Source organism: Agrobacterium sp. DSM 25558, from assembly GCF_900100825.1.
Lineage (GTDB): Bacteria > Pseudomonadota > Alphaproteobacteria > Rhizobiales > Rhizobiaceae > Agrobacterium.
This window is the reverse complement of the sequence record NZ_FMUD01000028.1, coordinates 1-57,274: the sequence shown is the minus strand read 5'-3', so window position 1 is coordinate 57,274 and position 57,274 is coordinate 1. Positions and strand designations below refer to the sequence as shown.

Annotated in this window: 50 protein-coding genes and 1 pseudogene (1 of these 51 cut by a window edge); 18 read left to right on the top strand and 33 right to left on the bottom strand. The window is 57.6% G+C overall.

What is annotated here, in order from left to right; translation table 11 throughout:
- Nucleotides 1-438, top strand: the 3' portion of a protein-coding gene (gene gmk / locus DSM25558_RS20610) for a guanylate kinase (protein ID WP_077106565.1). The gene continues 234 nt to the left of window position 1, outside the view; only the last 438 of its 672 coding nucleotides appear in the window; its start codon lies beyond the left edge, outside the window; its stop codon occupies nt 436-438.
- A 34-nt stretch (nt 439-472) separates the two neighbouring features.
- On the opposite strand, the gene DSM25558_RS20605 is transcribed toward gmk, so the two are convergent.
- From DSM25558_RS20605 to lptF, 8 genes are all read right to left on the bottom strand, one after another.
- Nucleotides 473-919, bottom strand: coding sequence for a type II toxin-antitoxin system VapC family toxin (locus tag DSM25558_RS20605; RefSeq protein ID WP_077106564.1), 447 nt, complete (start codon nt 917-919; stop codon nt 473-475).
- Entirely contained in the window at nt 912-1,166 is a 255-nt protein-coding gene (locus tag DSM25558_RS20600; protein ID WP_077106563.1) for a type II toxin-antitoxin system Phd/YefM family antitoxin, read from the bottom strand. Before DSM25558_RS20600 ends, DSM25558_RS20605 begins: the two co-directional genes overlap by 8 nt.
- Before the next feature lie 78 nt (nt 1,167-1,244).
- Nucleotides 1,245-2,075, bottom strand: coding sequence for a 16S rRNA (adenine(1518)-N(6)/adenine(1519)-N(6))-dimethyltransferase RsmA (rsmA, locus tag DSM25558_RS20595; protein WP_077106562.1), 831 nt, complete (start codon nt 2,073-2,075; stop codon nt 1,245-1,247).
- Nucleotides 2,075-3,094, bottom strand: coding sequence for a 4-hydroxythreonine-4-phosphate dehydrogenase PdxA (gene pdxA / locus DSM25558_RS20590; protein WP_077106561.1), 1,020 nt, complete (start codon nt 3,092-3,094; stop codon nt 2,075-2,077). Before pdxA ends, rsmA begins: the two co-directional genes overlap by 1 nt.
- A 16-nt stretch (nt 3,095-3,110) precedes the next feature.
- Nucleotides 3,111-4,055, bottom strand: coding sequence for a SurA N-terminal domain-containing protein (locus DSM25558_RS20585; protein ID WP_077106560.1), 945 nt, complete (start codon nt 4,053-4,055; stop codon nt 3,111-3,113).
- A 294-nt stretch (nt 4,056-4,349) separates the two neighbouring features.
- The gene (locus tag DSM25558_RS20580) at nt 4,350-6,719 is read right to left on the bottom strand and encodes an LPS-assembly protein LptD (RefSeq protein ID WP_077106559.1); all 2,370 of its coding nucleotides are present in this window, start codon (nt 6,717-6,719) and stop codon (nt 4,350-4,352) included.
- Nucleotides 6,719-7,807 carry an LPS export ABC transporter permease LptG gene (gene lptG, locus DSM25558_RS20575; RefSeq protein WP_077106558.1) on the bottom strand — a complete coding sequence of 363 codons (1,089 nt, stop codon included), beginning with the start codon at nt 7,805-7,807 and terminating at the stop codon, nt 6,719-6,721. The genes DSM25558_RS20580 and lptG overlap by 1 nt, the downstream gene beginning before the upstream one ends.
- Nucleotides 7,804-8,973: an LPS export ABC transporter permease LptF gene (lptF, locus tag DSM25558_RS20570; protein WP_077106557.1), complete on the bottom strand. Its 1,170-nt coding sequence runs from the start codon at nt 8,971-8,973 to the stop codon at nt 7,804-7,806. Before lptF ends, lptG begins: the two co-directional genes overlap by 4 nt.
- Before the next feature lie 273 nt (nt 8,974-9,246).
- Between lptF and DSM25558_RS20565 the strand changes: the two genes are divergently transcribed.
- Both DSM25558_RS20565 and DSM25558_RS20560 read left to right on the top strand, forming a co-directional pair.
- Nucleotides 9,247-10,737 carry a leucyl aminopeptidase gene (locus DSM25558_RS20565; protein ID WP_077106576.1) on the top strand — a complete coding sequence of 497 codons (1,491 nt, stop codon included), beginning with the start codon at nt 9,247-9,249 and terminating at the stop codon, nt 10,735-10,737.
- 32 nt (nt 10,738-10,769) lie between these two features.
- Nucleotides 10,770-11,219, top strand: a complete 450-nt coding sequence (locus DSM25558_RS20560; protein WP_077106556.1) for a DNA polymerase III subunit chi — start codon at nt 10,770-10,772, stop codon at nt 11,217-11,219.
- 94 nt (nt 11,220-11,313) lie between these two features.
- Here the strand turns inward: DSM25558_RS20560 and DSM25558_RS20555 are convergent, their stop codons facing one another.
- Nucleotides 11,314-13,749, bottom strand: a complete 2,436-nt coding sequence (locus DSM25558_RS20555) for a glucose/quinate/shikimate family membrane-bound PQQ-dependent dehydrogenase (protein ID WP_077106555.1) — start codon at nt 13,747-13,749, stop codon at nt 11,314-11,316.
- 633 nt (nt 13,750-14,382) lie between these two features.
- On the opposite strand from DSM25558_RS20555, the gene DSM25558_RS20550 reads away from it, so the two are divergent.
- The gene (locus DSM25558_RS20550) at nt 14,383-15,411 is read left to right on the top strand and encodes a sensor domain-containing diguanylate cyclase (protein WP_077106554.1); all 1,029 of its coding nucleotides are present in this window, start codon (nt 14,383-14,385) and stop codon (nt 15,409-15,411) included.
- 4 nt (nt 15,412-15,415) lie between these two features.
- Here DSM25558_RS20550 and DSM25558_RS20545 read toward each other — a convergent pair whose 3' ends face one another.
- The 4 genes and pseudogenes from DSM25558_RS20545 to DSM25558_RS20530 all read right to left on the bottom strand — a co-directional run bounded on the left by DSM25558_RS20545 (nt 15,416) and on the right by DSM25558_RS20530 (nt 20,681).
- The gene (locus DSM25558_RS20545; RefSeq protein ID WP_077106553.1) at nt 15,416-16,342 is read right to left on the bottom strand and encodes a Gfo/Idh/MocA family protein; all 927 of its coding nucleotides are present in this window, start codon (nt 16,340-16,342) and stop codon (nt 15,416-15,418) included.
- A gap of 401 nt (nt 16,343-16,743) precedes the next feature.
- Nucleotides 16,744-17,583, bottom strand: a complete 840-nt coding sequence (locus DSM25558_RS20540; protein ID WP_077106552.1) for a polysaccharide deacetylase family protein — start codon at nt 17,581-17,583, stop codon at nt 16,744-16,746.
- 112 nt (nt 17,584-17,695) lie between these two features.
- Nucleotides 17,696-19,578 (bottom strand): annotated as a pseudogene (gene abc-f / locus DSM25558_RS20535) (ribosomal protection-like ABC-F family protein).
- 62 nt (nt 19,579-19,640) lie between these two features.
- Entirely contained in the window at nt 19,641-20,681 is a 1,041-nt protein-coding gene (locus tag DSM25558_RS20530; protein ID WP_077106551.1) for a GGDEF domain-containing protein, read from the bottom strand.
- A 225-nt stretch (nt 20,682-20,906) separates the two neighbouring features.
- Here DSM25558_RS20530 and DSM25558_RS20525 point away from each other — a divergent pair, with 225 nt between their 5' ends.
- The gene (locus DSM25558_RS20525; RefSeq protein ID WP_077106550.1) at nt 20,907-21,599 is read left to right on the top strand and encodes a glutathione S-transferase family protein; all 693 of its coding nucleotides are present in this window, start codon (nt 20,907-20,909) and stop codon (nt 21,597-21,599) included.
- Nucleotides 21,600-21,701: 102 nt separating this feature from the next.
- The gene (gene ndk, locus DSM25558_RS20520) at nt 21,702-22,124 is read left to right on the top strand and encodes a nucleoside-diphosphate kinase (RefSeq protein ID WP_045231849.1); all 423 of its coding nucleotides are present in this window, start codon (nt 21,702-21,704) and stop codon (nt 22,122-22,124) included.
- Between the two features lie 317 nt (nt 22,125-22,441).
- Here the strand turns inward: ndk and DSM25558_RS20515 are convergent, their stop codons facing one another.
- Nucleotides 22,442-22,945, bottom strand: a complete 504-nt coding sequence (locus DSM25558_RS20515; protein WP_077106549.1) for a hypothetical protein — start codon at nt 22,943-22,945, stop codon at nt 22,442-22,444.
- A complete protein-coding gene (locus DSM25558_RS20510) occupies nt 22,942-23,487 on the bottom strand; it encodes a CGNR zinc finger domain-containing protein (protein ID WP_077106548.1) in 546 nt (181 codons plus the stop codon). The genes DSM25558_RS20515 and DSM25558_RS20510 overlap by 4 nt, the downstream gene beginning before the upstream one ends.
- Before the next feature lie 63 nt (nt 23,488-23,550).
- Between DSM25558_RS20510 and DSM25558_RS20505 the strand changes: the two genes are divergently transcribed.
- On the top strand, nt 23,551-24,447 hold the full coding sequence (locus tag DSM25558_RS20505; RefSeq protein WP_077106547.1) for a branched-chain amino acid ABC transporter permease: 897 nt from the start codon (nt 23,551-23,553) through the stop codon (nt 24,445-24,447).
- Here DSM25558_RS20505 and DSM25558_RS20500 read toward each other — a convergent pair.
- The 5 genes from DSM25558_RS20500 to DSM25558_RS20475 form a co-directional block, all read right to left on the bottom strand.
- The gene (locus tag DSM25558_RS20500) at nt 24,444-24,899 is read right to left on the bottom strand and encodes a molybdenum cofactor biosynthesis protein MoaE (RefSeq protein WP_077106575.1); all 456 of its coding nucleotides are present in this window, start codon (nt 24,897-24,899) and stop codon (nt 24,444-24,446) included. The genes DSM25558_RS20505 and DSM25558_RS20500 overlap by 4 nt on opposite strands.
- A gap of 235 nt (nt 24,900-25,134) precedes the next feature.
- Nucleotides 25,135-25,389: a molybdopterin converting factor subunit 1 gene (gene moaD / locus DSM25558_RS20490; RefSeq protein WP_077106545.1), complete on the bottom strand. Its 255-nt coding sequence runs from the start codon at nt 25,387-25,389 to the stop codon at nt 25,135-25,137.
- Nucleotides 25,389-25,976 carry a CDP-diacylglycerol--glycerol-3-phosphate 3-phosphatidyltransferase gene (gene pgsA, locus DSM25558_RS20485; protein ID WP_077106544.1) on the bottom strand — a complete coding sequence of 196 codons (588 nt, stop codon included), beginning with the start codon at nt 25,974-25,976 and terminating at the stop codon, nt 25,389-25,391. Before pgsA ends, moaD begins: the two co-directional genes overlap by 1 nt.
- 102 nt (nt 25,977-26,078) lie before the next feature.
- Nucleotides 26,079-28,121, bottom strand: a complete 2,043-nt coding sequence (uvrC, locus tag DSM25558_RS20480; protein WP_077106543.1) for an excinuclease ABC subunit UvrC — start codon at nt 28,119-28,121, stop codon at nt 26,079-26,081.
- Nucleotides 28,118-28,885 (bottom strand): SDR family oxidoreductase, encoded by a 768-nt coding sequence (locus tag DSM25558_RS20475; protein ID WP_077106542.1) that lies wholly within the window; start codon nt 28,883-28,885, stop codon nt 28,118-28,120. The genes uvrC and DSM25558_RS20475 overlap by 4 nt, the downstream gene beginning before the upstream one ends.
- Nucleotides 28,886-29,254: 369 nt before the next feature.
- On the opposite strand from DSM25558_RS20475, the gene DSM25558_RS20470 reads away from it, so the two are divergent.
- A complete protein-coding gene (locus DSM25558_RS20470) occupies nt 29,255-29,914 on the top strand; it encodes an outer membrane protein (RefSeq protein ID WP_077106541.1) in 660 nt (219 codons plus the stop codon).
- Nucleotides 29,915-30,030: 116 nt separating this feature from the next.
- On the opposite strand, the gene DSM25558_RS20465 is transcribed toward DSM25558_RS20470, so the two are convergent.
- Nucleotides 30,031-30,627: a glutathione S-transferase gene (locus DSM25558_RS20465; RefSeq protein ID WP_077106540.1), complete on the bottom strand. Its 597-nt coding sequence runs from the start codon at nt 30,625-30,627 to the stop codon at nt 30,031-30,033.
- Nucleotides 30,628-30,648: 21 nt separating this feature from the next.
- Nucleotides 30,649-31,377 (bottom strand): ribonuclease T2 family protein, encoded by a 729-nt coding sequence (locus DSM25558_RS20460; protein ID WP_077106539.1) that lies wholly within the window; start codon nt 31,375-31,377, stop codon nt 30,649-30,651.
- Between the two features lie 208 nt (nt 31,378-31,585).
- Here DSM25558_RS20460 and DSM25558_RS20455 point away from each other — a divergent pair, with 208 nt between their 5' ends.
- Nucleotides 31,586-32,542: a lysylphosphatidylglycerol synthase domain-containing protein gene (locus DSM25558_RS20455; RefSeq protein WP_077106538.1), complete on the top strand. Its 957-nt coding sequence runs from the start codon at nt 31,586-31,588 to the stop codon at nt 32,540-32,542.
- Between the two features lie 5 nt (nt 32,543-32,547).
- On the opposite strand, the gene DSM25558_RS20450 is transcribed toward DSM25558_RS20455, so the two are convergent.
- The gene (locus tag DSM25558_RS20450) at nt 32,548-33,393 is read right to left on the bottom strand and encodes a 23S rRNA (adenine(2030)-N(6))-methyltransferase RlmJ (RefSeq protein WP_077106537.1); all 846 of its coding nucleotides are present in this window, start codon (nt 33,391-33,393) and stop codon (nt 32,548-32,550) included.
- 17 nt (nt 33,394-33,410) lie between these two features.
- Here DSM25558_RS20450 and DSM25558_RS20445 point away from each other — a divergent pair, with 17 nt between their 5' ends.
- On the top strand, nt 33,411-35,609 hold the full coding sequence (locus DSM25558_RS20445) for a molybdopterin oxidoreductase family protein (protein ID WP_077106536.1): 2,199 nt from the start codon (nt 33,411-33,413) through the stop codon (nt 35,607-35,609).
- Between the two features lie 18 nt (nt 35,610-35,627).
- Nucleotides 35,628-36,245, top strand: coding sequence for an NUDIX domain-containing protein (locus DSM25558_RS20440; RefSeq protein ID WP_077106535.1), 618 nt, complete (start codon nt 35,628-35,630; stop codon nt 36,243-36,245).
- A 13-nt stretch (nt 36,246-36,258) separates the two neighbouring features.
- Here DSM25558_RS20440 and DSM25558_RS20435 read toward each other — a convergent pair whose 3' ends face one another.
- The 4 genes from DSM25558_RS20435 to purM form a co-directional block, all read right to left on the bottom strand.
- On the bottom strand, nt 36,259-36,657 hold the full coding sequence (locus tag DSM25558_RS20435; RefSeq protein ID WP_077106534.1) for a type II toxin-antitoxin system VapC family toxin: 399 nt from the start codon (nt 36,655-36,657) through the stop codon (nt 36,259-36,261).
- Nucleotides 36,657-36,896: a type II toxin-antitoxin system Phd/YefM family antitoxin gene (locus tag DSM25558_RS20430; RefSeq protein WP_077106533.1), complete on the bottom strand. Its 240-nt coding sequence runs from the start codon at nt 36,894-36,896 to the stop codon at nt 36,657-36,659. Before DSM25558_RS20430 ends, DSM25558_RS20435 begins: the two co-directional genes overlap by 1 nt.
- Before the next feature lie 77 nt (nt 36,897-36,973).
- Nucleotides 36,974-37,633 carry a phosphoribosylglycinamide formyltransferase gene (gene purN / locus DSM25558_RS20425; protein WP_077106532.1) on the bottom strand — a complete coding sequence of 220 codons (660 nt, stop codon included), beginning with the start codon at nt 37,631-37,633 and terminating at the stop codon, nt 36,974-36,976.
- Entirely contained in the window at nt 37,630-38,703 is a 1,074-nt protein-coding gene (gene purM, locus DSM25558_RS20420; RefSeq protein WP_077106531.1) for a phosphoribosylformylglycinamidine cyclo-ligase, read from the bottom strand. Before purM ends, purN begins: the two co-directional genes overlap by 4 nt.
- 237 nt (nt 38,704-38,940) lie before the next feature.
- On the opposite strand from purM, the gene DSM25558_RS20415 reads away from it, so the two are divergent.
- From DSM25558_RS20415 to ppx, 4 genes are all read left to right on the top strand, one after another.
- Entirely contained in the window at nt 38,941-40,095 is a 1,155-nt protein-coding gene (locus DSM25558_RS20415; RefSeq protein WP_077106530.1) for an AI-2E family transporter, read from the top strand.
- A gap of 3 nt (nt 40,096-40,098) precedes the next feature.
- Complete coding sequence (gene hdaA, locus DSM25558_RS20410) at nt 40,099-40,812, top strand: DnaA regulatory inactivator HdaA (protein ID WP_077106529.1); 714 nt, start codon at nt 40,099-40,101, stop codon at nt 40,810-40,812.
- Nucleotides 40,813-40,963: 151 nt separating this feature from the next.
- Nucleotides 40,964-43,165 carry an RNA degradosome polyphosphate kinase gene (locus DSM25558_RS20405; RefSeq protein ID WP_077106528.1) on the top strand — a complete coding sequence of 734 codons (2,202 nt, stop codon included), beginning with the start codon at nt 40,964-40,966 and terminating at the stop codon, nt 43,163-43,165.
- The gene (ppx, locus tag DSM25558_RS20400; RefSeq protein WP_077106527.1) at nt 43,162-44,682 is read left to right on the top strand and encodes an exopolyphosphatase; all 1,521 of its coding nucleotides are present in this window, start codon (nt 43,162-43,164) and stop codon (nt 44,680-44,682) included. Before DSM25558_RS20405 ends, ppx begins: the two co-directional genes overlap by 4 nt.
- A 50-nt stretch (nt 44,683-44,732) precedes the next feature.
- Here ppx and DSM25558_RS20395 read toward each other — a convergent pair whose 3' ends face one another.
- From DSM25558_RS20395 to DSM25558_RS20380, 4 genes are all read right to left on the bottom strand, one after another.
- Nucleotides 44,733-46,094: an esterase-like activity of phytase family protein gene (locus tag DSM25558_RS20395; protein ID WP_077106526.1), complete on the bottom strand. Its 1,362-nt coding sequence runs from the start codon at nt 46,092-46,094 to the stop codon at nt 44,733-44,735.
- A gap of 108 nt (nt 46,095-46,202) precedes the next feature.
- Nucleotides 46,203-47,228 (bottom strand): adenylate/guanylate cyclase domain-containing protein, encoded by a 1,026-nt coding sequence (locus DSM25558_RS20390; protein WP_077106525.1) that lies wholly within the window; start codon nt 47,226-47,228, stop codon nt 46,203-46,205.
- Between the two features lie 200 nt (nt 47,229-47,428).
- Nucleotides 47,429-48,595 carry a ribonuclease D gene (gene rnd / locus DSM25558_RS20385; RefSeq protein WP_077106574.1) on the bottom strand — a complete coding sequence of 389 codons (1,167 nt, stop codon included), beginning with the start codon at nt 48,593-48,595 and terminating at the stop codon, nt 47,429-47,431.
- Nucleotides 48,596-48,716: 121 nt separating this feature from the next.
- A complete protein-coding gene (locus DSM25558_RS20380) occupies nt 48,717-49,961 on the bottom strand; it encodes an MFS transporter (RefSeq protein ID WP_077106524.1) in 1,245 nt (414 codons plus the stop codon).
- Between the two features lie 204 nt (nt 49,962-50,165).
- On the opposite strand from DSM25558_RS20380, the gene aspS reads away from it, so the two are divergent.
- Together aspS and DSM25558_RS20370 are read left to right on the top strand one after the other, a co-directional pair.
- Nucleotides 50,166-51,956: an aspartate--tRNA ligase gene (gene aspS / locus DSM25558_RS20375; protein ID WP_077106523.1), complete on the top strand. Its 1,791-nt coding sequence runs from the start codon at nt 50,166-50,168 to the stop codon at nt 51,954-51,956.
- A gap of 5 nt (nt 51,957-51,961) precedes the next feature.
- Nucleotides 51,962-52,438, top strand: coding sequence for an FUSC family protein (locus tag DSM25558_RS20370; RefSeq protein ID WP_077106573.1), 477 nt, complete (start codon nt 51,962-51,964; stop codon nt 52,436-52,438).
- A 56-nt stretch (nt 52,439-52,494) separates the two neighbouring features.
- Here DSM25558_RS20370 and DSM25558_RS20365 read toward each other — a convergent pair whose 3' ends face one another.
- Nucleotides 52,495-53,685, bottom strand: a complete 1,191-nt coding sequence (locus DSM25558_RS20365) for a hypothetical protein (protein ID WP_077106522.1) — start codon at nt 53,683-53,685, stop codon at nt 52,495-52,497.
- A 227-nt stretch (nt 53,686-53,912) separates the two neighbouring features.
- Here DSM25558_RS20365 and parC point away from each other — a divergent pair, with 227 nt between their 5' ends.
- Nucleotides 53,913-56,192, top strand: a complete 2,280-nt coding sequence (gene parC / locus DSM25558_RS20360) for a DNA topoisomerase IV subunit A (protein ID WP_077106521.1) — start codon at nt 53,913-53,915, stop codon at nt 56,190-56,192.
- A gap of 349 nt (nt 56,193-56,541) precedes the next feature.
- Here parC and DSM25558_RS20355 read toward each other — a convergent pair whose 3' ends face one another.
- A complete protein-coding gene (locus DSM25558_RS20355) occupies nt 56,542-57,009 on the bottom strand; it encodes a PRC-barrel domain-containing protein (protein WP_077106520.1) in 468 nt (155 codons plus the stop codon).
- Nucleotides 57,010-57,274 lie beyond the last annotated feature (265 nt).

Genomic DNA, 57,274 nt, shown 5'->3' with positions numbered 1-57,274 from the left:
GAGTTGCTGGAATGGGCCGAGGTTCATGGCAACTATTACGGCACGCCGCGCGAACCGGTCGAAACCGCGATGGCCGAAGGCAAGGATATGCTGTTCGATATCGACTGGCAGGGGGCCGAGCAGCTTCAGGACAAGATGAAGGCGGACGTGGTTTCGATCTTCATTCTGCCGCCTACGATGACCGAGCTACAATCACGCCTGCACCGTCGCGCCGAAGACACCGAAGAGGTCATCCAGACCCGCCTCGCCAATTCCCGGTCCGAAATCGAGCATTGGCGTGACTATGACTACGTCATCCTCAATGACGACTTGCAGGCCGCATTCGAAGCGATCGAAGCCATCGTAAAAGCCGAACGCGTCCGCCGCGACCGCCGCCACGGAATGTTCGACTTCGTGCGCGAGTTGTTGGAAGAAGTGCCGGCAATGCCTGCGCGATGACACCTACTCGTTAGGCCTTATCTAAGAGGCTGCATCATCTGAAACATTGCGGTAAATCGACCTGAATCTCGAGCGGACTGAAGTGTTTCAGATTCTCGGTAATAACCGTCAAATCATATGCCTTGGCCGTGGCTGCGATGATCAAGTCGCTGACGCCGGGGTTATGTCCCCTGCTGCTCGCTGAATCTGCCAGTGCGCCCACAATTCGGGCAACGATGATGTCCATTGGCAGCACGCGATCACCGAATTGGTCCGTGATGGATTCAAGCCAAAATTGAAGCTTGCCCGCGCGTTCTATTGCTCCTCGGCGATGAAGGCTGCGCAATCCTTGTTCGATTTCCGCGATGGTCATGGCCGAAAGGTAAAGACTGTCGTTCTCCCCATGTTCGTGAAACCAAGCACGCACTTCTGTCGAGGGAGCAGATTTACCGGGGGCGAATTTTGAGATGATGTTGGTATCCAGCAGGAAGCCGTTACTCAAAATCGCTCTTCCTCATCGGAGACGGATTGCGCCCTATCTCCGCAGTATCCGGATAGCTCAGCAGAAAATCACCAAAATTGGGCCTGCTTCTGCTCAAGGCTTTCTTGGCAGCATCCGCTGCCTCAACGGAAACCAGCACTGCTGCCGGTTTCCCATGACGTGTGATCGTCACGAACTCACCCTTTGCGGCGTCATCGACCAAACCGGCAAAACCCGCCTTTGCTTCTGCGACACTGATGCTGGACATGCTTGCCTCAAAATTTGACCATATGTGGTCAATTTAGGCGCATTGTTTGCAGAAATCAATTCTCTGTAAGAGGAAGGCTTATAGCGAGTTCGCCAGTCTCACAAACTCTTCCACCGACAAGGTCTCGGCACGTCTCGTGGGGTCGATCCCGGCCTTTTCCAATAACGCCTCCCCACCGATGGATTTCACACTTTGGCGCAGCATTTTGCGGCGCTGGCCGAAGGCGGCTTCGGTGACTTTTTCGAGGCTGGCTGCGTCGCAGGGAAACGGTTTGTCCCTGGGTAGCAAGTGCACGACTGTTGATGTCACCTTGGGCGGCGGGCTGAAGGCTTGCGGCGGCACGTCGAAGACCATCTCGGGCACCGTGCGCCAGCCGGTGAGGACGCCGAGCCGACCGTAATGATTGTCGCCTTCTTCAGCGACGATCCGCTGGCCGACTTCCTTCTGAAACATCAGGGTCAGCGATAGCCAGAAGGGCGGCCATTGCTTTGGTAGCAGCCAGTTGATCAGCAGTTGCGTTCCGACATTATAGGGAAGGTTGGCGATAACGCGGACGGGCTCGCCTTTCGGCGCAAGAGTCTCGAAATCGACCTTGAGCGCATCACCTTCGATGACTTCGAGGCGGCCGGGATAATGATCGGAGATTTCGGCAAGCGCAGGAAGGCAGCGGCTGTCGCGCTCCACGGCGATCACCTTCTTCGCACCAAGCGATAGAATGGCGCGGGTGAGGCCACCGGGGCCGGGGCCAACCTCGAATACGGTCACGCCGTCGAGCGGGCCAGCTGTTCGGGCAATCTTCTGCGTCAGATTGAGATCGAGCAGAAAGTTCTGGCCGAGCGATTTCTTCGCATCGAGCCCGTGGCGCTGAATGACGTCGCGCAGTGGCGGAAGACCATCGATGGCTGCCATTACGCCGACACCTGACGGGCTGCGATCTCTGCCGCCATCTTCAAGGCGGCGACGAGGCTGGACTCGTTGGCAATGCCCTGTCCTGCAATGCCGAAAGCCGTGCCGTGGTCGGGCGATGTGCGAATGAACGGCAGGCCGAGCGTGACATTGACGGAATCATCGAAGCCGAGTGCCTTGGCGGGGATGAGCGCCTGATCGTGATACATGCACACCGCCACGTCGTAGCGCCTACGGGCGGCCTCGTGGAACATCGTATCGGCGGGCAGGGGGCCGAAAGCGTCGATGCCATCCTTGCGCAGCTGGATTGTTGCGGGATGGATGATGTCGCGATCCTCGGTGCCGATAGCGCCATCTTCGCCCGCATGCGGGTTGAGGCCCGCAACGGCAAGGCGAGGGGCTTCGATACCAAACTTGTCTCTAAGATCAGCAGCAATGATGCGGCAGGTTTCGATCACCAGTTCTTCCGTAAGTGCGGCTGGGACGTCTTTGACCGGGATATGGATGGTCACGGGTACCACGCGCAGCTTCGGCCCGGCAATCATCATGACCGGGGTAACGACCTGGCCGGTCAGCTTGTTGGCAAGTTCTGCCAGAAACTCGGTATGGCCGGGAAAACCGAAGCCCGCCTCATACAGCACCGATTTCGCGATGGGGTTGGTGACAACTGCCGACGTGCGTTTTTCAACGGTCAGCGAAACCGCTGTCTCGATTGCCTTGATGGTGGAGAGGGCCGTACCGACATGCGGTTGACCGACCTGTACGTCAAAGCCGACGGGAATGGGAAACACGGGCAAGGCATCCGGGAAAATGGATGCCGCCTGCTCAGGCTCACAGACGACCACATTCGCATTTATGCCAAGAAGGTTGGCCCTGCTGGCGATGACGTCAGGATCACCGATGAAGATAAACGGCGGAAGGCCGAGTTCCTTACGTTTTGCCCAGGCGACAACAGTGATATCGGGACCGATCCCGGCAGGATCGCCCTGTGTCAGGGCGAGAGGCAATGATTGCAGGGTCACGAAAGGCACTTTCACGTCAGGTGCTGGTAATCTGGGCCTTCTTGCGCAGTTCTTCGAGATATTTCTTCTCGTTGGGGTTTTCACCCTTTTCAGCCTTCATCAGGTCTTCTGACCGGAAAACGACCTCGGCTGCGTAATCGTCAGACACCTGCTGCTTTTTGCAGATGGCCAAATATTCAACGCCTTTGTCCGTTACGCGCGTGCCGGTGGTGCCACCTTCAGGCGTCTTTTCCACCAGAGGCTTCCAATCCGGCGGCAATTCCGGCTCGAGCATGCGGCCAAGATCCTTGATCGATACATCCAGCATCGTTGCCGCAAAGGTCTTTGCCTGTTCGCAACCGGGATAGCGTTTGCGCGAGGCTTCTGCTTCCGACTTGCGCTTGCCCGTAATGGAATTGCGCTTGGCTTCTGGAATAACGAAAATGACCTGCTGCAGGAAATATTCGTTCGTCACAGGCTTGTTGCCGCGCTCTTTCAAACGCGTCACGAAATCCTGCGTCGACATCTTGTTACGGCCGCCATAGCGGGCGTTGACCAGACGTGGCCAGCTCATCTGGATGGCAATGAAGGATTTAAAATGTTCAGCGCCGACACCGGCCTGGGCAAGGACCTTGGTCAACTGGTCGGTGGTCATCTTGTTGGTGGACGCGAAACGCGCAAACGACGCATCGACATCTGCGGTGCTGACAGACATTTTGACGCGCGCGATTTCTTCACGCTTCAACGCCTCATCAATCAACTGCTCGCGAGCCTTTTCGGCAAGATTTCCGGACTGGCGCTGCAGCTTGAGAAAAGCCATGCGTCTTGCGATATCGTCAGTCGTGATCGGCGTTTTGTTGACCACCACCTTGACCGCAGTTGCCGCAAAAGCCTGGTTGGCTGGCAGCGTGACGGACATAGGAACTGCGAAAATCGCAAGGGCGAATGCAGCATTGCGCAACGCCGTCTTTCCGAAATTCATGCTGTTCTCTCCCTGTCGACACGTCGGTTCCCGATGGTGCCGACTTTGCTCTTTTAAACATCTCACAGTATCGGATGAAGCGGATATGACCGTCCGTCAACCGATAAAGTTGAATTTTGCTACAGTTTTAGCCTGAACGCGACCGTATATATCACTGAAATCAGTCAAACGACAATCGCTAGCGTTCCCAGACATTGAAGATATGTTGCGGCAAAACAGTGGCGTGCCAGCGATACTGCCGATCACGCTCTTTCAAAAAAAGCGGCGAAGTTTTCACTTCGCCGCGGTTTGAAATCAGAAGTTATTGGGCTTCCAGCCGATATCGGCATCGTCCCAGTCCGTGCCAGCCGAACCCACGGTGATGTCACCCAGCGTTCTGAAGGCCAGACGCGCATTGACCGACCAATCATTCGCGGCCTCGTTGACTGTATTGATGTTGCCCACATCCGAATAGCTGACGGTGAAGATGGTGCATTCATCCTGATAGAGAAAGCCGATACGCCGCTCGCTGGAGAACTTATTGTTGACGTCATAATTGATCGCGCCGAACAGAGCCCAGTTATCATCGAGACGCAGCTTGCCAGATGCCTGAATGATGTCGCGTTTACGGTCGTAGCCGTATTCCGGCTGAGCGTCGACCTGGGTGTAGCTGACTTTGCCAGATACCCGGTTGTCGGTATAGGCGACAGCCGTTTCAGAGCGGTTGAGCTCGAGAGTATCCTTGTCGAACCGGAAGCTGGAGGACAACGACAGGCCGATCGGCGCGTCGATTGCTGCCATTGCAACGTAATCGGAACGATCCGTTTCCAGACCGGAATCCGCACCGACATTGACCAGATCGTTGGACGCGAACGAGTTTTCGCCAGCGAGATGGAACGACTGACCGGCAATGGCGCGAATACCGTAACCATTGTCGAATGTGCCGTTGTAGCGGAAGCCGAGATTGGCGCGGGTGCCGCCTTCGATGCGGTCGAAGCCCGAAAACTTGTCGCGCTCAAACAGATTGGTCGCATCGAACACGAATGCCTGGGCATCTTCGTTGGGAAACTGGCCAGAATTGCTTTCGTTCGGACGAACGAAAATTTGGGCGATAGGCTCGATCACATGGCTGCTGTGAAGCGCTTTGAAAAGCACGGGATAACGGGCTTCGAGGCCGAACGTTGCCATGCCGCGCAGATTTGCGTCATTGTTGATCGAGCCATCATAGGCATATGTGCCGAACGAGTTTGCGGACATGTCATTCCACAATGCATCGCCGCGGGCTGCCACTAGCGGCGTCAGCAACAGACCGCTATCGAATGTAAAGGTCCGCTTCCATTCCGCCTCTGTCGAAAGGCGCGTGTAGTTTCCTTCGAGGCCATTATATCGCACGGATGGACCGAGGTTATATGCATCCTGCTCACGACGCGTCAGGCTGGTGAAATTGGTCGTCAGCGAAAGTTCGCCGCCATACACCGGATCGGGCAGGAAATAGCGGTAATCGAGGGCAGGGTGGACAATGGCCTGCTTGCGCTCCTGCGTTTCGCTCTCGTCATTGTCCTGAACGTTAAAATAATAGGCGTTCAAATCGAAGGAATTACGGTCGCCAAGGCCTGTCAGATAAAGCTTGTTGGTCTGAACGTCTGACTTGTAGTCCTTCAGACCATAGGTGCGCGAGAAGTTGTTGTCGGTCTGCACCATGGCATCCCAGCCGAACGACCAGCGTGGATTGATCTTGAACTCGCCTTTGGAGGCGATCATGGCGCGTGTGTCGTTCTGCGAATCGCTGGTATTGACGTCGAAATCCTGCGGGTTCATCTGGTTGATACCAGCCGCGCGCATCGTATGCGTTCCCATTTCGAAACGCTGGCGCAACTCACCCTCGAGCAGCAGACCCTGTGACGAGTAATAGGTCGGCGTGACAGTGACGTCAGCGGTATCGGACAGCACCTGGAAATAGGGCACGCCAATGCCGAAACCGAGATTGTCGGTCACGCTCATGCGCGGAAACAGGAAGCCGGACTTCCGTTTGACCGTGTTGTCTGGAACCGTGATGAACGGCAGATAGGCAATCGACTTGCCAAACAGCTCAAAGCGAGCCTTCTCAAGCCGCACCGTATGGGTCTTGCCGTCCTGAATGACGCGTTCTGCCTTGACCTGCCACAGAGGCGCTTTTTCTGGTCGTTCGGCGCAGGGAAGACATGCGGTGTAAACGCCGTTGTTCAGAACCATCACGTCCTGCGAAAGACGTTCGGCGCTTTCACCGGCAATGCGCGTATTGTCCGTCGTCTCGACACGAAGCGCGTTTATGAAGCCCTGTCCAAAATCGTCGGTAACGTCGAGTTCGTCCGCATAGATGCGGTTGCCGCCCGGTTCGATCAGTTCGATGTTGCCACGCGCAAGAACGCGCCCAGTGGACTGGTTATATTCGACGCGCTGGGAAACCATGCGGTAGCCGGAATAGTGCAGGCGCACGCCACCGGTCGCGATGACGCGTTCGGCATCTTTATTATAGGTAAGTTCGTTCGCTGTAAGCAGGAGTTTCGATTGGTCCTGAGGGTCGCCTACGATGACACCGTCTTCAGCGAAAACGCTGGAAGCGGTTGCAACATATGCGCACACAGCAGCACCAGTCAGAAGGGCTGTCGTAAGCCGTCTGATATTCCCGCGGTCAAATACCGCCACTAGCCGTCCTCCTGATGAAGCAGAATGGTTGCACCCAACGCCAACGCCACGACAACTGGAACCCAGACCGCAACGAAGGGAGGGACAACGCCGCTACTCCCGAATGCCCTTACGAGCACGGTTACTACATAAAGCACGAAGCCGGAAACGATTCCACCCAGAATCACGGAGCGAGACTGTGCAAAACGGCTGAACTTTAATGAAACAGTCGCGGCAATGAACGTCATGGCCACGAGAAGAAAGGGCATGGACAACAGGAAGTGGTACTGTGTCTCCAGCGCTTTGGAAGAGATTCCGAAAGACTGGGCTACCTCGATTTTGTGAGAAAGCTCAAAGAAAGCAACGGTTTCAGGCTGCGTCAAACGCTCCTGAACGAATTCCTGTCTCAGATTGGTACTGATTCGTGCCGAGGCTTCCCGGGTTGGCACATGGCCGGGGCGAATCTCTGCAACGTTGTTAAGAAGCCAGTAACCATCTTCCAACTTAGCCGACTGTGCGTCCTGACGTAAGAGGATATTACCGTCCTTATCGAGGTGTATAAGCACCACATCCTTTAGCAGGGTGCCGTTGTCCTCGAAGCTCTTGGCACCGATAATCGTGTCCTGCCCGCCGCTGCTCTGGCGAAGCCATGGAAGCACCTGCTGCTGGCGTGAAGCCCCGCCCTCGTTGCGCCATCCCGATTCGACCGCTAGAGATTTGCTTTCGCCCCAGGCTGCGATGGGGTTCAGCACCGTGATGGAGAGAATACCCAGAAGAATGGCACCGCCGACGAAGGGCAGAATGAACTGCCAAGCGGAAATACCGGCGGCTCGGGTGACCACCAGCTCATAACGGCGGTTGAGCGAAATCAACGTCGTCATGCCAACGAAAAGAGCGACGAAGGGAATGGTCTGCTGAAGGATGAGCGGCAGGCGCAGAGCCGTTAGGCCGAGCGCGGCAGGCACCGAATAACCGGGCAGGCCGGACATGCGTCGTGCCGTTTCGCTGAAGTCGGCCAGAAAAATGATCGCGGATACGCCAAGCAGGAACCAGACGGTCGTCATGAGATAACGGCGGAGGAAATAGCGGGAAAGCGTGCCAAACATCATGCGCTTTGCCCTCCGGAGCCGGATGCCTTGGGTGGCGAAAAGCGCTTCTGGATTCTTAGCAACGCATTGCCGAAAGCGCTCGGCATCCGCAGTTTCTGGCCGGTCAAGAGCAGGAACGTCGCAATGCCGCCGCTGACCACCGGAACCGCATAGACAAGCGGTATGAAGGCTGCACTCTGCTTGACCTGATTGGTGAAATAAAAGCCGAGCCAGCGCAGCATGAATGCGGTGAGAAGTGCCGCCACCATCGGATGCAGCCGGGCCTCACGATGGGAGCGGGCATCTCCTGCGACCACGAGCGAAATCAGCGCGAAGACGAAGGGGAACATCCAGTCCACCAGACGACGGTGCAGCTCAGATTGAAAGCCGCCCGGTGCTTTGCGGTAGCTTTCCACCGTTTCGTCCGGCGAGAGCAGGAATGACAGGCTCGCATCGCTGGATGAAATCGAAGGCTCGTTGTCGCCCTTCTCGGACATGGTGGACAGATCGAAGGCATAGGACAGGAACTTGACGACGGACACTTTACCATCCGGCGTCTTCTGCTGCACTTCGCCATCGCGCATGGTCAGCGACGTGCCGCCCTCATCGATCATGCCTTCCTTGGCGTAGTAGATGAGATCGTAGTTCGGATCACGCCGGTCAGCGACGAACAGACCGCGCAGGATACGCCCCTGACGCTCGCCGATCTGGACGTAAAGGCCATCCTGAATGGTGCGGAATGTTTTTTCTTCGATGACCGACGACAGGAGGTCGGCATAAGCCGCTGCAACCATCTGCCGTGCTGCCGTGCGTGCCGGTGGTTCTGCGAAATTGGTGATTCCAAAAGAAACGAGGCTCAGCACGGTTCCGAGAATCAGAATGGGCTTGAAGATGATCGTGCGCGGTGCGCCGGACGCATCGATGATCGCCAGCTCCGAATCGGTGTTCATCGCCGTCAGCGTCTGTGTGATGGCAATAACGAGGGCGAAGGGCAGGACGACCGGAATCAGCGTCGGCAACAGCATGGTCGCCAGCGTCACGAACGAACCCATGGACTGGCCGGTATCCGTAACGAGATTGATTCTTTGCAGAACCTGAATCGTCCAGATAATGGCCAGAACGGGTAAAAGCGCGACCAGAAACATCTGCGTCGTGCGTCGCAATATGTATCGTTCAAGAAGCGTCATTCGGTCCCTGATAAGGTATTTCCATTTTGTTCCCCCCGCGGGAACTTTTTCTATCTAGCTGCAACAATCGCGAATGGCGACTCCGGGACACTCACAAATCTGTCTTGCGCGGCAATTTTTCTTAACCCTGTGTCTTTTTGTTGGTCACGCCTTTTCTAATCTCCGCATGACTGATTCATAAAATTGCCATGCCGGGAAGAGATTGCAGGGTTGCGCCGGGGCTGGAAAACGTGATGATCCCGCGCATCCCGAAATAAAGTGATGAGCGAGAACATGTCCGCCAAATTCGATATATCCTTTGCCAACTCCGCCACGCTCGAAAATGCCAGCGCAATTTTGCTGCAGGCTTCCGGCGAAAATGCTCCCGCTGGCCAGGCGCATGTCGATCCGGCAGGCATATTGGCCAAGGCCGCCAAGGTTTCCGGCTTTGCCGCCAAATCGATGAGCGTTCTCGATGTGCTTGCCCCGCAGGGCTCGGACGCGGATCGAATCACGGTGATCGGTCTGGGGAAAGTTGCCAAGCTGACCGCCCATGACTGGCTGCGCGCAGGCGGAACGGCTGCTGCCAATTTCAAGAAGGCCGAAAAGGTCGTCATCTATCTCGACGCGCTGGGTATCGATGTCGACGGCAAGGCTGCGGCGGATTTTGCCCTTGGCCTTCTGCTTCGCGCCTACAGCTTCGATACCTACAAGACAAAGAAAAAATCCGACGACGACAAGACCCCGAAAAATGTCGAGGTCATCATCGTGACAGCCGCTCACGCCGAGGCCAAGGACGCGTTTGTTACCGCCGAGGCTGAAGCGCAGGGCGTTATTCTGGCGCGCGATCTCGTCAACTTGCCGCCGAATGTGCTGGGCCCGGTCGAGTTTGCCGAAAAGGCCGAAGAGTTGAAGAAACTCGGCGTTGAGGTTGAAATCCTTGGCGAAAAGGAAATGAAAAAGCTGGGCATGGGTGCGCTTCTGGGCGTCGCACAAGGCTCGGTTCGCCCACCTCGTCTGGCCATCATGCACTGGAAGGGCGGCTCCAAGAAAGACGAGCCGATTGCCTTCGTCGGCAAGGGCGTCGTGTTCGATACCGGCGGCATTTCCTTGAAGCCCGGTGCCGGCATGGAAGACATGAAGGGCGATATGGGCGGCGCTGCCGCCGTGACCGGCCTCATGCACACGCTGGCGGCGCGTAAGGCAAAGGCCAACGTCATCGGCGTCATCGGCCTTGTCGAAAACATGCCTGATGGTAATGCGCAGCGCCCGGGCGATATCGTCACCTCCATGTCCGGCCAGACCATCGAAATCATCAACACCGATGCCGAAGGCCGCCTCGTGCTGGCGGATGCGCTTTGGTACACCAATGATCGTTTCAAGCCGAAATTCATGATCAATCTGGCAACGCTGACCGGCGCGATCACCGTGGCACTCGGCAACCTTCAGGCGGGCCTGTTTTCCAACGACGACGAGTTGGCCGAACGCTTGACGAGCGCGGGCAACACCACGCAGGAAAAGCTGTGGCGCATGCCGCTGGGCAAGGATTACGACAAGATCATCGACTCGAAATTCGCCGACATGAAGAACAGCTCGGGCCGTCTGGCCGGTTCGGTCACCGCCGCGCAGTTCCTCAAGCGCTTCGTGGGTGAGACACCTTGGGCGCATCTGGATATTGCCGGAACGGCCATGGGTTCGCCGCTGACGGAGATCAACCAGTCCTGGGGTTCGGGTTACGGCGTGCGCCTGCTGAATGAACTCGTTCGCGCCCACTACGAGGATTGATCATTGGTGGGCAAAGCGCTACTGGCACGACGATGACGGAGATACTGTTTTACCATCTGACCGAATCGAAGCTGGAAGACGCTTTGCCACCGCTTCTTGAAAAGTCATTGGAGCGCGGCTGGAAAGTCGCGGTCCAGACCTCGCTGGAGGAGCGTCGCGATTCGCTCGATGTGCATCTGTGGACATTCCGCGACGACAGCTTCATGCCGCATGGCACCGATCTCTCCGAAAAAGCCGCTGAACAGCCCGTCCTGCTGACCGCATCTGGCGAAAACCTCAACGCCGCCAACGTCCGCTTCATCGTAGACGGCGCAGAGCCACCCCCAATCGACAGCTACGAGCGCATCGTTTTCATGTTCGACGGTTATGACGCCGCGCAGCTTGAAGGCGCGCGCGCCCAGTGGAAAAAGCTGAAAGGCGAGGGCCATACACTGACCTACTGGCAGCAATCCCCGGAAGGGCGCTGGCAGAAGAAGGCTTAGGGCCGGAGCTTTACGCAGGGGGCTGCATCTTGAAGATCATAAAAAAATGGCCGGGTCATCCCCGGCCATTTCCGTTTCTCAATGCCTTGCAGTCTTACTTCTGCCCAGGCAACGCATAGGCAATCACGTAATCGCCACGATCCGGGGACTGGCGTGCGCCACCGGCGGAGATGACGACATATTGCTTGCCGGTTTTGGGCGACTTGTAACTCATCGGGCCGCCCTGGCTGCCGACGGGTAGGCGGGCTTTCCAGGCTTCTTTGCCGGTCGCCGTGTTGAAGGCGCGCAGGTAGTAGTCCTGTGTGCCAGCGATGAAGACGAGGCCGCCCTGGGTGGCGAGGGTGCCGCCGAGGGTTGGCATGCCGATGGGGATGGGCAGGCCCATCTTGATGCCGAGAGGACCGGTGTCTTCGACAGTGCCGACCGGCACCTGCCACTTGATCTTCTGCGTCTTCATGTCGATGGCGGTCATGGTGCCGAAGGGCGGTTCCTGACACGGGATGCCAAGTGCCGAGAGGAACCGGTTCTTGTTGACCGCGTAAGGCGTGCCCTTCATCGGCACGACGCCCATGACAGTGTTGGTGGCTTCCGAACCGCTGTTGACGGCGGTGGTCGGTGCCGCTTCCTGCATCTGGATCCACAGACCAAGACGCATGTCGTTGACGAAGATGGTGTTGGTTGTCGGATCGGTGGAGATACCACCCCAGTTCATACCACCCAGCGAGCCAGGGAAGTTGAGCGCCAGATCGGTGCCGGGAACGGTGTAGACGCCATCATAACGCATGCCCTTGAAGGCCACGCGGCACAGAAGCTGGTCGAACGGGGTTGCGCCCCACATGTCGCTTTCGGTCAGCGTCTGCGCGCCGATCTGCGGCATGCCGACGGAAAGCTTCTGCGTTGGTGCATAGGGCTCGTTCGCGATGTTACCCGGCTTGACGGGAACGTCGGCAACCTCGGTCAGAGGTTGACCCGTGGCGCGGTCCAGCACGTAAAGCTGGCCTGCCTTGGTGCCGAACACGAGACCGGGAACCGTTGTGCCATCGGCCTTCGGAAAGTCGATGAACGACGGCTGCATGGGCACGTCGAAGTCCCAGAGGTCGTTATGCACGGTCTGGTAGACCCACTTTTCGCGACCGGTGGAGGCATCCAGCGCCAACATGGACGCGCCATATTTGTGATCGAGCTGTGTGCGGGTTACGCCATAGAGATCGACTGACGGGCTACCGACTGGCATGAACACGGTGTTGGACTGCGGATCGTAGGACATCGCGGCCCAGACATTCGGCGTGGAGCGCGTATAGGTCTGGCCTGGAGGTGGCAGCAGGGTGATGTCAGGATTGCCGGGATCGAACGCCCAGCGCAGCTGGCCGGTGATGACATCGAAGCCGCGCATGACGCCGCCCGGCATGTCTGTCTGTACGTTGTCTGCAATACGGCCGCCAACGACGACGGTGGTGCCGGCTAGGGTTGGTGCCGAGGTCAGCACATAGCTTGGGTCCGGCGCATCGCCGAGGCCGATTTTCAGATCAACGCGGCCATTGGTGCCGAAATCCGGGCAGAATGCGCCGGTGTCGGCGTCCAGAGCGATCAGCTCGGCCGTGATGGTGTTCATCAGAATGCGGCGCTGGCAAAGAGCGCCTTCGGCAACGGTTGCTGCCGTCACAGGCGTGGAGCCGGGAACGCTTGGCTGATCGACCGGGCGCGTGGCATCGAAATAGGCGAGGCCACGGCAACGCATCCAGACGGATGACTTGGCGTTGATCTCGTTCTTCCAGATTTCCTTGCCGGTATCGGCATCCAGCGCGATGACGTTGTTGTGCGGTGTGCACAGGAACACGCGGTCGCCCACCTGCAATGGCGTCTGCTGGTCTTCGGCACCACCGCCACCGGGGCTGATGGGCGTATCACCGGTGTGGTAGGTCCATGCGACCTCGAGCTTGTCGATGTTATCACGGTTGATCTCATCAAGCGCCACGAAGCGGCTGCCACCGGGCGTATTGCCGTAATGTTCCCAGTTCTTCTGCTCTGTCTGCGCCGTAACCGGCGTCAGAGGCGGAACGTCGCCGCTGGCAACAACGGTTGGGTGCGGCACGAACATGCCAGCCATGCCGGCGGCCGATGCGGCACCAAGAACGAGCGCCAGAATGAACGAGCCTGCATAGGCCGGTGTTTTTCCAGCAGAGCGCCGCAGTAGGGGAACGGAAAGCGCAACGACTGTCGCGCCCACTGTCAAAGCGAGCAGGCGGGAAATCAGCGGCCAGTATTCAAAGCCGACATCCCAGATGGCCCATGCCAATGTGCCGATGAAAACCAGGGCGAAAACGGTCGCTCCAAGCGGTTTGCGCAGGGCGATAAGCAGGCCGCCGAGAATAAGGGCGACGCCGGAAATGATGAAATAGAGGCTGCCGCCCAGCATGGCAAGCTTGCCGCCGAAATAGGCGAAGAAAATACCCGCAGCGATGATAACGAGGCCGAGAAGTGCCAGCCATATTTTTGAAAGTGCGGATAAGGGTTTTGGTTGATCAACCATCAAGAGTTCCTGACTGTTTAAGTTTTGCAGTCAGACGAAACGCATGTTCGCCCACGTGGCGCGCAAAGGATTTCGGTCTGACAGGTGGCACATGATCTTGAGCCGCCAGGAGGCTGCTGTGACAGGAAATGGGCCAGGCTGAGAAGCATGCTGTCCATGATAACTTTCCGCAAAGGGATATATCGGCGGGCCTTGGCAAGCCGCGTAAGGGCTGGCTTTCAGGCGGCGATATGTCCCGTCAAGATCCGAGGTTCCCTCGCAACCCCACTCCTCCAACGGATTGGTACGGGCGTTTGGCTTTCACCAAGCCCTGTGGGAATACGCCCCGCCGCAGACGTTAACAAGGTGAAAAACACAGAGTTTCGCCTGAAAAAACCGCCATAAGCGACTCTTTCCGCTCACTTTCTCCGGATATCACGGCTTTTTGAAGCAGGAAGCCGCCTGTGGGAAGATCGAGGCGTGGGGCGTATCATATTAAAAACCTACGAATCAGTCGGTTTTAGAAGCAGGCAACGAAACAAGATTGAACTCTGCGTGGCTTCTCAGTTTAGTCTTCTAATGTAGTGCGTTAATAAAAATGCTGTATGCAACACTCAACGAACGGAGCGTTGCGCGACAGTCGAGGAGAATGAAATGGGTCAATCCGCCCCGTGGCCGGTCAACGAGACAGAGCGTCTCGTCGCTGTCCGGTCCATCCTGTCTCTTGGGTCCGGCCCCACCCCGGAGCTCGCAGCCCTTTCCGAGCTGGCAAAAGGCGTGTTCGACATGGCGCGCGCCGCCATCCATATCGTCGATGAGGACTGGCTGCGGATTGCGCATCAGGCGGGCATTCAGGTCAGCGAATGCTCTCGCGATATTTCCATCTGCACCCGGGTCGTTTTGTCCAACGACGTCCTTGTCGTTCCGGATTTGAGTGCGCACCCGGAATTGCGTGGTTTTCCCTATGTCGAAGGCGGGCCGAAATTCCGGTTTTATGCCGGTGCGCCCATCGAGCTCGAGCCGGGATTGACGGTCGGGGCATTCTGCATTCTCGACACGTCTCCGCGTGAGTTGAAACTAGGCGAAGTGGAAAGTCTCAAACGCTTCGCTGTTCTGGCAGCGGCGCTGCTGCGCTTACAACATGCCAATTTTACCATGAGCCTTGCCGAGCGCGCCTTGCGCGATGCGGCCATGACCGACCCGCTGACGGGTTTCTATAACCGCAAGGCACTAAGCGCGCTGGTGGATTCGCAGATGTATGCCGCCTTGCAGTCCAACGAGACGTTCGGGGCGCTTTATCTGGACATGGACGGTTTCAAGACGATCAACGACACGCTGGGCCACGGTGTCGGTGACCGTGTTCTACATGAGGCTGCCTGCCGCATCCGCGATGTCATCCGCTCTGAGGATATTGCGGTGCGCATGGGTGGGGACGAGTTTGCGGTGTTCATTCCGCGACCAGCCGGTTCGCATGTCATTTCAAAGCTGGCAGAGCGGTTGCTTGAAGCCTTCCGCCAGCCCTTCAACATCGATGGTCGCCTCATCAATGCGCCACTCAGCATTGGCGGCGCGATTGCACCGCAGGCGGGGCAGGATTGCGTTTCGCTGCTGCAAAGTGTGGATGAAGCGCTATATCAGGCTAAGAAGGATGGGCGCGACCGTTTTGTCAGCCGCGCCATCTGACCGATCAATCGAAGAATGAATCCACGAATTTGTGACGGCCGAGCAGGAATGCATCGGCCACATGCATCAGTGGAGCCAGATCGACATCCGAGGTCTTGGCCTTGATGATTTCGGCAAAACGTTCGTAGAGGGCAGGGTACTCGCGCTCCGGTTCGGACAGTTTCTGCTCGCCAGCGATGGAGAGCTTTGCGCCGCCTTCGGACAGAACCATCTGACCGGCTTCGGTTTCTGCCACGATATCCCAGCTCTGCTTGCCCGTCTGGAGCCAGTCGAATTCGGCATGTACAGGCATTTGTGTTACATCCGAGAAGTGGATGTCTGCGGCAATCGGCGCATCGCGGTTCTCAGGGAATTCCAGCGTGGCCTTGGTGATGAACAGTGCGCGTGGCAGGATGTGGGTGATGATCGACAAAGCATTGATGCCCGGATCGAACACACCAAGACCACCCGCCTGCCAGATCCATTCCTGGTTCGGATGCCAGTGGCGTACGTCTTCCTTCCAGATGACGTGAACACTGTTGATCTTTGTGGAGGCGAGGAAGCTCTTGGCGGCTTCGACGGCTGGCGCATAACGCGAATGCCAGCTGGCAAACAGCGAAAGCCCCTTGGAATCGGCCAGACGCACCAGATCCTGCACTTCGGACAGTGTCGCACCCGGCGGCTTTTCAAGGAAGACATGCTTGCCTGCATTCAGCGCGGCGTAAGCTGCGATGTAACGGTACTGCGGCGGCATGCACAGCGATACGGCCTGCACATCAGGCACGGCTTCGAGCAGCGCTTCGATGGTGCCGTAGGAGGCTACGCCATCCACCGTGCCATGGCGACTGGCGGTGGCAATCAGATCGAAATCCGGATTGGCGGCAATGGCTGGAAGGTGCTGATCACGAACGATTTTGCCGACGCCGACGATGGCGAGCTTGGTAGCTGACATGAAAGAAAACCCGTCTGAATGTTTCACTCGAATAATATTACTTTATCGAGTTCTATCAGAAACATCGGAGTGGGCAAGGGTGGCGGTTATAGTAGTGACGCTGCGGATTTGAAATGTTGTAGGGTGATAACATGCTGCCTCTGCTTGGACTTGATCGGGAGCGGCAGGATGGGAAAAGGCAGCCGCAATTGCATGGCTTAGCGTCTTGGTTCTCCCCGCCGGGGAGACGGTGGCCCGAAGGGTCGGATGAGGGGGTTAGCCCTCCTGATACGTTGACCCTTGCCCCTCATCCCGCTGCCGCGACCTTCTCCCCCACGGGGAGAAGAAACCAAGACGCTAAAGCCGTGCCATATGAGATTCCCTAAAAAATCAGCAGTCACGACTTTACGCTTTTCTCCTCGTCAATCCAGCGAGGCAACAAGCAGCGGTTTATGGGCCGGTTTCTTGTAAATCAGATGCACCACCTTGTAGCCTTCCGCGCGCAGCTGCGTCAGTAAGGCGGGCAACATGGCGGCGGTGCGTCTGTGGATATCGTGCATCAGGATGATGCCGCTGCCGCGATGGCGAAGGGCGGCGATGGTGCGTGAGGCGACGACGGCTGGCGAATCCTTGAAATAGTCTTTCGAATCGATCTGCACATCCATGATGACCATGCCGCGATCCGAGATCATGCTGCGCAAACGGCCGTTATCGGCAAGGTAGGGGAAGCGGAAGAAAGAAGCCTCGGTGTCTGTCGCCGTGGCAACGGCTTTCGATCCCTTCGACACCTCAGCAAGAGCGCGATCGAACGACATGGCTCTGAGATTGGGATGGCTGAAGGTGTGGCTGCCGATGCTGTGACCGTCAGCCACGACCTTTCTGGCGATTTCGGGATGCGCCTGCGCCATCTGGCCGACCATCAGGAATGTCGCCTTCACGCCGAATTCATCCAGCGTTGCCAGAATGCTCTCGGTCTTGCCCGGAACCGGGCCGTCATCGAAGCTGAGCACGACTTCCTTGTTGGCCAAGGCGATGTCCTTGACCGACGAGACGTAGATGTCGCGCCCGGCAAGTCCCCTCGGATTGCGAGGATGCATCCATGCCGTCGGCGAAAGCGCAACGGCATCACCGCTGACAGATGGGGCAGCAGGCATAGTCGCAGCGAATGCGGTTTTCAGGGAGCCATCAGGCTGTGGTTTTCCGGCGCAGCCGGTTAGGCAAGCCGCAATGAGTGCAGCGGCAGAGAGGTGGCGGAAAACCATGGTGATTCTCGGAATATGCAGGAATGAAACTGCCGAGAATTTCTACGATTATGGTTAATGGCTGGTTACCAAGGCGCTACGAAAAAGAGACTTCGATAGAGAGGCGACAGAACTAACCCGCCATCGCCTCTTCATACTCGCTGGAGAGCATCAGCCAGTGCTCTTCCGCATCGGCCAGCTTGGCAGCGGCTTCACCACGTTCCTTGACCTTCAGCGCAGCCTTGGCGGGCCCTTTTCGTAAAGGGTGGGGTCGCCAAGTTCCTTGTCCAGCGCCTGAATCAGTTTCTCAAGCTTTGCCGTCAAGGATTCGACTTCGTTGATCTTTTTGCGAAGCGGAGCCAGCGAGGCGCGCTTTTCGGCATTCGCCTTGCGCTGGTCCGCTTTTGAAGCGCCGTCGACTACGACTTCAATTTTTTCGTCTTTTTTTTTACCCGAAGATACAATCAGATCGCGATATTCATCCATATCGCCTTCGAACGTCGTCACCGTACCGTTGTTGACGAGCCAGAGGCGGTCGACGGTTGCTTCGATCAGATGGCGATCATGCGAGATGAGGATGACGGCGCCGTTGTAATCGTTCAGCGCTTCGATCAGTGCGCGGCGGCTGTCGATGTCCAGGTGGTTGGTCGGTTCGTCGAGGATCAGCAGGTTCGGCGCGTGGAATGCAGCCAGACCCATTAGCAGGCGTGCCTTTTCACCACCCGACAAATCCTTGGCGGGCGTCGCCATCTTTTCCGTTGCCAGACCCATCTGCGCGACGCGAGCGCGGACCTTGGCTTCCGGTGCCTGTGGCATAAGCTTGCGCACATGCTCGACCGGATTGTCTTCCGGCACGAGATCATCCAGTTGATGCTGGGCGAAGAAGCCGATCTTCAGCGATGGTGCCAGCCGCAGATCGCCGCTTTCAGGCGCAAGGCGGCCCGAGATGAATTTGGCGAAGGTGGACTTACCGTTACCGTTGGAGCCCAGTAGCGCAATGCGATCATCATTGTCGATGCGCAGGTTGAGGCCCTTGAGAATCGGGTTGCCCGGCTCGTATCCGACCGCACCGCCATTGATGGCGACGATGGGCGACGCGGGCTGTTTTTCCGGTTCCGGGAAAGTGATCGGCTGGACGTGATCTTCGATGACCGAAGACACCGTTCCCATGCGCTCCAGCGCCTTGACGCGGCTCTGGGCCTGCTTGGCCTTGGAAGCTTTGGCCTTGAAACGGTCGATGAAGCTCTGCAAGTGCTTGCGCGCCGCATCGTTCTTAACCTTGGCCTTGGTCTGCAACTCGTCGGCTTCTGCCTTCTGGCGCTCGAACTGGTCGTAGCCGCCGCGATAGAAGGTCAGCTTCTTCTGGTCCAGATGCACGATGGCGTTGACGGCGTTGTTGAGCAGATCGCGGTCATGGCTTATGATGATGACGGTGTAGGGATAGCGGCGGATATAATCTTCCAGCCACAAGGTGCCTTCAAGATCGAGATAGTTTGTCGGTTCGTCGAGCAGCAGCAGGTCCGGCTCTGCGAACAGAACGGACGCCAGTGCCACGCGCATGCGCCAGCCGCCCGAAAAGGACGAGGCAGGGCGAAGCTGGGCATCCTGATCGAAACCCAGACCTGCCAGAATGCTGGATGCGCGGGCTTCGGCCGAATGCGCATCGATATCGACAAGACGCATCTGGATATCGGCAATGCGGCCCGGATCGGTTGCCGTCTCCGATTCCAGCATCAGTGCGGCGCGTTCCTTGTCGGCGGCCAGCACGATGTCGATCAGATTTTCTTCCGTGGCCGGTGCTTCCTGCGCTACCTGTCCCATGCGGGCATTCTTGGGAATGAAGACCTCGCCGGTCTCAGCACCAAGGTCGCCGGTGATGATGCGGAAAAGGGTGGATTTGCCCGCGCCGTTACGGCCAACAAGGCCAGCCTTCGTGCCCGCGGGAAGCGAGACACTGGCGTGATCAAGGAGCAAGCGCCCGGCAATACGGGCGGAAACGTCTGAAATGGTAATCATGGCGCCGTTTTGGCCGAACTCATGTCTGAACGCAAGAGCGCGAAAGCCACAGTTTCAACGGTTTATGCGCCGATCTGCATCAGGTAGCTGTTGCGAGAGCGTTGGGCCACTTCTCTGGAATAGGGAATGACGCAATTGCGTGCGCCGCTGCGGGCTGCAAGAAGCGCAAGCTCTGCATGACCATAAAACTCCGCAGCACTTGCCGTGCCTTCGGACGCGGCAACGCCCATCGAAACGGTCAGATGCTCGCCATCGCCTTCTTTCGTGGCGAAGCGCAGGTTTTCAACGGTGTGGCGCAGCCGCTCTGCAATGCTTTGTGCCGTGCTTTGCGAGACGCCTGAAAACAGGAATGCGAAGTCGTTTCCGCCGATGCGGGCAGCAAAGTCATCCTTCTTGATCGACTTGCGGAACAGGGCTGCCAAGCGCCGCAACGCCTTGTTGCCAGCAATGGTGCCGTATTTCTCGTTGATCTCGCGGAAGCGGTCGATATTGACCAGCACCAGGCAGACAGAGGTATCACCCTCAGCTTGGGAAACTTCGGCGAGCTTTGCCAGAAACGCGGCGCGGTTGGGCAGAGCGGTCAGAGTATCTTTCAGGGATGCTGCCTGAAGCTTATGACTGTTGCTTTCCTGCTCGCGGATTTTTTCCAGACCCTGACGCACGAAGTTGTGGAGGCTTGCCTGTTCGTGCTGAATATCCAGGAGCAGTTCCGCCAGATATTCCGGGGTCGTATCGGATACGGGGTGATTGGATATGGAGGCGAGCAAGGCTTCGGAGCGCTCCAGAGCAGCGGAAAGCCGTGCCGATATCTGCTCGATTGCGGTAGCTGCTTGCGATGTCGCATGGGCCGCGGCCATGCGCGAAAAACTCGGCAGATTGTGCTTGTGGCCGATCATGTCGATATCATGCTGCTGCGGCGCGTTGCCGAGTGCCAGAATATCATGGCCCATGGCGGCATTGTGCCCAGAAAGAACTTCAAAGAACAGCTCGTAATTGCGGGGCAGCGGCGCAAGGTTCATCTTGGTGATGAACTGCGTGATCTTGGTGACGATGAGGCTGCTTCTGGACGTGTCCCGGCTTTTGTTACTGGCTGGTATTGTCATGCCAACGCATCTCCACACACATTACCTGCTGGCTCGGCACGGCAATATTGACCTTATGTCCATGTTTTGGTCGAGAGACTTTAAAATACCATAAATGAACTGTGCCAATTATAAGTGGTGTCATCATGTACGCGTGTGATGCCTCCCATCAGTCTTAATGATTTGATTATTGGCAGACCCGCTGATTTTATGGGGACGCAATTTCGCATAAGGGAAGGACCGGCTATGACATCCAGAACCCTCTATTCGCTCTGCGGCAGTGACGACACGCGCCCCTTTTCTCCCCATTGCTGGAAGACGGTTCTTTCGCTGGCGCATAAGGGGCTGGATTTCGAGGAGCGTCCGCTGGCATTTACCGCCATTCCGGGTGTGGAAAACGGCTTCTCTAAACTGGTGCCGATCCTTCGTGATGGCGACCAGTTGATCAAGGATAGCTTCGACATCGCGCTTTATCTGGATGACGCATATCCTAACGCGCCCTCGCTGTTCAACGGGGAGGGCGGAAAATCGCTGGCCCGTTTCGTTGAAAGCTGGTCGCAGACCCAGCTTCATCCGGCCATCGTCAAAATTGCGGTTCTCGATATTCACGACATGCTGGACGAGACGGACAAGACGTATTTCCGGGAAAGCCGAAAAGCCTTCTTCGGTAAATCCATCGAGGAGATCGCGGCGAACCGGGAGGAAGAGATTGCTGCCTTTCCGGCAAAGCTGGAGCCGATCCGCCGCATGTTGTCTTTCCAGTCCTTCATCGGCGGGGATAGTCCGTTGTTTGCCGATTACATCGTTTTCGGTGCGCTGCAATGGGCGCGGGTCACCGCCGGTGTTGGCTTGTTCGGGCAGAAAGACCCGGTGAGCGACTGGTTCGAGCGCTGCCTCGATCTGCACGGCGCACGGGGGCGCAGTGTGACAGCGGCATGAAATGTGCCGCCCCTGTAGGCAAATCCGGGCATCCCCCTTGTTTTCAGGCCTACGGGCGGTTAAACACCGCCCACTTTCTTTCAAGGACAAGGATACGGACACATGGCGATTGAACGCACATTTTCGATGATCAAGCCGGACGCAACCAAGCGTAACCTGACTGGCGCTATCACCAAGGTATTTGAAGACAACGGCCTGCGCATCATCGCGTCCAAGCGCGTCTGGATGAGCAAGCGCGAAGCCGAAGGCTTCTACGCCGTTCACAAGGAACGTCCTTTCTTCGGCGAACTGGTTGACGGCATGACATCTGGCCCGACCATCGTTCAGGTTCTGGAAGGCGAAAACGCAATCCTCAAGAACCGCGAAATCATGGGCGCAACAAACCCTGCCAACGCTGACGAAGGCACCATCCGCAAGAGCTTCGCGCTGTCCATCGGCGAGAACTCGGTTCACGGTTCTGACGCCCCTGAGACAGCAGCGCAGGAAATCGCCTACTGGTTCGCAGAAACCGAAATCGTCGGCTGATTCAGGTGTTGAAGCGGCGGAATCGTTTTGTGAGACGGCTGCTTTAAGGTGATGAAATGATTTGGAAAACGGGGCCGTGAGGCTCCGTTTTTTTGTGCGTGTTTGGTTGGTCGGCGGGCGTTTTGCCGCGTGGCTTACCCCCCTCTGGCCTGCCGGCCATCTCCCCCACAGGTGGGGAGATCGACTCGTGGCGGCCACTCGGCCATCTCTGATGTCGAGATCGAAGTGGGTGTTCGCGCCCAGCTGATCTCCCTCCTTGTGGGGGAGATGGCCGGCAGGCCAGAGGGGGGTAAGCCACACGGCACAACACCAGCTTTTCAGCCAGTCGGACACCCCGCAGCCGCCCCCATATCCATGCTCCCATCCGCCTTAAACACCTCCGGGTTGGGCGTATAAAGTGGCCCAACCACCAGCGGCTTTGCGGGCAGCAGCGACTGGTCCGTATCGGATGTAATGCTCGTGTCGATGGTCTGCATCACATGCCCGTCCGGCGCTTTCAGTCGTATCGTCACCCTATAGGCACGGCCTTCTTTTACGCATTCCACTGGCGGGCTCTGCAAAACGATTTTCGGGCTTTTGGGAAACAGAGGCTCATTGATAGTGAAAGCTTCTCCGCCGCGCGGGTTTTCGAAGCTGGCTTCGATGCTGCTTCCCTCCCTGATCGGCGCGGTCGGCTGTAACGTGACAAGATATGTCGCGGTTGCCACGCGGTAATTGAAGACGAACATGCGGCCGGAAACGCTGACGATTTCTCGTTGCTCTTCCCGCTGGCAGGCGCAGAGCGAGAGAGTAGCGATGGCAAGGGCAACAACCGTCTTCAAGACGTCGTCTCCTGTTTGCGCCGGTAATGTTTGGCCGCCTTTTGGCGATTGCCGCAGACGGCCATGTCGCACCAGATGCGGCTGCGGTTCTTGCTGCGGTCTATGAACAGCCAGCCGCAATGACCGCAAATCCGCAGACGTGCGCGATTTGGCCCGGCCATGAGGTTCAGCACGGAGCGGGCAGTTGCTGCTTCAAGGCTGTGTTTGGCAGGCGCGTTTTTAAGGGCCGTGGCAGAGGCGGTGAGAAGGTCGGCCAGCAGGTTGTTTTCGTCCTGCCCTGTTTCGATCAGTTGCCGGAAATATCGGTCCGTCGCTTCGCGCAGATCGATCAAATGCTTTGAAGAGGAGGGCGCGGTGAGTACAGGGAAAGTGTCCCGTTCCGCCGACAGCCTGGTCGCCGCCTCGCAAAAACTGTCCAGTTGTTCCGGCACCGCAAAGCGATCCACTGATTTCTCGGGGTCAAACCGCAGAATGACGCTGTTGGCGACATCAAGCGCCAAAGCTCCTCCAACGAAACGATGTGGTGTCCAGCTAAACGTCATGCTGCAATTATAACTGTCAAAAAGTGTTTTACCAGTTATAATAAATGCGGGTGAGGGTTGGGCGTGGCATATTTTCTGCAACAGCTTTTGAACGCGGTTCCGGTGGCTTCGCTCTATGCGGCTCTGGCCTTTGGTTATGCCATCGCCTTTGCCATAACCAAGCGAGCAGATGTCACCTACGGTGCGATCTTCGCTTTTGCCGGTCTCACATGTCTGTTGTTCGCGGATTTTGGTTGGAACCAGCTCTGGCTGATCTTGCCTGCGACTTTGGCGCTTGGGGCAGCAGCGGGCGTTCTTGGCGGGCTCTGGGCCGGGTTCTTTATCGGTCGGGGCGTGATGCGTCCGCTGGCCAGTGCGTCGCCCAATGCGGTTACAGTCGCATCCATCGGCGCGCTCATTGCGCTGATGGAAAGCGCGCGGCTGGCGGCAGGCACGCGCTCCCTTTGGCTGCCGCCCATTTTGAACGATACTATTTACGTCTGGCGCAACGCGGATTTCGCCGTCACGACCACGCCGATGCAGCTCATAAATTCTGCAGCGTTTCTGGCACTGGTTGCTGGAGGATACGTCGTCCTGCAAAAAACCAATGCCGGGAGATACTGGAAAGCCGTAGGGGAAGACGCATTCGCTGCGTCGTTGCTCGGGGTCAATGCAAGGCGGGTGTTTCTGGTGTCCTATTGCGCGGCGGCATTGTTTGCGTCGATCTGCGGTGTGCTCGCCACCTTCTACTATGGCAATATGGATTTCGGCGCTGGGCTGGTCTTCGGCTTGAAAGTGGTGCTGATCTCAGCTGCGGGTGGATATACCAGCCCGCTCAAATGCGCGGTAGGAGCGGCGGCCATCGGCTTTGCCGAAACATTCTGGGCCGCTTACGGCCCGGTCGCGTGGCGGGATGCAGCGGTGCTGACGATGCTGATTCTATGGCTGATCGTCATGAGACGCGAGCGGGATGCGCCCTAGCGCCATTTGTCTTTCGCCGTATCATCTGCATCCTTGGCGGTAATCCACTCTCCGGATTTTCCGTCCTTGCCATGCTCCTTCTTCCAGAAGGGCGCGGAGGTCTTGAGATAGTCCATCACGAAATTCGCGCCGTCGAAGGCTGCTTGCCGATGGCGGGATGCGGCTATGACGAGGACGATGTTGTCTCCGGTTGCGATCTTACCATAGCGGTGGATGGCGGTGAGGCCGAGAAGCTGGAAGCGCTCGATGGCGAGCTTGCCGATGCGCAGCATTTCGGCTTCTGCCATGCCGGGATAATGCTCCAGTTCCAGCGCTGAAAGTGCGCCGCCATCGTCACGGCACAGGCCGGCAAAGGTCACGACGGCTCCGATGGTCTTGTCTGTCTGCGTCAGCAATCTGGTCTCGGCAGCGGCATCGAAATCTTCTGCCTGCACGCGGATGGTCGGTTCGATGGTCATCATCTTCTGGCCAATTCGGACGGGGTGCATTTTTGCTCGATTGTCCAAGAGTGGACGCGGTCTGTACCACCCACTCCCTCATTCCTGTGCTTGTCACAGGAATCCAGCCACGCCGTGTCTACGCCGTGAAGGGAGCTTTTTTCGCGCCCAAAGACTTGGGCGCACTGGATTCCTGTGACAAGCACAGGAATGAGGGAGAAGGAGAAGGGGGCGAGCCCACCCATTGTCTTCAACCGCCCGTCATAGGCGGAAAGATGCCGATTTCTCGCGCGCCGAGGATGCTTTCGTCGTGGTCGATATGTTCCTGATTGACCGCAACGCGGATGACATCGGGGAATTCGAAGGCTGCTTCGTATTCCTCACCCAGCGTGGTGAGATAGGTGATCAATTGCCGCGCGGTCGTGATGTCGGCGGGCAGGTCGATATCCTCTTCAGATTTTCCGATTCGCTCCCGCACCCAGGCGAAATAAACGATATGGACCATTATTCCGAGTCCACGATGTGCTTGAGGCCAGCCTTGAAATAATCATAGCCGGTATAAATCGTCAGCGCCGCCGCAATCCACAGCAGGGTGATGCCGATTTCGGTGGTGTAGGGTAGGACCTGATCGCCTGCCGGACCGGCGAGAAGAAACGCGATGGCGACCATCTGGATGGTGGTTTTCCATTTGGCGATCTGCGTGACGGGGACGGAAACCTTTAGCGCCGCGAGATATTCACGCAGGCCGGACACCAGAATTTCACGGCAGAGAATGGTGATGGCGGCCCAGAGCGACCAGCCGGCAATGGTGCCGTCTGCGGCCAGCAGCAGAAGAATCGATGCGATCAGCAGCTTGTCCGCGATAGGGTCCAGCATGCGCCCGATATTCGACGTCTGGTTCCAGATGCGCGCGAGATAGCCATCGAGAAAATCCGTCAGCGAGGCGATGATGAACAGCCACAGCGCCGTCCAGCGCGCGAAATCCGAACTTTCGAGCTTTCCTTCGATGAAGAAACACAAAACAATGACCGGAACCGCGAGAATGCGGCCATAGGTCAAAAGATTCGGGATGTTGTATGCGCGCGAAGCCATGGGGAAACCTGTCAGTCTGTATGCAGCGTTGATGCAGCCCTAAGAGGCAAGCGTCAACACCCTATTATGTTTTTTTGCGGGTGCGGCCCGAAAGCACGGGCATCAGTCTTTGCCGCTCTCGTGGAAGTGATTGTAAACCATCCGCGCCACCGTCTCGGAAATGCCGCCGACGGCCATAAGGTCGCTCAAGGCCGCGCGCGACACAGCCTTTGCCGTGCCGAAATGCTGTAACAGCGCGCGTTTGCGACCGGGGCCGATGCCGCTGATCTCATCCAGCGGGTTCTTGATCAATTCCTTCTTGCGGCGGGCGCGGTGGGAGCCGATGGCAAAACGGTGGGCTTCATCGCGCATGCGCTGGATGAAGTACAGCACCGGGTCTCGTGGCGGCAGCGAGAAATCGCTGCGCGTATCGGTAAAGAACCGCTCACGCCCCGCATCACGGTCCACGCCTTTCGCTACACCGATGGCGGTGACGCAATCGCGAATGCCGAGCTCGTCTAGAATGGTGCGCACCGCCGATATCTGGCCCTGGCCACCATCGATGAGGATGACATCCGGCCATGCCGGGAAGGGCATGTCGGCGGCATCTTCCGGCGAAACAGCTTGTGTGCGGTCCGGTCTTCCCTCTTCCTTCAGCAGACGGGAGAAGCGTCGCGTCATCACCTCACGCATCATGCCGAAGTCGTCGCCAGGTGTGATGTCGGTCGATTTGATGTTGAACTTGCGGTAGTGGGCTTTGGTAAAGCCATCCGGCCCCGCCACCACCATGCCGCCCACGGCATTGGTGCCCATCATGTGCGAGTTATCGTAGATTTCGACACGGCGTGGCACATAGGGCAGGGCGAAGGTCTCGGCAAAGCCCTTTAGAAGCCGGGCCTGCGACGATGTTTCCGCCAACTTGCGGCCATGCGCCTCACGCGCGTTGCCCAGAACGTGAGCCACCACATCCTTCTTCTCACCGCGTTGTGGCACGGAAATCGTGACCTTATGGTTGGCCTTCTCGCCAAGGGCTGCGGCCAACAGTTCCTGTTCCTCTACCGTCTCGGACAACAGGATTTGCTTTGGCACAGGTTTGTCATCGTAAAACTGCGCCAGAAAGGCGTTCAAAATCTCGGAGCCGGGAAGCGAGGGATCGGCCTTCGGGAAGTAGGCACGGTTGCCCCAGTTCTGCCCGGTGCGGAAGAAGAACACCTGAATGCAGGAGACACCGCCTTCGTGGTGAATGGCAAACACATCCGCTTCATCGATGCCGGCGGGATTGATACCCTGATGGCTCTGCACATGCGAAAGTGCCGCCAGCCGGTCTCGGTAGATCGCTGCGCGTTCGAAATCGAGGTCTTCAGACGCCTCGTTCATCTGGGAGGCGATCGTCGCCTTCACGCTCTGGCTCTTGCCTGAGAGGAAGTCCTTCGCCTCTTGCACCAATTCGGCGTAACCCTCATCGCTGACCTCGTGGGTGCAGGGGGCGGAACAGCGCTTGATCTGGTGCAGAAGACAGGGGCGGGTGCGGCTTTCGAACACGCTGTCGGTACAGGTGCGGATGAGGAAGGCGCGTTGCAGCGAATTGATCGTGCGGCCGACGGCACCGGCGGAGGCGAAAGGCCCGAAATAATCGCCCTTGCGTGCGCGTGCGCCGCGATGTTTGAAGATGGCGGGCGCGCGATTGTCTGAGGTAATCAGAATATAAGGGAAGGACTTGTCGTCGCGCAGCAGGACATTGTAGCGCGGACGCAGACGCTTGATGAGGTTGGCTTCCAGCAACAGCGCTTCGATTTCCGTGCGCGTGGTCACGAATTCCATATGGGTCGTGAGCCGCACCATCTGGCCGATGCGGTTGGAATGGAAACGGCCTTGCGCATAGTTGCCGACGCGCTTCTTCAATGAGCGCGCCTTGCCGACATACATCACGTCGCCGGCATCATTGAACATGCGGTAGACGCCGGGGCTGTTGGGCAGGTGTTTGACGAACTCGCCGATGAGATCCATGCCCTTGAGGCCGGATTCGTTTTTCCAGCCCGCATTCCAGTCCATGGACGCAGCCGAGTATTCCCCTGCTACCTCGAGAGTGGAGGGGGCCACATCGTCTTCATCATCGTCGTTGTCATCGAAGAGAACACCGCCATCGGGCAGCTTCTTTCCGTTCATTCAGGTATCTCCGCCACATCTGGGGTTTCCCAGCCAAGGTGCTGGCCACCATCCAGTGCGATCATTTGGCCGGTCATCGACGGCGTGTCATACAAAAAGCGAATGGTCCGACCGAACTCGTCCGGTTGCGGCCCACGCTTTAATATAAGGGCGTCGATCTGCGCCTGAAAGTGCTCAGGCTCCTGTCTTTCACTTTTAAAGGACGGGCCGGGGCCGATGGCGTTGACGCGTACGCGCGGCGCAAAGCTCTGCGCCATGGTTTTTGTGGCCGTCCACATGGCGGATTTCGACAGCGTGTAGGAATAGAAACGGGGCGTGAGCGCCAAAACGCGCTGATCGATGATATTGACGATGAGGCCCGACGCATCCGTCGGCAATTGCCGCACCAGCGCGGCTCCCAGAATGGAGGGCGCGCGGACATGGACGGCAAAATGTGCATCGAATGCCGACGAATCGAACTCATCGGCGCTGTCATGACGGAACACGGATGCGTTATTGACGAGGACTCCGATGGGGCCAAGCGCCGAATTTGCGCTTTCCATCAGTTTTTCCGTCGAGGCCGCATTTTCGAGGTCCGCCTGCACAACGGCCGCTTTTCCACCTTTTTGCCTTATTGTCTTAGCGAAATCCTCCGCTTCATTGAGCGAAGAGCGCGCATGCAGGCCAATCGCGAAGCCTTCTGCAGCAAGATACTGCGCTATTGCGCGGCCCATGCGACGCGCAGCCCCGGTAATCAGTACGGTTTTTGGTATAATCTCGTTCAAAGCTGATCTACGCCCTGCTGATGTCTCATATAACCAAGGATATAAGTCCAAAGGGCGAGTTTTGCACAGCGTGAGGGTTGATTATACAGAATTATCCCCGCCCGATGCATGCGAAGTAATTTAATTTAAATACATGTAAAAAGCCGCTCTTCTCAAGTTAACGGCTCATTATCCTTAATAGATTTTTGTGTCATTTTAGCAACGTCCCATTTCCGTCACGTCGCTGCCCCAATCAATTCACATTTTGGCTTTTTGATCTCCTCAATCACCCATCATTTTGATCATCAGTCGGGCAAGGGAACAAACTGTTTTACACCGCGTTTGGGAACAAGTGTTTGAGCACCCCGCGGGTATGAAAAGGAGAATAGCATGCGTACTATCGTTGCAACACTTATGGCGACCACAATGGCAGCTGCGGCGTTTTCGGCAGCAAAGGCAGCCGACGCTGTGAACGAAGTGCCGCAGGCACCTGTCGCTTACGAGCAGCCAGCACCGATCAGCAACTGGTCTGGCGCTTACCTCGGTGCCACCGGTAACTACGATTGGGGCCGATTCACCGGCAATGGCGGCGATCGTGACGCCGACGGCTTTGGTGGTGGTCTCTACGGTGGTTACAACTGGCAGAGCGGCCAGATCGTATACGGCGCGGAAGCCGATGTTAACTACGGTGACGAAAAGGGTTCTGCTGGCGTTGGCAACCTCGGCGAGTCTCTCGAAGGCAAGCAGGGCGTCAACGGTTCGATCCGTGCCCGCGTTGGTTACGACATGAACCCGTTCCTGCTCTACGGTACAGGTGGTCTGGCGATCTCTGACCAGAAGGTTAGCAACTCCACGTCAGACGACAACGCAACAGCACTCGGCTACACAGTTGGTGCCGGTGTAGAAGCCATGGTGACCAACAACATCACGGCTCGCGTCGAATACCGTTACAGCGACTACCAGAACAAGGACTTCACGCTTGACACAGGAACCGTATCTCGCGGCTTCGACGATCACAGCGTTAAGGCTGGTATCGGCGTAAAGTTCTAATCCCATCTGGGATGAATGTTAGAAGCCGGGGTTCGCCCCGGCTTTTTTCGTTTTTGTTTTACGGTGGCAAAAAGCAGATGTAGCGGGACGGTTAAAACCGTCCCCTTTTTTCTGTCTTAGTCTGGCGCTCTCATCTCGGCATAATCCTTGAAGCGCTTGCCGAATGCGTTCGGCCATTCCGCCAGCGTCTTGCGGCCATCAGCCCACTCGCCTGCAAAACGCAAATCGAGATAACCGATCATCGCCGCAAGCGCGAAGTGACCGCCGTGCAGCTTCTTGCCTGTTTTTGGCAGGTTAGCATTCAGATAGTCCAGACCTTTGACCACCTTACCCCACTGCTTGTCGATCCATGGCTGGTGGACTTTGTCCTCTGGGCGGGAGCGGCGCTCATAGACGATGGCCAGAAGGCAATCCATGATGCCGTCACACAGCGCCTCCAGAATTTCGGCCTCCGTGCGCTTCTCTCCCTTTTTCGGGTAAAGCTTGCCGCCCGAAAGACGGTCCAGATAATGCATGATGGCGACGCTGTCATAGACCGAGCCGCCTTCATCCAGAATGAGCACCGGGATTTTGCCCAAGGGATTGTTGTCCATCAACGTTGCTGGCTGGGCGTTGGTATCGACACTGACGCTGGTCAGGTCGATGTCGAGATAACGCGCGGCCATGCGGACTTTCGCGGAATAGGGGGAGGCGGGCGAGTAAAGCAATTCCATGGATATTCTACCTCTAGGGGTTTAGCGGATGGGTATGATTTCAGTGGTGTTTGAACGGCAGCCTTTGCGGTCTACCTCCGGGCAACTGCGGAAGCCGAGGTCCTTGTTCATGCAGATGCGGACTTCTTCCAGCCTTGGCCCGTCACAGCTGATTGCGAGACCTTGTTTCGTCATGCCCGGATTATCAGCAATGAAGGCCGTTTCGACGGCATCTGCGGAGAGCGTCTTGCTGCTGGTGCCGGATGATAAGTCTTTGGGCAGATTGACGCGCTGATAGGCGGCGCGAATCGTATCGAGATAATCCTTTTGCGACAGACCGCTGCACGATCCGTGCTTGCGCCATTGGTGGCCGATGAGGCCCATGGACGGCATGATGTCGAACATGCTGCTACCAAGGCTATCAGGCACACGTTCCTGTTTGTCCTTGCCGCAGAATTCGGGATAGCCACTTTCATTCTGTGGCCACAGGCCGTGGACGATGAACCCGTACTTCCGATCACCGCCGCATTGCTGGCGGCTGTTCTGACCGGCATCGCTGGCGCAGAACGCCGGCGACCACGACAGTGACAGCACGTAAAAATCAAAGCCTGAACCAACCGGCGGCTGCGGCGTTTGCATAGGTGACGGCGCAGTTGCCGAAATGGTGATCGGCTTTCGTGGGGTCTCTTGCTTTTGATCGGCAAACATAAACCACCCTGCCGCAGCCAGTGAAAGTGCACCCAATGCAATAAAACCGGCATATTGTTTCATTGGGTCAATTATCTTTCCGTGGCCGCGATGACGAAGTCTTGATCGGTATCGGGTTTTATACCATCCCGCCACTGTGGCAAACAGGCGACCGAAAAATGAACCATGGGTGATAGTCTTAGTTGAAACGGAGCTTGTATAACGAATAAGCTCAGCGAATCCGGCAAAAGGCCACGCTGTCCGGATGGGGAGTCAGTCCAGGCATGTCCGTATGAAATTGAAAAAATACATCTGGCCCGTCGTGGGCGTGGCAACCATCGGTTTTTCCGTCTGGCTGCTGTACAAGGAACTGAAACACCTTTCCTTGGACGACGTTTGGGGCAGTCTCGCCGCCATCAATCCCCACCACTGGCTGATGTCAGGACTTTGCACACTCGTGGCCTATGCCGCACTGGCAGGATATGACCGGATTGCCCTGCAACATCTCAAGCGTAAAGTTGGCTGGGTCTTCATCACGCTGACGTCGTTCACCACCTACGCGCTGTCGCATAATGTCGGTGCATCGGTCTTTTCAGGTGCCGTCGTGCGCTACCGTGCCTATACGTCCAAAGGGCTCAGCGTTTCGGAAATTGGCGTGCTGGTGGCCCTGTGTTCATTTACCTTCGCCATCGGCACCATCATGCTCGTCGGCTTTATTCTGGTGTACGAGCCTGAGATAACCGAACGCTTCGTCGGCGTTCTGCCCGTCGAGGCCTCTGCGACGACAGGCGTTGTTCTGCTGGGAATCGCTGGCCTTTATCTGCTCGGTAGCCTGTTCAAACTTCGTCCTTTGAGAATAGGCTCGTTCACGCTGTTCTACCCGGCGCCGCACCTCGTCATACAGCAATTGGTGATTGGCCCAATCGAACTGCTGGGCGCAGCTGGCATCATCTACTTCGCCCTTCCGGAAGCCGGAAATCCTGGCTTCATGGTGATTCTCGGCATCTTCCTGATATCGTTTTCCGCAGCGCTGATATCGCACGCCCCCGGCGGGCTGGGGGTGCTGGAACTGGTGTTCGTTACCGGCCTGCCGGACATGAACCCTGCAGACGTTATCGCAGCGCTGCTGGTGTTCCGCCTGTTCTATCTCATCATTCCGTTCATCATCGGCCTGTTCATCATCCTCTTTTTCGAGAGGTCGCAACTGGCCGTGGCGGAGCGGGAAGAGCGGCAGGCGGAACTGAAGTAGCGCAGCTACTCGCCGCGCAGCCAGAATGCGCGGTGGGAGGCATACCGATCCTGCGCCATCGTGGCTCTCAGCACCGGCAAAATCGTGTGCAACTCCTCCTTCAGCGTGAAGGGCGGGTTGACGATGATCAAGCCGGAGCCGCTGAGGCCTTCCACCCGGTCGCTGCGCACGGAAAGCTCGGCGCACAGCATCTTCGGTATCTCGTATGACTGAAGAAGCTCGTGGAAGTCCTTGATTGGAGCGCTTTTTTTCAGCGGGTACCACAGGCAATAGGTGCCTGTCGAAAACCGGCGATAGGCCTTGTGGAAACCTTCGGCCAGCCGCTCATATTCGTTGTCTTTTTCAAATGGCGGATCGACCAGCACGAGGCCGCGCTTTTCCTTGGGCGGCAAATGCGCACCAAGCGACAGCCAGCCATCGAGTTCGGTCACGCGCGCCTGATAGTCACCTTCAAACAGACGGGACAGCGCACGGAAATCATCCGGGTGCAGTTCCATGGCCGACAACCGGTCCTGCGGGCGAAACAGCATGCGCGCCAGCTTTGGCGAGCCGGGATAAAACTGGATGCCGCCATCAGGATTGAGTTCTCTGACCGCTGTCAGATAAGGCTCCAGCAGTTCCGCCACCGCTGGCGGCAGGTCCGCGTCCAGCAGCTTGCCGATGCCGGTCTGCCATTCGCCGGTTTTCTGCGCTTCCACGGAGGACAGATCGTATAGGCCGATGCCCGCATGGGTATCGAGAACGCGGAACGCCTTGTCCTTGTTTTGCAGATAACGCACGAGCCGCGCCATGACCGCATGTTTGAGAACATCGGCAAAATTGCCTGCGTGGTATATGTGCCGATAGTTCATGCGCGCCGATGCCTTTTATGAATATTCTTGATGGTCGTCACTTGGCCCTTTTGGCCGCATTGCCTTTGCAATATACAAAAGTCATGAATGATGCGACCCCGATTTCCACCAAAGCCGTGACTGGTGCTGTCAGCATCGGTCACACCGTCTGTCCGCACGACTGTCCAAGCGCCTGCGCGCTGGAGGTGGACATCACCGCCGATGGTCGAATCGGCCGTGTGCGGGGTGCCAATGCCAACACTTACACGGCGGGCGTTATCTGTGCCAAGGTGGCGCGCTATTCGGAGCGCATCTACCATCCGGACCGTTTGCTGACGCCAAAGCGCCGCAAGGGTGCCAAGGGCGCAGGCGACTGGCAAGAGATCAACTGGGAGAACGCGCTCGATGAGATTGCCGACGCTTTCGTCAAGGCGGAAGCTAAGCATGGCGCTGAAGCTATCTGGCCGTATTTTTACGCCGGGACGATGGGGCAGGTGCAGCGCGACAGCATAGAGCGGCTGCGCCACGCCAAGAAATATTCCGGCTTCTTCGGCTCGATCTGCACCAACATGGCCTGGACCGGTTATGTGATGGGCACCGGTGCGCTTCGTGGCCCGGACCCACGCGAGATGGCAAAAGCCGATGTCGTCGTCATCTGGGGCACCAATGCGGTGGCCACGCAGGTCAACGTCATGACCCACGCCATCAGAGCTCGCAAGGAACGTGGTGCCAAGATCGTGGTCGTGGATATCTACGACAATCCGACCATGAAACAGGCGGATATGAAGCTGATCGTGCGTCCCGGCACGGATGCGGCCCTTGCCTGCGCTGTGATGCACATTGCCTTCCGCGATGGCTATGCCGACCGCGCCTATATGGCGAAATTTGCGGATGATCCCTCGGGGCTGGAAGCGCATCTTGCATCCAAGACACCGCAATGGGCCGCTGATATTACCGGGCTGTCGGTCGAGGAAATCGAGGCTTTCGCAAAGCTCGTCGGCACCACGCAGAAGAGCTTTTTCCGCCTAGGCTACGGTTTCGCCCGCCAGCGCAACGGCGCGGTGGCCATGCATGCGGCATTGTCCATCGCCACTGTGCTCGGCTCCTGGCAGTATGAGGGCGGCGGCGCGTTTCACAACAATGGCGACATCTTCCGGCTGAACAAGGCGGAACTGATGGGCACCGCCTATGCCGATCCCAATGTGCGCCAGCTCGACCAATCGCAGATCGGTCGTGTGCTGACCGGCGATGCCGAGGCTTTGCGCTATGGCGGGCCGGTAACGGCGCTGCTGATTCAGAACACCAATCCGGTCAATGTCTGCCCCGAGCAGCGGCTGGTAAAGCAGGGCTTCCTGCGCGACGATCTCTTCGTTGCCGTGCATGAGCAGTTCATGACCGAGACGGCGGAACTGGCCGACATCGTGCTGCCCGCCACCATGTTCCTCGAACATGACGACATCTACCGCGCCGGTGGCCAAAACCACATTCTGCTCGGCCCAAAACTGGTGGAGCCGCCTGAGACCGTTCGTACCAATCTCTTCGTCATCGAGGAACTGGCAAAGCGCCTCGGCGTCTCTGATATGCCGGGCTTCGGCATGACGGAGCGCGAGCATATCGATCTCATTCTGAACCCCGGCGGATGGGGCGATTTCGATAGTCTTGCCGAAGAGAAATGGATCGATGCGCAGCCGCCGTTCGAAGTTGCGCATTATCTCGAAGGCTTCGGCTATGCGGACGGAAAATTCCGCTTCAGCCCGGATTGGCAGAGCGGCCCATCCCCCAACAAACCGCCGAAGAATGTGCCGGTCATGGGACCGGTCGCTAAGCTACCGAAGTTCCCCGATCAGGTGGATGTTATCGAAGTGGCCGATGCCCAGCATCCGTTCCGTCTGGCGACATCGCCCGCCCGCAACTTCCTGAACTCGACCTTTGCGGAGACGAAGACGTCTGTTCAGAAGGAAGGTCGCCCGGAGGTGATGATCTGTCCTGCCGATGCGCTACGTCTTGATATTGTCGATGGCGATATCGTGCGGATTGGCAATGCGCGTGGAGAACTGCGCATTCATGCCAAGATCGTTGACGGGGCGAAAGCGGGCGTGCTGATTGCCGAAGGGCTGTGGCCCAACAAGTCGCATATGGATGGTGAGGGTATCAATATTCTGACTGGCGGCGATGCCGTCGCGCCTTATGGCGGGGCCGCTTTTCACGACAATAAGGTCTGGCTGAACAAGGCCTGAGAGAGTTGCAGGATTTTTATGACCCAATCGATTGATAGCACTGTGGTCCGTATTGCTGACGAGGATCGGGTGAAGCTGGTCTCGAAAGAAACCGTCTGGAAGCGGTTCGTTCACCTTCAGACATTGGTCTTCGACCAAAAAATGCCGGATGGACGTGTGATCCGCATCGATCGCGAAGTGCACGACCACGGCAGTGCTGCCGCCATTTTGCTTTTCGACCCGAACAAAAATGCGGTGGTTCTCGTCCGCCAGTTCCGCCCCGCGGCCTTCGTGAATGGCGATCCAAGTTTCATGCTGGAGGTACCGGCAGGCTTGATCGATGACGACCAGCCCGACGAAGCCATCCGCCGCGAGGCAATGGAAGAAACCGGTTATGCCGTGAACGACGTTCGATATCTTTTCCAGACCTACGCGAGCCCAGGTACGCTGACGGAGAAAGTCGGACTGTTTTACGCGCGCGTCGATCTAGACGAAAAAGCCGGACTTGGCGGTGGACTGGCAACGGAAGGCGAGGACATCGAGGTTCTCTCCATTCCGCTCGACCAAGCATTCGGCATGATCTCGACGGGTGAAATCACCGACGCGAAGACGATAATTTTGCTGCAATGGGCGATGCTCAATCGCGAGCGGTTGTGAGTTTTAAGTAAAGTCAGGCAAATGCCACGTTCTCAGCAGCTGCGGCATCGGCGAGCTTCTTGTCGCTTGTGGCCAGTGGCATGGCGCGTGATACGGCGAGTGCCAGATAGGCCGCGTCGTAAGCGGACAGCGAATGCTTTTTCGCCAGCCGCATGATGGTGATTTGATCGCCGCCGCTGACGAGGGTTAGAGGTAGGTTGGTGAAGCGCAAAAGGATCGAGAAGATCGCATCCTGATCTATGCGTTTTCGCTTCTCTGCCGATAGCAGGATATTTCGGAGTTCATGGGATAGAAGGTCAGGCGCGAAAGCGTCGTCTGTTTCGAGCATATCCAGCGCTTTGTCTGCGGCGTCATTTGTCTCATCTGGCAAGAACCATGCGGCGACAATGGATGCATCAACAACGAATGGCATTAATGCCTGCCTTCGTTTTTCCAGGCTTGGATTTCGTCGGCGCTGACGATCGATCGCTGTGCTTTCTCTGTCCGCAAAGCATCCAGCATTCGCCGGCGCTCTTGGGTATCGTTCGCCTTTATCAGTCGGGCGACGGGCTCGTCGCCGCGTGCGATGATCACGTCTTCACCGGCTTCGACTTTCGCCAGAAGCTCGGAAAGATGTGTTTTTGCTTCGCCAACTTTTACCGTGAGCGTCATGGCTCAAGAACTCCATTTCACACTGAAGTTATCAAGTCCGAGGGCGCTTGGTCAAGCGGTTGGCCAAGTCTGAGGTTTTATGCAGAAATCAGCTGCTGCCCAACGTCGCAGGCATCTTCACCGCGCACGGCCTTGCCTCCCTCCATCCGTACTTTGCCCTCGGCCAGAAGCTTGAGCGCCATAGGATAAAGCTGGTGTTCCACGGTCAGAACACGGGCGGCGAGGGTGTCTGCGTTATCGCTGACCAGAACTGGCACTGCCGCCTGGCCGATGACCGGGCCTTCGTCCATGCCCTCGGTGACGAAATGGACCGTGCAGCCGGTGATCTTCATGCCGCTTTCGATGGCGCGTTCATGGGTGTGAAGGCCGGGGAAGAGAGGCAGGATGGATGGGTGGATGTTGATGATCCGGCCTTCATAAGGCGAGATGAAATCGCCGGAGATCAGGCGCATGTAGCCTGCGAGGCAGATGATGTCAGGGGCGATTTCGCTCAGCGCGGCCAGAATGGAGGCTTCGTGCTCGGCCTTGCTGGAATAGGTCTTGCGCTCGAAAACGAGGGTGGGAATGCCGAGACTCTGCGCTTTCGCAAGGCCGCCAGCCGTTGCCTTGTCTGAGATGACGCAAGCGATTTCGGCCGGAAAATCCGGGGCCTGGCACGCCTGGGCCAGCGCCATCATGTTGGAGCCGCTGCCGGAGATGAAAACGACGACGCGCTTGCGGGCAGGGGCGGTGCTCATAGGCCGAGCGTACCCTTGTAGATCGTGCCATGTGCGTCTTCCGCACGAGCGACCATGCGGCCGAGTGCGAAAACGGTTTCGCCTTCGGCCGTCAAAGCGTCGGTGACCGTCTGAGCGTTCTCGGGGGACACGACGACGATCATGCCGACGCCGCAGTTGAAGGTGCGCAGCATTTCGTTGGGGGCAACGCCGCCGGTCTTGGCAAGCCATGAGAAGACAGCGGGCACCTTGATGGCCTCGAGATTGATCTCAGCGGCCAGATGCTTTGGCAGAACGCGCGGAATATTTTCTGGGAAGCCGCCGCCGGTGATATGCGCCAAGGCCTTCAGAGCGCCGGTTTCGCGGATCGCCTTCAGAAGCGGCTTTACATAGATGCGCGTCGGCGTAAGCAGCGCTTCGCCGAGCTTCTTGCCCTCGGCAAAGGGGGCCGGGGCATCCCAGCCGAGGCCGGAGAGAGAAACGATCTTGCGCACCAGCGAGAAGCCGTTGGAGTGAACGCCCGAAGAGGAAAGGCCCAGAATGACATCACCTTCGGCAATGTCACCCGCTGGCAGAAGCTGGCCACGTTCGGCAGCGCCGACTGCAAAGCCTGCGAGATCGTAATCGCCATCCGAATACATGCCCGGCATTTCGGCGGTCTCGCCGCCGATCAGCGCACAGCCGGATTCGCGGCAACCGGCGGCGATGCCGGTGACGATGGCTGCACCCTGATCCGGATCCAGCTTGCCGGTTGCGAAGTAGTCGAGGAAGAACAGCGGTTCTGCGCCCTGCACCACGAGATCGTTGACGCACATGGCGACGAGGTCGATGCCGACAGTGTCATGGTAGTTGGCGTCGATGGCGATCTTGAGCTTGGTGCCGACGCCATCATTGGCGGCGACCAGAACCGGGTCGGTGAAGCCAGCGGCTTTCAGATCGAACAGGCCGCCGAAGCCACCGATTTCACCATCCGCGCCGGGGCGACGGGTGGAGCGTACGGCTGGCTTGATTTTCTCGACCATCAGGTTTCCGGCGTCGATATCCACGCCTGCATCGCTGTAGGTAAGACCGTTCTTGCCCGACTGGCTCATGGCTCTCGTCTCCACTGGTTCCGTTTGGCGTCGCCATTCGCATGAGACGGGTGACGATGCAAGTATGAGTGCGGCAAAAGGCATGTTTTTCACGCCTTTTGGCTGTTTTAGCCGTATTGTTATGGGAAAGGTCAGCCGTGACGAATTTGGCAACGGTGCCACACTTGACCAGTCCGGTCCACGCATCCTATCTCCTAACCACGGCGTTATGAGCACAGGCGCTCAAAGGAGCAGACGATGCAACCACATATCAGAGGCCTTAACCTGAGACGCCAGATTTTTTTCTGGCTGGGCGCTCTCGTATTTTTCGTCGTGTTCCTGATGGTCTTCAGCTCCATTCTGCTGCCCTTCGTGGCAGGCATGGCGCTCGCCTATTTCCTCGATCCCATCGCCGATTGGCTGGAGCGTCGGGGTTTGAGCCGGATGATGGCGAGCGTGATGATCCTCGTGTCCTTCGTGCTGCTGTTTGCGTTGTCGTTGATCATCATCATTCCGTTGATCGTTGCGCAGGCATCGGAGTTCATCACCCGTATTCCGCAATATATCTCGTCGCTGCAACAACTCATTGCCGGTGCCGATACCAATCTGCTTCCGGGCTGGGTCAGCTCGCAGATCGATACGGTGAAGGAAAACTTCTCCAAACTGCTGACCGAAGGTGCGGGCTTCATCGGCACGCTGCTGACGCAAATCTGGAATTCCGGCAAATCGCTGGTCGACGTGATCTCGCTTCTGGTGGTGACACCGGTCGTGGCGTTCTACCTGCTGCTCGACTGGGATCGCATGATCGAAAAGGTCGACAGCTGGATACCGCGTGACCACGTGGCAACCGTGCGCCAGATTGCCCGTGATATGGACAGCACCATTGCTGGCTTTATTCGTGGACAGGGCTCGCTGTGCCTCATCCTCGGCGTCTATTATGCCGTGGGCCTTTCTCTGGTGGGATTGAATTTCGGGCTGCTCATCGGCTTCTTTGCAGGCGCGATCAGCTTCATTCCCTATGTCGGCTCCATGATCGGCCTCGTGCTGGCTGTTGGCGTCGCGCTGGTTCAGTTCCTGCCTGACTACGTCAACGTCATTCTGGTGCTGGCGGTTTTCTTCTCTGGCCAGTTCATCGAAGGCAACATTTTGCAGCCGAAACTGGTCGGCAGCAGTGTCGGCCTCCACCCGGTATGGCTGATGTTCGCACTGTTTGCGTTCGGCGTTCTGTTCGGCTTCGTCGGCCTGCTGGTCGCGGTACCTGCGGCAGCGGCTGTTGGTGTGCTGGTGCGCTTTGCACTGTCTCGTTATCTCGAGAGCGATCTTTACCACGGTCGCGCCGCAACGCTACCGTGGGATGGTGAGGGTGCAGCGATAGAGGCGTTGCCGCCGAAAAAGATTGATTCCCAGAGCTGAAAGATGACTGAAAACCATAAACCCGGTGCTGGCAGGCCCAGAGCCGAGCAGCTACCGCTTGCTTTTTCCCATCAGACGGCAACGGGCCGCGAAGACTTGCTCGTCGCCGCACCGCTTCACGCTGCCGTCAGCATCGTGGATGAGTGGCCGCGCTGGCCTTCGCCTGTCGTCATTCTGGTCGGCCCTCAAGGGTCTGGCAAATCCCACCTCGCCAGCATCTGGAAAAACACCAGCGGCGCGGTTGAGATAAAGCCGCAGTCGGGCGGGGATGCCGCACGCGCAGCCGAAAGCGGCCCCGTTCTGTTCGAGGACGCGGATAGAGACGGCTTCGACGACACGGAATTGTTTCATGTCATCAACACTGTGCGTGAAAACGGCACTTCGCTGTTGATCACCACGCGTGAATGGCCCGCCGCATGGCCGGTGACGCTGCCCGATCTGCGTTCGCGCCTGAAGGCCGCGACAGTGGTGGAGATCGGAGAGCCGGACGAGGACTTGCTTGGTCAGGTGTTGATGAAACTCTTTGCCGACCGCCAGCTTTACATGGATGACAAGCTTGTCAGCTATATCGTTGCGCGGATGGAGCGTTCGCTCAATACGGCGCAGACGATAGTCGAGCGGCTGGATCGTCTCGGCCTGTCGCGGGGAGCGCGCATCAGCAGGGCTATGGCGGCGGAAGTGCTGACGGAGCTTGGCAGCGATGTAGACGAGGATTGACTGTCACAGTTCCGTCGTCAAACTGTTATACGGCCATAACGGCATCGGACTGCGGTTTTTAAATCGCCGATGTCTCAACAAGACCTGAAGCTGCATGCGCTATCCTGTGTTGCAGCCATCGGTCTGGATCTATTAGAGGGCGGAGTATTCGATGGATTCGGTAGTGCAGGACGGTGTGAACGAAGGCACGCAAACAGCAGCCGAGGTTCAGGACCTATGGAACAGCCCCTCGCGTTTCATAAACCGTGAATTCTCCTGGCTGCAATTCAACCGACGGGTACTGGAAGAGACGCTCAACACGGCTCATCCCCTGCTGGAGCGCCTGCGGTTCCTTTCGATTTCCGCGGCCAACCTCGATGAGTTCTTCATGGTTCGCGTCGCCGGTCTGGAAGGACAGGTCCGCCAGAACGTGACCGTCAAGACACCTGACGGCAAGACGCCTGCCGAGCAGCTCGAAGATATCCTCAAGGAAATCGACAATCTTCAGATGGAGCAACAGGCGTCGCTTGCCGTTCTTCAGCAATATCTCGCCAAGGAAGACATCTATATCGTTCGTCCTGCGTCGCTTTCCGATCAGGATCGTGTCTGGCTGGAAAACGAATTCGAGGAGCTGATCTTCCCGGTCTTGACGCCGCTTTCGATCGATCCGGCGCATCCGTTTCCGTTCATTCCCAATCTCGGCTTCTCCATGGGCTTGCAGCTGGATAGCGTCAACGGTCGTGAGCCGATGACGGCGCTGCTTCGTCTGCCGCCAGCGCTAGACCGTTTCGTGCGTCTGCCGGATGACAAGACCGCGATCCGTTACATCACGCTCGAAGATGTCGTCGGCCTGTTCATTCACCGGCTTTATCCCGGTTATACCGTGCGCGGCTTTGGCACCTTCCGCATTATCAGAGACAGCGATATCGAGCTTGAAGAAGAAGCGGAAGACCTGGTCCGTTACTTCGAAAGCGCGTTGAAGCGCCGCCGTCGCGGCTCGGTCATTCGTATCGAAACAGACAGCGAAATGCCGCCGTCGCTGCGCCAGTTTGTGGTGCATGAGCTTGGCGTGCCGGACAACCGCGTTGCTGTTCTGCCGGGCCTGCTGGCCTTGAACACGATATCGGAACTCGTCAAAGCGCCGCGTGAAGACCTGAAGTTCGAACCCTACAATGCCCGTTTTCCGGAGCGCGTGCGTGAGCATGCGGGCGATTGTCTTGCCGCCATCCGCGAAAAGGACATGGTGGTTCACCACCCCTATGAAAGCTTCGATGTGGTCGTGCAGTTCCTGCTGCAAGCGGCCAGAGACCCTAACGTTCTTGCCATCAAGCAGACGCTTTACCGCACCTCCAACGACAGCCCCATCGTGCGCGCGCTGATCGACGCTGCGGATGCCGGCAAGTCGGTGACGGCGCTGGTGGAGCTGAAAGCGCGTTTCGATGAAGAGGCCAACATTCGGTGGGCGCGAGATCTGGAGCGCGCTGGCGTTCAGGTCGTATTCGGCTTCATCGAGCTAAAGACACACTCGAAGATGTCGATGGTCGTGCGCCGTGAAGACGGCAAGCTGCGCACCTATTGCCACCTTGGCACGGGCAACTATCACCCGGTGACGGCAAAGGTTTATACGGACCTTTCCTTCTTCACCTGCAATCCGAAGATTGCGCATGACATGGCCAACATCTTCAACTTCATCACCGGTTACGGTGAGCCGGAAGAGGGGATGAAACTGGCGGTTTCGCCCTATACGATGCGCTCGCGTATCCTCAAACACATCCATGATGAAACCGAACATGCCAAAAATGGCGTGCCAGCGGCGATCTGGATGAAGATGAATTCGCTGGTCGATCCTGAGATCATCGATTCGCTTTATCGCGCCAGCGAAGCCGGTGTCGAGATCGATCTGGTCATCCGTGGTATCTGCTGCCTGCGGCCGCAGGTGCCGGGTCTATCGGACAATATTCGCGTCAAATCCATCGTCGGACGGTTCCTCGAACACAGCCGTATTTTCTGCTTCGGCAATGGCTACGGCCTGCCATCCGACAAGGCTTTGGTCTATATCGGCTCGGCCGATATGATGCCGCGAAATCTCGATCGACGCGTGGAAACAATGGTGCCACTGGTCAATCCAACGGTGCATGAGCAGGTTCTTTCACAGATCATGCTGGGCAATCTCATTGACAACCAGCAGAGCTACGAGATACTGCCGGACGGAACGTCGAGGCGCATCGAGGTGCGCAAAGGCGAGGAACCGTTCAACGCGCAGCACTATTTCATGACCAATCCTAGCCTTTCGGGACGTGGTGAAGCCTTGAAATCCAGTGCGCCCAAATTGATAGCCGGGCTGAGCTCAGCCCGCAAGAAACAGGCTGAATGACACGATCAGAAGCACAGGGGCGGCTTACCGGTCTCGCCCCCGTTTCCGTCATAGATATTGGTTCGAACTCCGTTCGTCTCGTTGTGTATGAAGGTCTCTCGCGCGCCCCTGCGGTGCTGTTCAATGAAAAGGTCCTGTGCGGCCTCGGCAAGGGCCTTGCCCTGACGGGTCGGATGGATGAGGAGGGCGTGACACGCGCACTGGCTGCGCTGCGCCGTTTCCATGCTTTGTCCGAACAGGCGCAGGCGCAGCAACTCTACGTGCTGGCAACGGCTGCGGCCCGTGAAGCCTCGAACGGCCCGGACTTCATCCGCGATGCGGAAGCCATTCTCGGCTGCGAGATCGAGGTTCTCTCCGGCGAAAAGGAAGCGCTCTATTCCGCCTATGGCGTGATCAGCGGCTTCCATGATGCCGACGGTATTGCCGGTGACCTGGGCGGCGGCTCCCTTGAACTCATCGACATCAAAGGCAAAACCTGTGGCGAGGGCATCACGCTACCGCTGGGTGGATTGCGGTTATCGGAATATTCCGGCGGCTCCATCGAGAAAGCCACCAGCTTTACGAAAAAACAGGTGAAGACCGCAAAGCTGCTCGCCAAGGGTGAGGGGCGCACGTTCTATGCGGTGGGCGGCACGTGGCGTAACATTGCCAAGCTGCATATGGAAATCACCGGCTACCCCCTGCACATGATGCAGGGTTACGAATTGCCACTGGCGGATATGCTGAGTTTTCTGGACGAGGTCATTGCCTCCAAGGACAGCAAGGACCCCGCCTGGCAGGCGGTCTCAAAGAACCGCCGCACGCTGCTGCCCTTCGGTGCCGTCGCCATGCGCGAAGTGCTGGAGACGATGAAGCCGGCCAAGATTGCGTTTTCGGCGCAAGGCGTTCGTGAAGGTTATCTCTATTCGCTGTTGCCCGAAGCCGAGCAGAACGCCGATCCTCTGCTTGTCGTCGCCGACGAACTCGCCATTCTGCGTGCCCGTTCGCCTGAACATGCACGCGAACTTGCGGACTGGAGCGGCAGAACGGTGCCGATCTTCGGTATCGATGAGACGCCTGACGAGGCACGGTATCGGCAAGCTGCCTGCCTGTTGGCGGATATCAGCTGGCGCGCGCATCCCGACTATCGCGGCTTGCAGGCGCTGAACATCATCGCCCACTCGTCGTTCATCGCCATCACGCACCCCGGCCGTGCCTATATCGCTCTGGCCAATTATTATCGCTTTGAAGGCTTGAACGACAACGGCACGACGGAGCATCTGACAGCCATTGCCGGTGAGAGAATGCAGGTGCTGGCGAAGCTGCTGGGTGGCCTGTTGCGGGTCGTCTATCTTTTTTCGGCATCGATGCCAGGCGTGGTCGACCACCTCAAATTCCGCCGCTCGGAGCGCGACGATATCGATCTGGAATTTGTCGTGCCGCATGAGTATTGCGATTTTGCCGGCGAACGTCTGGAAGGACGGCTTCAGCAGCTGTCGAAGTTGACCGGTAAGAAGCTGGCATTCGTATTCGAGTGAGTAAGAGTGAAGCCTACAACATTCGTTGCAGGCTCCACTCATGATGCGACTTACTTCGCGTCCAGCAGGTCTTTCACTTCAAGCAGAACGAACTCGTTGTCATCGGCCTTGTCCAAGGCGCGACCGGCCGAGAAGGGCAGGTTGTTGTCGTTGCCGACGATAATGTGTGTGGCATCGACGCGGTCGACATTTTCGATGGTGACGAATGGCATCGTGTAGGTGCCATTTGCGCTGCCCTGACGAGCCTTATTGTCAGGGTCGGCGATCTTCATAAGGTCGATATAGCCGATCTTGCGTGCCGACTTGCCGACATTGGCATCGTTCATCTCGATCTTGTAGATACGCTTCAGCTTGGCAGGAACGGCAAAGCAGTTCGCTTCCGGCTTTTTCGGATCAGCGCACGCCTGGTCAGCCGTGCCTGCACCATTGTCGCGTTCGATGACGAGAGCGGTCGTGTCGTCCAGCATGTTGAAGTCACCGATGGCCTCGCCACCTTCTGCCAGCGGATAAAGCCATGTGCGGCCGGTCCATGCCTTGGAAGCGACATCGAGTTCGATGATGCGCAGGCCTGTAGCGCCATCTTCTGTCTTTTCGACCTGACCTTCGGCATTATAGAGCGGGCCTTCCAGAAGGCCGTAAAGCTTGGAACCATCCTTGGACATCGCCAGGCCTTCATAGCCGCCGGAGCGCTTCAGGTTAAACGATGGCATTTTCTGCGTCGGGTTGCCGGGCAGGCTAAGCGTTGGATGGTCGGGAGACTTTACGTCGATGTCGCCAGCCTTGGTGGAAACCACATCCGTCAACTTGCCGTCACGGGTGAATTTCAGAATGTAAGGGCCAAATTCTTCACCGACCCAGAAACCATCGGCCACCGGCTGGATGGATTCGACGTCGAAGTCGGCACCGGTGAGATAGCGCTTGTCCGAGCCTTCCATGACGATGGGGAAGGGTGCCTTCTTGTCCGGGTCGGACAAGAATACGGTTTCCAGCGCGTTGACCTTGCCGGCATCCCAATCGAACGAGATATGGTGCAGCATCAGCATCGAATCGCTGGAATTGGACTTCGAGCCGAAACCATTGTCGGAGAGGCTCCAGAACGTGCCGTCTTCCATGGTCTTGATGCCGGAAAAGCCCTGCATGGCCTGGCCTGCAAATGGCATGGAAAGTCCGGTCGTGCGCACTCCATCCTTACCGGGCACGGTGCCCAGACCTTCAGCGCGCTTGCGGTCCGGCGTGGTGAACTTGGCTGACGTCTTGAGGTATTCCGGCGCATCGTCCGGTGCCTTGATGATCGTGTTCGCGGGAAGCACGGCCTGGGATACGAGCTTTGCGGGAAACTCCTTCTCCGCGGCGAAGGCAGAAACGGTGCCGATGACGAGGATTGCGGCGGAGGCGAGGAGGGTCTTTTTCATGAAGGTACCTGTCGGTTTGCGTGTAGATGCAGGCACCGATAGGCAAGCTTTATGACAGAGAGATAATGCCGACTTGAAGATTTGATGACGCTTATAGAGCAGACGCCATCAGGCCGCGATGGGATGCTTGCTGAGTGCGCAGACGCCAAGCGTCTGGCCACGTCCCTTGACGGCGTGCTCGCCCAGATACTCGCTTCTAACGCCCTTCGGCAGCAGCAGTTGGTGGGCGAGATCGGACGAGATGAGAACCGGATAACCCAGCATCTTGCTGAGTGACTCAAGGCGCGCCGTGGTGTTCACGGTATCGCCGAAATAGGTAATCTTGTGATGATCCACGCCGATTTCCGCCGTGATGACCGGCCCACCATGAATGGCGAAACGCAACTTCGGCACGGTGCCGAAACGGGAAAGCCATGCGTCCCGGCTGGTTTCGATGGTGGCGAGAATATCGAACACGCAATTGATACAGGCGGCCCGGCGGATCGCCACGTGGTATGGCCATGTTATGATGGCGGCGTCGCCGATGTAATCATCGATCACGCCGCCATGACGTCTGACGGGAGCGGCATAGGTGGAAAACAGCTCGCCCAGATATTCCTGCGCTCTCAAATCACCATTGGTTTCGGCGAATGATGTCGACCCCACGAGATCGATGAACAGGAAGACACGCTCTTCGCTGACCGGGCGGCGATAACGACCAATGATGAGATCGATGAAAATATCGCGACCCAGCAACTCGCGCACTCGCATGATGAAGACGATGACGGCACAGACGCCCAGCGTGAAGACAAGCGTCTGCATTTCGGCGTGAACGGCTCTACGCCAACCCATGGGCAAAACGCCAGTCGCCCAAAGGATCGTACCGCCAAAGCCGAAGCCGCAGAAAACGAGGATGGCGTAGATAACCAGCCCAACGACGATATAGGCGGGTGTCGGCAACATGCTGATGCGGCGTGAAAGCCCCGGCAATATGTAACCGCGTTCAAAGGCAAGGATGGGTGCGCAGGCGAAAAGAGCGTAGGTTGCGCCAATCAGCGCCCCGCCGCCATATTCCAGGAATGCATAGGCCACACCGCTGCCGGCAACCGCCAGAAACAGCATAACGTAATCCAGCATTGCGAGAATTTTTCTCATCCGGGCTCTTTTGCAAACGGGTCGGGCAGACGCTGCCATCCATGATTGGAGACAGACATCTGATTCCCGCCGGTTGCGACCATATTGTGGAAACGACCGACCAAACAGTGATGTTTCGGTAATGTAAGACCGATGGATGCCAGATGTGACCGACTTGCATCGGTGAAACAGGCGCATCCGTGGTTATGGCTTGAAAGCCGTCAGTCCTGAACTTCAACCTGTGGAAGTTCCAACGCTTCCACCTTCTTGCCCGCGAAACGCAAAGCGACTTCGCCGCGGATCAGCTTCAATGCTGGTTCTCCGAAAAGATCCCGCCGCCAGCCGGAAAGGGCAGGGACCGCCGCGCTCTCGCCATCCGACGCGATGCGGTCGAGATCTTCACTGTTGGCGATGACCTTCGCAGCGACGCCATGTTTATCCGCCGTCAATTTCAAAAGAACCTTCAGAAGTTCGACGGCAGCACCCGAACCTTCCGGCGAATGGCTCTGGCGCGGTGCAGTCGGCATCTCGCCTTTGGGCAGTGCCAATGCCGCATTTACCGTTTCGATGATGGCGGTGCCGGAGCCCGAGCGCTCCCAGCCCTTGGGGATGGTACGCAGACGCGACAGGGCTTCGGTATCCTTCGGTTGCTGTTGGGCAATCTCGAAAATCGCGTCGTCTTTCAGGACGCGCGACCGCGGAACGTTGCGCGACCGCGCCTCACGCTCACGCCATGCGGCGATGAATTTGAGGATGGCGAGTTCGGTCGGCTTGCGAAGGCGCGATTTCAACCGCAACCAGGCATCATCAGGGTGCATATCATAGGTGTCGACCGATTCGAGAATGTCCATCTCTTCCTTCAGCCAGGATGAGCGGCCTTCACGTTCCAGCTGTGCTTTCAGCGCCAGATAGACGTCCCGCAGATGCGTCACGTCGGCCAGCGCATAATCCAGCTGCTTTTCCGTCAGCGGGCGGCGGCTCCAGTCTGTAAAGCGCGAGGACTTGTCGATCTGGACGTTCTTGATCTTCTGAACGAGCTGATCGTAAGAAATCGAGTCGCCGAAGCCGCACACCATGGCGGCGACCTGCGTATCGAAGATCGGGTGCGGAATAAGGCCGCCGAGATGATGGATGATTTCGATGTCCTGGCGCGCCGCATGGAACACCTTGATGACGCTTATATCCGCCATCAGTTCGAACAGCGGCGTCAGATCGATATTCTTCGCCAGCGGGTCGACCAGCACTTCCAGCGTCGGACTTGCCATCTGCACGAGACAGAGTTCCGGCCAGAAAGTCGTTTCTCGCAAAAATTCCGTATCGATAGTGATGAAATCGGATTTCGCCAGTTCCTTGCAGGCTTCGGCGAGTGCTGTAGTCGTCTCAATCATTGTTTTTTTGCCGCTCATGGAAAGTATTAAACTTACTTTCCCTTTGAAGCGCCTATGTCAATACAAAGGCAGCCCTTCTTGGGTCTCTGTGCCATCTTTCCGGGTTTTATGCGAGTGTTTATCAGTCTTTTTTATCTGGATCGGACGGAGGAGGTGCTGCCAGCTTGCTGAAATAGGCCGAGGTGCGCAAAAGCGGGCGGAAGCGCCAGTTTCGCTCTTCCGGGGGCACGGCGGCGCGCACGGTCAGCCGATAGATCGTATAGATCATGAAAACGATCTGGATCGCAGCCGTATAGGCAAACAGCGCCTTGGGGCCGAAAATATCCATAAACACAGAGGCCAGCAATGGCCCTGCGGTGGCACCCAGCGACCAGAAAAACAGCAGCCCGGCCGACATCATGGCATGTTCCCCATCTTTGGCATGATCGTTGCCGTGGGCGGAGCTGAGCGAATAAAGCGGAAGCGCGAACGCGCCGAAGACGAAGACGCCGACGACGTTTCGCAACTGGTCGCTTCCGGCAAAGAAGGACAGGAACAGTCCGGTAATGACTGAACCGGCGGTGGTTGCGAGAATGATGATGCGGCGGTCGTAGCGGTCCGAGTAGACGCCGAGTGGATATTGCAGCACGACACCACCGATGATGCCCGCGCTCATGAAGGTAGCGATAGAGGTGACGGACAAGCCGATCTGCTCGGCATAGATGGGGCCGATGTTGCGAAAGGCCGACATGCTGAGGCCGACCGCGATACAGCCGATGACCGCCAGCGGAGAAATGCGCCAAACGGCGAACAGATTGAACGGCACCTGTTTGGGCGGCGCGGGGTTCGATTTGTCCGCGAGCGAGATCGGTACCAGCGAAAGCGTCAGCGCCATGGCGATCAGCGAGAAGATCGCAGGCCCCTCGATGCCGACAGCCGGGATGACATATTGCGCCAATGTCACCGAGCCGAGATCGACGAAACGGTAGATGGACAGCGTGCGCGCCCGGTTGGAATTCGTCACCTGCGCATTGATCCAGCTTTCGATGGTGGCGAAGAGGCACGCCACGGCAATGCCGATGATGAAGCGCATCGCAAACCAGAAGAACGGATTGGTGATCAGCACCATGGTAATGGAAGCGGCGGATGCGATGGCCGCCATAGCGGCGAATACCCGGATATGGCCGATTTCGCGCAGCAGGCGGGTGACGTTGACGCAGCCCACGGCGAAACCGAGGCTGTAACCGGCGCTGATGAGGCCGATGGTGCTGGCGGAAAACCCTTCCGACAAACCGCGAAGCGCGATGAAGGTGCCCTGCAGGCCGTTTCCGCCAATCAGAATGCCTGCCGTCAGCAGCAGCGGAAAAAGGGGTCTTAACTGGCTCATGCGTCACACATCGCGTGTCTGGAGAGGATTGAGAGGGCAATGATAGGGATAGCCGATTCGCAACGGTCAAATACGCCTAAAGGCGGCGCAATACGGGACAATATTGCGCTTTGCCTTGACAAATCAGGCAGGCCATGCGCTTTTCCGCCCGATTTAGAATATGCGATCCATGTGCTGATCGCCGCTATGTTTCAGGATAACAAAATGCATCGTTACCGCAGCCACACCTGTGCCGCTCTCCGCAAGTCGCATGTCGGCGAAACCGTTCGCCTTTCGGGCTGGGTTCACCGTGTGCGAGATCATGGCGGCGTTCTCTTCATCGACCTTCGCGACCATTACGGCATCACGCAGGTTGTTGCAGACCCGGATAGCCCGGCGTTCAAGTCCGCTGAAGTCGTTCGTGGCGAGTGGGTCATCCGCATTGATGGTCTTGTCAAGGCGCGTTCGGAAGACACGGTCAACAAGACCATGGAAACCGGTGAAATCGAGCTGTACGCGCAGGAAATCGAAGTGCTGGCCGCTTCCAAGGAACTGCCGCTGCCGGTCTTTGGCGAGCCTGACTATCCTGAAGACGTGCGCCTGAAGTACCGCTTCCTCGATCTTCGCCGGGATACGCTGCACAAGAACATCGTCAAGCGCACGCAGATCATTTCAGACATGCGTCGCCGCATGGGCGATATCGGCTTTGCCGAATATTCCACGCCGATCCTGACGGCATCTTCGCCAGAAGGCGCGCGCGACTTCCTCGTGCCGAGCCGCATCCATGAAGGCAAGTTCTTCGCACTGCCGCAGGCACCGCAGCAGTACAAGCAGCTTCTGATGGTGGCCGGTTTCGACCGTTACTTCCAGATCGCACCCTGCTTCCGTGATGAAGACCCGCGTGCAGACCGTCTGCCCGGCGAATTCTACCAGCTCGACCTCGAAATGAGCTTCGTGACGCAGGAAGACGTCTGGGAAACGATGGAACCCGTCATTCGCGGCGTGTTCGAGCAGTTTGCCGAAGGCAAGCCGGTCACCCAGAACTTCCGTCGCATCGCCTATGACGATTCGATCCGCACGTATGGTTCCGACAAGCCGGACCTTCGCAACCCGATCGAAATGCAGGCCGTGACCGACCATTTCGCCGGTTCCGGCTTCAAGGTCTTCGCAAACATGATCGCGTCCAACCCTAAGGTCGAAGTCTGGGCAATCCCGGCCAAGACCGGTGGCTCCAGAGCATTCTGCGATCGCATGAACGCATGGGCTCAAGGGCAGGGCCAGCCAGGTCTTGGCTACATCTTCTGGAAGGAAGAGGACGGCAAGGTCGTCGGCTCCGGTCCTCTTGCTAAGAACATCGGTGAAGAGCGCACCGAAGCGCTGCGCGTTCAACTCGGTCTGGAAGCGGGCGATGCGTCCTTCTTTGTGGCAGGTGATCCTGCCAAGTTCTACAAGTTCGCAGGCGAAGCCCGCACGCGTGCAGGCGAAGAACTGAACCTCGTTGACCGCGACCGTTTCGAGCTGTGCTGGATCGTCGACTTCCCGTTCTTCGAATATAACGAAGAAGAGAAGAAAATCGACTTCGCTCACAACCCGTTCTCTATGCCGCAGGGCGGAATGGATGCGTTGGAAAATCAGGACCCACTGACCATCAAGGCCTACCAGTACGACATGGTCTGCAACGGCTACGAAATCGCCTCCGGCTCCATCCGTAACCAGTCGCCTGAACTGATGGTCAAGGCCTTTGAGAAGGTAGGCTTGAGCCAGCAGGACGTGGAAGACCGCTTCGGTGGCCTCTACCGCGCCTTCCAGTACGGCGCACCTCCGCATGGCGGCATGGCAGCCGGCGTGGACCGCGTCGTTATGTTGCTGACCGGAACCAAGAACCTGCGCGAAGTCACGCTGTTCCCGATGAACCAGCAGGCACAGGATCTGCTGATGAACGCACCGGCTCCCGCCTCGCCAACGCAGCTTCGCGAACTGGCACTGCGCGTGGTGCCGACGCCGAAGAAGGATTGATCCTGATGCTGCAAGGGTTGCTTGACCGCGCCCGTGCAGCCTTCACCCATGTCTTGGCGGCGGCTTTGGCTGCCGCCTTTTCTTTTTGGGTTGCCCGCCATTTGCTGGGCCATCCCCAGCCGATCTTTGCGGCGATAACCGCGCTCATATGCCTCGCGCCTAACATTCCCAACCACTTCACGCAGGGCATCAATCTGCTCATTGGCGTGACGACGGGTCTGATCGTCGGTGAAGTCGCTTTGATGTTCCCCTACGAAATGGGAGAGGTGCGAATGGCCGTGGCGATCTTCATTGCCATGATCATCTCCGCATCCCTCAACAAGGCACCCATGGTGGCAATACAGGCCGGTGCCTCAGCCATGCTCGTGCTTTTGCTGGGACCGCAGAGCGCCGGTTTCGTCAGATTGCTGGACGTTCTGGTGGGCGTAGCAACCGGCATCTCCATCGCCTTCGTGTTCTTCCGTAAAAAGCCGGATGCCTGAAAACAAAAAAGCCCCGGAGCATCGCTGCGCCGGGGCTTTATCATGATGTTAGATGACTATTCGTTCGCCTTAACCGTGACACCCAGAACCTGGGGAATAGTATTCGGCGCACCCATGGCAGCACCCATGATCATCGGGAACGGCACGGGCTTTGCTGGTTCAGCTGAGATCGTGAAGTTCTTCGGGTCGTCGATGTAGGCATTCACGGCAGCGGAAACGGCGTTCTGCAGTTCCGGAACGTTCAACTGTGCCATCATCAAAGGAACCATGCCCTTGATAGTCTGAGACAGCTGCTCGCCCGTCATACCCTGTTCGCCAGCGGCGTAATCGATGGCGCGCTTGGTGATGCTGGCGTCCTGGAAGCTGACTTCGGCGCTGACGAAGCTCAGTTGCTGCATCAGGCCGAGCATGGCAAGGCCTGCTGCCTGGTCTGCCTGTTCCTTGTTGGGGTTGGCGGCCTGCGCCTTGACGGCTTCCTGCATCGACTGAATGAAGTTCAGCGTATAACCGGAGAAGCTGAATGCCATGTTGAGGCGGCCTACATCCTTCAGGTCGATGGCATATTCATCGATGGTCATCGTGCCCGGTGCGATTTCCCATGAGCCGCTCATCGTCATCTCGCCGCTCAGCGTCTTGACCTTCAGCTTGTCGATGGCTTCCTTGCTTTTCGGATCGGTCACGTCGCTGAGGTCGGCTTTGAAGCCGGTGGCGTTTAGATCGAAGCTGATCGTGCTGTCATCTTCGCTCTTGGTCAGCGTGGTGGTTGTTTCCTCAAGCGCGAAGGCCTGCTTGCCATCGATCTTGACAGAAACCGGGCCGCTGTGGGCCTCGTCATAGAGCAGCATCGAGTCGACCTTGCCCGTCGTTGCGTCTGCGGGAACGACGACACCGGACATGTAGATATCGGAAACATCGACAGCGACGTTCTCCTGTGCGTATTTCACATTATCGAAGCTCATTTTTTCGATGGTGTAGCCGCCGTTGTCTTCTTCCACGCCCTCAAGCGTCACGTTGCCAAGCGGGAACGTCTGTTCCTTGGCGGCACTCGCCGTGAAGGTAACGCCGCTAAAGGTCACGTTGGAGCCATCGACGGCAATAGACTTCGCAGCGATTTCTGCGCCCTGAACGTGATAGGCTGCATTGATCTTCTTGAGCACATCTGCACCGTCAAGGGCGAATGCCGGTGACGCGAAGGCGACGGCTGCGGCGCTGGCAAACAGAAAATGCCGGGTGGTTTGAAGTCTCATCCTATCTCTTCCCTCATAATGTATGGAAAACGGTCGACCGATAATCTGGAATCACGCATTTATATCCGAGGCATAGCCTTGGTCTACTGCATTCGTACTTTGCAACGAATGGCCGAATTGCGGCATAAAAACAAGATTAACGAAAAATATACGTATCACCGGCTTCATCCACAGAGGAAAAGCGTTGATTCCTTGCCGGGAATCGTCCTTTCCGCTAGTCAAGCGCCATGGCAAAAAACATTGTTCCTCCGTCCGGCGGAGACGACGACAATATTGTACCGATCGATTTGAAGGCGGCGCTCGAAGAGCGCTATCTGGCCTATGCGCTATCGACCATCATGCACCGTGCGCTGCCGGATGTTCGTGATGGCCTGAAGCCGGTCCATCGCCGCATTATTCATGCCATGAGCGAAATGGGCATTCGCCCCAATTCCGCGTTTAAGAAATGCGCCCGTATCGTCGGTGACGTCATCGGTAAGTTTCACCCGCATGGCGACCAGTCGGTCTATGATGCGCTGGTGCGTCTGGCGCAGGATTTTTCTCAGCGTTATCCGATCGTGGACGGGCAGGGCAACTTCGGCAACATCGATGGCGATGGCGCTGCCGCCTATCGTTACACCGAAGCGCGCATGACGGATGTCGCCGCTCTGCTGCTTGAGGGTATCGAGCAGGACGCGGTCGATTTTCGCCCGACCTATAACGAGGAAGACGAAGAGCCGGTCGTCATGCCCGGCGCGTTCCCCAACCTTCTCGCCAACGGCTCCTCCGGCATTGCCGTGGGCATGGCAACCTCCATTCCGCCGCACAACGCGCATGAGCTGTGCGATGCGGCACTTCGGTTGATCAAGAACCCGGAGGCGAGCGTCGAGGATCTGATGTTCGATCCCGCTCACCCGGAAAAGGGCGGTATTGAAGGCCCGGATCTGCCCACGGGCGGCATCATCATCGAGAGCCGCGAAAGCATGCTCGACGCTTACAAGACCGGTCGCGGTGGTTTCCGCGTGCGGGCGAAGTGGGAGATAGAAGATCTCGGTCGTGGCGGTTACCAGATCGTCATCACCGAAATTCCCTATCAGGTTCAGAAATCACGGCTGATCGAGAAGATTGCCGAGCTGCTGCTGGCGCGCCGCCTGCCGCTTCTGGAAGACGTACGCGACGAATCCGCCGAGGATGTGCGCGTGGTGCTGGTGCCGAAGAACCGCACCGTCGATGCCACGCTGCTGATGGAATCGCTGTTCCGCCTGTCCGATCTGGAAAACCGCATTCCGCTCAACATGAACGTTCTGTCCATGGGCCGTGTGCCCAAGGTCATGGCGCTGAACGAGGTGTTGAAGGAATGGCTGGACCACCGCCGGGACGTGCTGCTGCGCCGCTCCCGTTTCCGTCTTGCCGCTATCGACCGCCGCCTGGAAATTCTTGGCGGCTTCCTCATCGCCTATCTCAACATTGATGAGATCATTGCCATCATCCGCGAGGAAGACGAGCCGAAGCCGGTGATGGTTGCGCGCTTCAACCTCACCGATATCCAGGCCGAAGCCATTCTCAACATGCGCCTGCGCTCCCTGCGCAAGCTGGAAGAATTCGAAATCCGCACGGAATTCGAAGGCTTGAGCAGCGAAAAGGCCGAGATCGAGTCGCTGCTGGCATCGCCGGACAAGCAGTGGAAGACGGTTGCCTGGGAAATCGAAGAGGTCAAAAAGAAATACGCCAAGGTCACGAAGCTCGGCGCACGTCGCACCCTGTTTGCGATGGCACCGACCGCCGATATGGATGCCATCCAGCAGTCGATGATCGAGAAGGAACCTGTCACGATCGTCATCTCCCAGAAGGGCTGGATCAGAGCGTTGAAGGGCCACATGACCGACACATCGGCGCTGACCTTCAAGGAAGGCGACGGCCCGAAACTGACATTCCCAGCCCAGACCACGGACAAGCTGCTGCTGGTGACGACAGGCGGCAAGGCCTACACGCTGGGCGCAGACAAGCTGCCGGGCGGGCGTGGCCATGGCGAGCCGGTGCGCATCATGGTGGATATGGAGAACGATCAGGACATTCTGACCGCCTTCGTCCATGATCCCTCCCGCAAGCTGCTGCTCGTCTCCACCGGCGGAAACGGCTTCGTGGTGGCGGAAACGGAAATGGTGGCCAATACCCGCAAGGGAAAGCAGATCATGAACGTCGCCATGCCGGATGAAATGAAACTGGTCGTGCCTGTGACGGGCGATCATGTCGCTGTCGTTGGCGAAAACCGCAAGATGCTGACACTCCCGCTATCGCAAGTGCCGGAAATGTCACGCGGCAAGGGCGTGCGCCTGCAACGCTACAAGGACGGTGGCATCTCGGACGTAAAGTGCTTTGCGCTGGCAGCAGGCCTGACATGGGCAGACAGCGCCGGGCGCTCTTTCTCCAAGGTGGGTGACGAGCTGCTGGAATGGATGGCCGACCGCGCCACCGCAGGCCGCACCGTACCGAAGGGTTTTCCGCGTAGCGGCAAGTTCGGCGGGTAAGGGCAGGGCGTCCATCCCTCTCATCTTCGCCTCGCGCCACCATTGTCCGGTTAGAACGGGAGGGTGGTTTGGCGCAAATACATCCACCTCCGTCACCCCGCACTTGCTGCGGGGTCCAGCCGACGCGCTATGCGCGTCTAGAAACGTTCTTTCAGCCCAAGGACTTGGCTGACTGGATTCCGGCTCAGGGCCGGAATGACCGGGTGAGTGGATGTATCAAACCCTTGAGGGCGAATCCGGGTGGGTTGCCGCTTGACAGGCTCAAACAAAAAAGCCCACCGACGATTGGACTGAACCAACTGTCGGTGGGCTTGAAGACCGGCGGAATATGACCGCCTATCTTGCGTGATTAGTCGTCCAGCTTGTCGTAGTCCAACTTCGGAGCAGCTTCGAGCGCTTCCTTGGTCGTGTCGACATAGGCCTTCCATGTGCCATTGTCGTTGTTGATGGCAACGGAGGCAGGGTCGAGAACGACGTAGCTCTTATCGATACCAAGGAAGCCACCGACGCTGGCAACCAGACCGATGACAGACTTGCCATCGCCGATCACGACGTCTTCGATTTCACCGATGTTCTCGTTCTTTGCGTTGTAGATATCCAGACCATCCAGCTGCGAAGCGGTGAGGTCGGTCTTCTGCACATTGACGAACTTCAAAGGGCCATTTGCCTTGGTGCCCATGGTAATCCCAGGACCCGAAAGCGTCGCATCAGAACCAGCAGCCGGTGCAGCCGCAGGAGCCGTCGTCGCTGTCTGTGCAAACGCAACAGAAGATGTCAGAACCGCAGCAGCAGCCAGTGCGAAAACCTTGTTTTTCATAATGTTTCTTCCCTTTTCAGTATCGGACACGGTGTCCGGGGGAAGAACGGGTTGGGTTGGGTTTGGTTCCCAGCTTCATCCTCCTGCAATAACGGATATTTGAAATTCAAACTACGATATTATTGCTTGGGATCCATTCCCATCTCTAAATTTACTGCGCATACTTGACATATTTTTGAAATAGATCGTTGGCTGTCTTTTTCGGATTTTTATTTATTGTTTGAGCTCTTTTTTTTGAATACATATGAATTAATACATATGAATT

Coding starts and splice junctions, on each gene's coding strand:
- DSM25558_RS20445 (WP_077106536.1), top strand. CDS start 33,411: ATGAATATTCTTGATGGTCGTCACTTGGCCCTTTTGGCCGCATTGCCT.
- DSM25558_RS20365 (WP_077106522.1), bottom strand. CDS start 53,685: ATGAGACTTCAAACCACCCGGCATTTTCTGTTTGCCAGCGCCGCAGCC.
- DSM25558_RS20550 (WP_077106554.1), top strand. CDS start 14,383: ATGGGTCAATCCGCCCCGTGGCCGGTCAACGAGACAGAGCGTCTCGTC.
- DSM25558_RS20545 (WP_077106553.1), bottom strand. CDS start 16,342: ATGTCAGCTACCAAGCTCGCCATCGTCGGCGTCGGCAAAATCGTTCGT.
- DSM25558_RS20430 (WP_077106533.1), bottom strand. CDS start 36,896: ATGACGCTCACGGTAAAAGTTGGCGAAGCAAAAACACATCTTTCCGAG.
- lptG (WP_077106558.1), bottom strand. CDS start 7,807: ATGATGTTTGGCACGCTTTCCCGCTATTTCCTCCGCCGTTATCTCATG.
- DSM25558_RS20600 (WP_077106563.1), bottom strand. CDS start 1,166: ATGTCCAGCATCAGTGTCGCAGAAGCAAAGGCGGGTTTTGCCGGTTTG.
- DSM25558_RS20435 (WP_077106534.1), bottom strand. CDS start 36,657: ATGCCATTCGTTGTTGATGCATCCATTGTCGCCGCATGGTTCTTGCCA.
- DSM25558_RS20540 (WP_077106552.1), bottom strand. CDS start 17,583: ATGGTTTTCCGCCACCTCTCTGCCGCTGCACTCATTGCGGCTTGCCTA.
- rnd (WP_077106574.1), bottom strand. CDS start 48,595: ATGATTGAGACGACTACAGCACTCGCCGAAGCCTGCAAGGAACTGGCG.
- lptF (WP_077106557.1), bottom strand. CDS start 8,973: ATGACGCTTCTTGAACGATACATATTGCGACGCACGACGCAGATGTTT.
- DSM25558_RS20465 (WP_077106540.1), bottom strand. CDS start 30,627: ATGGAATTGCTTTACTCGCCCGCCTCCCCCTATTCCGCGAAAGTCCGC.
- hdaA (WP_077106529.1), top strand. CDS start 40,099: ATGACTGAAAACCATAAACCCGGTGCTGGCAGGCCCAGAGCCGAGCAG.
- DSM25558_RS20560 (WP_077106556.1), top strand. CDS start 10,770: ATGACGGAGATACTGTTTTACCATCTGACCGAATCGAAGCTGGAAGAC.
- DSM25558_RS20470 (WP_077106541.1), top strand. CDS start 29,255: ATGCGTACTATCGTTGCAACACTTATGGCGACCACAATGGCAGCTGCG.
- DSM25558_RS20355 (WP_077106520.1), bottom strand. CDS start 57,009: ATGAAAAACAAGGTTTTCGCACTGGCTGCTGCTGCGGTTCTGACATCT.
- moaD (WP_077106545.1), bottom strand. CDS start 25,389: ATGGTCCATATCGTTTATTTCGCCTGGGTGCGGGAGCGAATCGGAAAA.
- DSM25558_RS20565 (WP_077106576.1), top strand. CDS start 9,247: ATGTCCGCCAAATTCGATATATCCTTTGCCAACTCCGCCACGCTCGAA.
- DSM25558_RS20555 (WP_077106555.1), bottom strand. CDS start 13,749: ATGGTTGATCAACCAAAACCCTTATCCGCACTTTCAAAAATATGGCTG.
- DSM25558_RS20395 (WP_077106526.1), bottom strand. CDS start 46,094: ATGAAAAAGACCCTCCTCGCCTCCGCCGCAATCCTCGTCATCGGCACC.
- DSM25558_RS20380 (WP_077106524.1), bottom strand. CDS start 49,961: ATGAGCCAGTTAAGACCCCTTTTTCCGCTGCTGCTGACGGCAGGCATT.
- DSM25558_RS20405 (WP_077106528.1), top strand. CDS start 40,964: ATGGATTCGGTAGTGCAGGACGGTGTGAACGAAGGCACGCAAACAGCA.
- DSM25558_RS20585 (WP_077106560.1), bottom strand. CDS start 4,055: ATGAATTTCGGAAAGACGGCGTTGCGCAATGCTGCATTCGCCCTTGCG.
- DSM25558_RS20415 (WP_077106530.1), top strand. CDS start 38,941: ATGCAACCACATATCAGAGGCCTTAACCTGAGACGCCAGATTTTTTTC.
- DSM25558_RS20450 (WP_077106537.1), bottom strand. CDS start 33,393: ATGAACTATCGGCACATATACCACGCAGGCAATTTTGCCGATGTTCTC.
- aspS (WP_077106523.1), top strand. CDS start 50,166: ATGCATCGTTACCGCAGCCACACCTGTGCCGCTCTCCGCAAGTCGCAT.
- DSM25558_RS20455 (WP_077106538.1), top strand. CDS start 31,586: ATGAAATTGAAAAAATACATCTGGCCCGTCGTGGGCGTGGCAACCATC.
- ndk (WP_045231849.1), top strand. CDS start 21,702: ATGGCGATTGAACGCACATTTTCGATGATCAAGCCGGACGCAACCAAG.
- DSM25558_RS20440 (WP_077106535.1), top strand. CDS start 35,628: ATGACCCAATCGATTGATAGCACTGTGGTCCGTATTGCTGACGAGGAT.
- DSM25558_RS20525 (WP_077106550.1), top strand. CDS start 20,907: ATGACATCCAGAACCCTCTATTCGCTCTGCGGCAGTGACGACACGCGC.
- purM (WP_077106531.1), bottom strand. CDS start 38,703: ATGAGCCAGTCGGGCAAGAACGGTCTTACCTACAGCGATGCAGGCGTG.
- uvrC (WP_077106543.1), bottom strand. CDS start 28,121: ATGAACGGAAAGAAGCTGCCCGATGGCGGTGTTCTCTTCGATGACAAC.
- DSM25558_RS20510 (WP_077106548.1), bottom strand. CDS start 23,487: ATGACGTTTAGCTGGACACCACATCGTTTCGTTGGAGGAGCTTTGGCG.
- DSM25558_RS20370 (WP_077106573.1), top strand. CDS start 51,962: ATGCTGCAAGGGTTGCTTGACCGCGCCCGTGCAGCCTTCACCCATGTC.
- purN (WP_077106532.1), bottom strand. CDS start 37,633: ATGAGCACCGCCCCTGCCCGCAAGCGCGTCGTCGTTTTCATCTCCGGC.
- DSM25558_RS20460 (WP_077106539.1), bottom strand. CDS start 31,377: ATGAAACAATATGCCGGTTTTATTGCATTGGGTGCACTTTCACTGGCT.
- ppx (WP_077106527.1), top strand. CDS start 43,162: ATGACACGATCAGAAGCACAGGGGCGGCTTACCGGTCTCGCCCCCGTT.
- rsmA (WP_077106562.1), bottom strand. CDS start 2,075: ATGGCAGCCATCGATGGTCTTCCGCCACTGCGCGACGTCATTCAGCGC.
- DSM25558_RS20390 (WP_077106525.1), bottom strand. CDS start 47,228: ATGAGAAAAATTCTCGCAATGCTGGATTACGTTATGCTGTTTCTGGCG.
- pgsA (WP_077106544.1), bottom strand. CDS start 25,976: ATGGCTTCGCGCGCATACAACATCCCGAATCTTTTGACCTATGGCCGC.
- parC (WP_077106521.1), top strand. CDS start 53,913: ATGGCAAAAAACATTGTTCCTCCGTCCGGCGGAGACGACGACAATATT.
- DSM25558_RS20530 (WP_077106551.1), bottom strand. CDS start 20,681: ATGACAATACCAGCCAGTAACAAAAGCCGGGACACGTCCAGAAGCAGC.